This window comes from Streptomyces sp. GL_141 (genome assembly GCF_057834385.1).
Map to the genome: position 1 here is coordinate 1,989,614 of NZ_CM174402.1, position 57,267 is coordinate 2,046,880.

Annotated in this window: 49 protein-coding genes and 1 pseudogene (2 of these 50 only partly in view); 18 read left to right on the forward strand and 32 right to left on the reverse strand. The window is 72.2% G+C overall.

What is annotated here, in order from left to right; all coding sequences use genetic code 11:
- From AC3IX6_RS08425 to AC3IX6_RS08435, 3 genes are all read right to left on the reverse strand, one after another.
- A protein-coding gene (locus AC3IX6_RS08425; protein WP_489369612.1) for a hypothetical protein crosses the window boundary here: on the reverse strand, positions 1-1,040 show its 5' portion. It extends 595 nt beyond the left edge of the window; only the first 1,040 of its 1,635 coding nucleotides appear in the window; its start codon is at positions 1,038-1,040; the stop codon falls past the left edge of the window.
- A 284-nt stretch (positions 1,041-1,324) separates the two neighbouring features.
- Positions 1,325-2,659: a class I SAM-dependent RNA methyltransferase gene (locus AC3IX6_RS08430; protein WP_489369613.1), complete on the reverse strand. Its 1,335-nt coding sequence runs from the start codon at positions 2,657-2,659 to the stop codon at positions 1,325-1,327.
- Positions 2,660-2,790: 131 nt separating this feature from the next.
- A complete protein-coding gene (locus tag AC3IX6_RS08435) occupies positions 2,791-4,854 on the reverse strand; it encodes an APC family permease (RefSeq protein ID WP_489369614.1) in 2,064 nt (687 codons plus the stop codon).
- A gap of 218 nt (positions 4,855-5,072) precedes the next feature.
- Between AC3IX6_RS08435 and AC3IX6_RS08440 the strand changes: the two genes are divergently transcribed.
- Both AC3IX6_RS08440 and AC3IX6_RS08445 read left to right on the forward strand, forming a co-directional pair.
- Complete coding sequence (locus AC3IX6_RS08440) at positions 5,073-5,741, forward strand: potassium channel family protein (protein WP_327255350.1); 669 nt, start codon at positions 5,073-5,075, stop codon at positions 5,739-5,741.
- Complete coding sequence (locus AC3IX6_RS08445) at positions 5,738-6,400, forward strand: potassium channel family protein (RefSeq protein ID WP_214953432.1); 663 nt, start codon at positions 5,738-5,740, stop codon at positions 6,398-6,400. The genes AC3IX6_RS08440 and AC3IX6_RS08445 overlap by 4 nt, the downstream gene beginning before the upstream one ends.
- Before the next feature lie 207 nt (positions 6,401-6,607).
- On the opposite strand, the gene AC3IX6_RS08450 is transcribed toward AC3IX6_RS08445, so the two are convergent.
- The 7 genes from AC3IX6_RS08450 to AC3IX6_RS08480 all read right to left on the reverse strand — a co-directional run bounded on the left by AC3IX6_RS08450 (position 6,608) and on the right by AC3IX6_RS08480 (position 13,281).
- Entirely contained in the window at positions 6,608-7,366 is a 759-nt protein-coding gene (locus AC3IX6_RS08450; RefSeq protein WP_489369615.1) for a DUF3159 domain-containing protein, read from the reverse strand.
- Between the two features lie 2 nt (positions 7,367-7,368).
- Positions 7,369-7,797: an OB-fold nucleic acid binding domain-containing protein gene (locus AC3IX6_RS08455; protein WP_112451269.1), complete on the reverse strand. Its 429-nt coding sequence runs from the start codon at positions 7,795-7,797 to the stop codon at positions 7,369-7,371.
- A gap of 24 nt (positions 7,798-7,821) precedes the next feature.
- Positions 7,822-8,508 (reverse strand): response regulator, encoded by a 687-nt coding sequence (locus AC3IX6_RS08460; protein WP_489369616.1) that lies wholly within the window; start codon positions 8,506-8,508, stop codon positions 7,822-7,824.
- On the reverse strand, positions 8,505-11,195 hold the full coding sequence (locus AC3IX6_RS08465; protein ID WP_489369617.1) for a DUF4118 domain-containing protein: 2,691 nt from the start codon (positions 11,193-11,195) through the stop codon (positions 8,505-8,507). The genes AC3IX6_RS08460 and AC3IX6_RS08465 overlap by 4 nt, the downstream gene beginning before the upstream one ends.
- Positions 11,196-11,370: 175 nt before the next feature.
- Entirely contained in the window at positions 11,371-12,162 is a 792-nt protein-coding gene (locus AC3IX6_RS08470) for a DUF3710 domain-containing protein (RefSeq protein WP_489369618.1), read from the reverse strand.
- 1 nt (position 12,163) lies between these two features.
- On the reverse strand, positions 12,164-12,697 hold the full coding sequence (gene dut / locus AC3IX6_RS08475) for a dUTP diphosphatase (RefSeq protein ID WP_489369619.1): 534 nt from the start codon (positions 12,695-12,697) through the stop codon (positions 12,164-12,166).
- The gene (locus tag AC3IX6_RS08480) at positions 12,697-13,281 is read right to left on the reverse strand and encodes a PaaI family thioesterase (protein ID WP_489369620.1); all 585 of its coding nucleotides are present in this window, start codon (positions 13,279-13,281) and stop codon (positions 12,697-12,699) included. The genes dut and AC3IX6_RS08480 overlap by 1 nt, the downstream gene beginning before the upstream one ends.
- A 58-nt stretch (positions 13,282-13,339) precedes the next feature.
- Between AC3IX6_RS08480 and AC3IX6_RS08485 the strand changes: the two genes are divergently transcribed.
- On the forward strand, positions 13,340-13,810 hold the full coding sequence (locus AC3IX6_RS08485) for a DUF3093 domain-containing protein (RefSeq protein WP_489369621.1): 471 nt from the start codon (positions 13,340-13,342) through the stop codon (positions 13,808-13,810).
- A gap of 36 nt (positions 13,811-13,846) precedes the next feature.
- Here AC3IX6_RS08485 and AC3IX6_RS08490 read toward each other — a convergent pair whose 3' ends face one another.
- The 4 genes from AC3IX6_RS08490 to AC3IX6_RS08505 form a co-directional block, all read right to left on the reverse strand.
- The gene (locus AC3IX6_RS08490; protein WP_489369622.1) at positions 13,847-14,764 is read right to left on the reverse strand and encodes a hypothetical protein; all 918 of its coding nucleotides are present in this window, start codon (positions 14,762-14,764) and stop codon (positions 13,847-13,849) included.
- 12 nt (positions 14,765-14,776) lie between these two features.
- Positions 14,777-15,073 (reverse strand): DUF4193 domain-containing protein, encoded by a 297-nt coding sequence (locus tag AC3IX6_RS08495; RefSeq protein ID WP_112451146.1) that lies wholly within the window; start codon positions 15,071-15,073, stop codon positions 14,777-14,779.
- 394 nt (positions 15,074-15,467) lie between these two features.
- Positions 15,468-16,712, reverse strand: a complete 1,245-nt coding sequence (locus tag AC3IX6_RS08500; protein WP_489369623.1) for a sensor histidine kinase — start codon at positions 16,710-16,712, stop codon at positions 15,468-15,470.
- 5 nt (positions 16,713-16,717) lie between these two features.
- Positions 16,718-17,371: a response regulator transcription factor gene (locus AC3IX6_RS08505; protein WP_112451148.1), complete on the reverse strand. Its 654-nt coding sequence runs from the start codon at positions 17,369-17,371 to the stop codon at positions 16,718-16,720.
- A gap of 280 nt (positions 17,372-17,651) precedes the next feature.
- On the opposite strand from AC3IX6_RS08505, the gene AC3IX6_RS08510 reads away from it, so the two are divergent.
- Positions 17,652-17,825, forward strand: a complete 174-nt coding sequence (locus AC3IX6_RS08510; protein ID WP_204357838.1) for a hypothetical protein — start codon at positions 17,652-17,654, stop codon at positions 17,823-17,825.
- Between the two features lie 91 nt (positions 17,826-17,916).
- Here the strand turns inward: AC3IX6_RS08510 and AC3IX6_RS08515 are convergent, their stop codons facing one another.
- Together AC3IX6_RS08515 and AC3IX6_RS08520 are read right to left on the reverse strand one after the other, a co-directional pair.
- Positions 17,917-18,720 carry an inositol monophosphatase family protein gene (locus tag AC3IX6_RS08515; protein WP_489369624.1) on the reverse strand — a complete coding sequence of 268 codons (804 nt, stop codon included), beginning with the start codon at positions 18,718-18,720 and terminating at the stop codon, positions 17,917-17,919.
- A 64-nt stretch (positions 18,721-18,784) separates the two neighbouring features.
- Positions 18,785-19,960, reverse strand: a complete 1,176-nt coding sequence (locus AC3IX6_RS08520; protein ID WP_489369625.1) for a ferrochelatase — start codon at positions 19,958-19,960, stop codon at positions 18,785-18,787.
- Positions 19,961-20,152: 192 nt separating this feature from the next.
- Here AC3IX6_RS08520 and AC3IX6_RS08525 point away from each other — a divergent pair, with 192 nt between their 5' ends.
- Positions 20,153-21,415, forward strand: coding sequence for an MFS transporter (locus AC3IX6_RS08525; protein ID WP_489369626.1), 1,263 nt, complete (start codon positions 20,153-20,155; stop codon positions 21,413-21,415).
- Positions 21,360-22,694, forward strand: a complete 1,335-nt coding sequence (locus tag AC3IX6_RS08530; protein WP_489369627.1) for a D-arabinono-1,4-lactone oxidase — start codon at positions 21,360-21,362, stop codon at positions 22,692-22,694. The genes AC3IX6_RS08525 and AC3IX6_RS08530 overlap by 56 nt, the downstream gene beginning before the upstream one ends.
- A 21-nt stretch (positions 22,695-22,715) precedes the next feature.
- On the opposite strand, the gene AC3IX6_RS08535 is transcribed toward AC3IX6_RS08530, so the two are convergent.
- On the reverse strand, positions 22,716-23,579 hold the full coding sequence (locus tag AC3IX6_RS08535) for a hypothetical protein (RefSeq protein ID WP_489369628.1): 864 nt from the start codon (positions 23,577-23,579) through the stop codon (positions 22,716-22,718).
- Between the two features lie 538 nt (positions 23,580-24,117).
- Between AC3IX6_RS08535 and sepH the strand changes: the two genes are divergently transcribed.
- Positions 24,118-25,134: a septation protein SepH gene (sepH, locus tag AC3IX6_RS08540; RefSeq protein ID WP_489369629.1), complete on the forward strand. Its 1,017-nt coding sequence runs from the start codon at positions 24,118-24,120 to the stop codon at positions 25,132-25,134.
- Between the two features lie 68 nt (positions 25,135-25,202).
- On the opposite strand, the gene AC3IX6_RS08545 is transcribed toward sepH, so the two are convergent.
- A complete protein-coding gene (locus tag AC3IX6_RS08545; protein WP_489369630.1) occupies positions 25,203-26,063 on the reverse strand; it encodes a sulfurtransferase in 861 nt (286 codons plus the stop codon).
- A gap of 184 nt (positions 26,064-26,247) precedes the next feature.
- Here AC3IX6_RS08545 and AC3IX6_RS08550 point away from each other — a divergent pair, with 184 nt between their 5' ends.
- Positions 26,248-27,042 carry a VOC family protein gene (locus tag AC3IX6_RS08550; RefSeq protein WP_489369631.1) on the forward strand — a complete coding sequence of 265 codons (795 nt, stop codon included), beginning with the start codon at positions 26,248-26,250 and terminating at the stop codon, positions 27,040-27,042.
- 15 nt (positions 27,043-27,057) lie between these two features.
- Here the strand turns inward: AC3IX6_RS08550 and AC3IX6_RS08555 are convergent, their stop codons facing one another.
- Complete coding sequence (locus AC3IX6_RS08555; RefSeq protein ID WP_489369632.1) at positions 27,058-29,562, reverse strand: MFS transporter; 2,505 nt, start codon at positions 29,560-29,562, stop codon at positions 27,058-27,060.
- A 182-nt stretch (positions 29,563-29,744) separates the two neighbouring features.
- On the opposite strand from AC3IX6_RS08555, the gene AC3IX6_RS08560 reads away from it, so the two are divergent.
- Complete coding sequence (locus tag AC3IX6_RS08560; RefSeq protein ID WP_489369633.1) at positions 29,745-30,764, forward strand: TIGR00341 family protein; 1,020 nt, start codon at positions 29,745-29,747, stop codon at positions 30,762-30,764.
- Positions 30,765-30,784: 20 nt separating this feature from the next.
- Here the strand turns inward: AC3IX6_RS08560 and AC3IX6_RS08565 are convergent, their stop codons facing one another.
- Together AC3IX6_RS08565 and AC3IX6_RS08570 are read right to left on the reverse strand one after the other, a co-directional pair.
- Entirely contained in the window at positions 30,785-31,291 is a 507-nt protein-coding gene (locus AC3IX6_RS08565; protein ID WP_489369634.1) for an MgtC/SapB family protein, read from the reverse strand.
- 100 nt (positions 31,292-31,391) lie between these two features.
- Positions 31,392-31,751 (reverse strand): ArsR/SmtB family transcription factor, encoded by a 360-nt coding sequence (locus AC3IX6_RS08570; RefSeq protein ID WP_327304143.1) that lies wholly within the window; start codon positions 31,749-31,751, stop codon positions 31,392-31,394.
- A 164-nt stretch (positions 31,752-31,915) separates the two neighbouring features.
- Here AC3IX6_RS08570 and AC3IX6_RS08575 point away from each other — a divergent pair, with 164 nt between their 5' ends.
- From AC3IX6_RS08575 to AC3IX6_RS08600, 6 genes are all read left to right on the forward strand, one after another.
- Positions 31,916-33,346: an MFS transporter gene (locus AC3IX6_RS08575; RefSeq protein ID WP_489371375.1), complete on the forward strand. Its 1,431-nt coding sequence runs from the start codon at positions 31,916-31,918 to the stop codon at positions 33,344-33,346.
- A 193-nt stretch (positions 33,347-33,539) separates the two neighbouring features.
- On the forward strand, positions 33,540-34,934 hold the full coding sequence (locus tag AC3IX6_RS08580; protein WP_489369635.1) for a hypothetical protein: 1,395 nt from the start codon (positions 33,540-33,542) through the stop codon (positions 34,932-34,934).
- A 71-nt stretch (positions 34,935-35,005) separates the two neighbouring features.
- A complete protein-coding gene (locus AC3IX6_RS08585) occupies positions 35,006-37,126 on the forward strand; it encodes a hypothetical protein (protein WP_489369636.1) in 2,121 nt (706 codons plus the stop codon).
- A gap of 89 nt (positions 37,127-37,215) precedes the next feature.
- On the forward strand, positions 37,216-39,306 hold the full coding sequence (locus tag AC3IX6_RS08590) for a DUF11 domain-containing protein (RefSeq protein WP_489369637.1): 2,091 nt from the start codon (positions 37,216-37,218) through the stop codon (positions 39,304-39,306).
- A gap of 218 nt (positions 39,307-39,524) precedes the next feature.
- A complete protein-coding gene (locus tag AC3IX6_RS08595; RefSeq protein ID WP_489369638.1) occupies positions 39,525-39,971 on the forward strand; it encodes a DUF7144 family membrane protein in 447 nt (148 codons plus the stop codon).
- Between the two features lie 204 nt (positions 39,972-40,175).
- Positions 40,176-42,131 (forward strand): CASTOR/POLLUX-related putative ion channel, encoded by a 1,956-nt coding sequence (locus AC3IX6_RS08600; protein WP_489369639.1) that lies wholly within the window; start codon positions 40,176-40,178, stop codon positions 42,129-42,131.
- A 77-nt stretch (positions 42,132-42,208) separates the two neighbouring features.
- Here the strand turns inward: AC3IX6_RS08600 and AC3IX6_RS08605 are convergent, their stop codons facing one another.
- From AC3IX6_RS08605 to AC3IX6_RS08615, 3 genes are all read right to left on the reverse strand, one after another.
- Entirely contained in the window at positions 42,209-44,176 is a 1,968-nt protein-coding gene (locus AC3IX6_RS08605; RefSeq protein ID WP_489369640.1) for a flavin monoamine oxidase family protein, read from the reverse strand.
- Positions 44,177-44,319: 143 nt separating this feature from the next.
- Positions 44,320-45,594, reverse strand: a complete 1,275-nt coding sequence (locus AC3IX6_RS08610) for a sensor histidine kinase (RefSeq protein ID WP_489369641.1) — start codon at positions 45,592-45,594, stop codon at positions 44,320-44,322.
- A 116-nt stretch (positions 45,595-45,710) separates the two neighbouring features.
- Complete coding sequence (locus AC3IX6_RS08615) at positions 45,711-46,337, reverse strand: TetR/AcrR family transcriptional regulator (RefSeq protein WP_489369642.1); 627 nt, start codon at positions 46,335-46,337, stop codon at positions 45,711-45,713.
- Positions 46,338-46,535: 198 nt separating this feature from the next.
- Between AC3IX6_RS08615 and AC3IX6_RS08620 the strand changes: the two genes are divergently transcribed.
- Positions 46,536-48,038 (forward strand): MFS transporter, encoded by a 1,503-nt coding sequence (locus AC3IX6_RS08620; protein WP_489369643.1) that lies wholly within the window; start codon positions 46,536-46,538, stop codon positions 48,036-48,038.
- Positions 48,039-48,057: 19 nt separating this feature from the next.
- Here AC3IX6_RS08620 and AC3IX6_RS08625 read toward each other — a convergent pair whose 3' ends face one another.
- From AC3IX6_RS08625 to AC3IX6_RS08660, 8 genes and pseudogenes are all read right to left on the reverse strand, one after another.
- Positions 48,058-48,414: a hypothetical protein gene (locus tag AC3IX6_RS08625; protein ID WP_489369644.1), complete on the reverse strand. Its 357-nt coding sequence runs from the start codon at positions 48,412-48,414 to the stop codon at positions 48,058-48,060.
- A 42-nt stretch (positions 48,415-48,456) separates the two neighbouring features.
- Positions 48,457-48,726 carry a hypothetical protein gene (locus AC3IX6_RS08630; RefSeq protein ID WP_053676276.1) on the reverse strand — a complete coding sequence of 90 codons (270 nt, stop codon included), beginning with the start codon at positions 48,724-48,726 and terminating at the stop codon, positions 48,457-48,459.
- A 151-nt stretch (positions 48,727-48,877) separates the two neighbouring features.
- Complete coding sequence (locus AC3IX6_RS08635) at positions 48,878-49,279, reverse strand: Imm50 family immunity protein (protein WP_489369645.1); 402 nt, start codon at positions 49,277-49,279, stop codon at positions 48,878-48,880.
- 9 nt (positions 49,280-49,288) lie between these two features.
- Positions 49,289-49,783 (reverse strand): hypothetical protein, encoded by a 495-nt coding sequence (locus AC3IX6_RS08640; RefSeq protein ID WP_489369646.1) that lies wholly within the window; start codon positions 49,781-49,783, stop codon positions 49,289-49,291.
- Complete coding sequence (locus AC3IX6_RS08645) at positions 49,770-54,425, reverse strand: putative T7SS-secreted protein (protein WP_489369647.1); 4,656 nt, start codon at positions 54,423-54,425, stop codon at positions 49,770-49,772. The genes AC3IX6_RS08640 and AC3IX6_RS08645 overlap by 14 nt, the downstream gene beginning before the upstream one ends.
- Positions 54,425-54,988 carry a hypothetical protein gene (locus AC3IX6_RS08650; protein ID WP_243331657.1) on the reverse strand — a complete coding sequence of 188 codons (564 nt, stop codon included), beginning with the start codon at positions 54,986-54,988 and terminating at the stop codon, positions 54,425-54,427. Before AC3IX6_RS08650 ends, AC3IX6_RS08645 begins: the two co-directional genes overlap by 1 nt.
- Entirely contained in the window at positions 54,988-55,401 is a 414-nt protein-coding gene (locus AC3IX6_RS08655; protein ID WP_489369648.1) for a hypothetical protein, read from the reverse strand. The genes AC3IX6_RS08650 and AC3IX6_RS08655 overlap by 1 nt, the downstream gene beginning before the upstream one ends.
- A 92-nt stretch (positions 55,402-55,493) precedes the next feature.
- A pseudogene (locus AC3IX6_RS08660) lies at positions 55,494-56,093 on the reverse strand (thymidine kinase).
- A 198-nt stretch (positions 56,094-56,291) separates the two neighbouring features.
- On the opposite strand from AC3IX6_RS08660, the gene AC3IX6_RS08665 reads away from it, so the two are divergent.
- A complete protein-coding gene (locus tag AC3IX6_RS08665; RefSeq protein ID WP_489369649.1) occupies positions 56,292-56,762 on the forward strand; it encodes a hypothetical protein in 471 nt (156 codons plus the stop codon).
- Positions 56,759-57,267, forward strand: partial view of a hypothetical protein gene (locus AC3IX6_RS08670; RefSeq protein WP_489369650.1) — the 5' portion only. It continues 130 nt past the right edge of the window; the window shows 509 of its 639 coding nt (coding positions 1-509); its start codon is at positions 56,759-56,761; its stop codon lies off the right edge, out of view. Before AC3IX6_RS08665 ends, AC3IX6_RS08670 begins: the two co-directional genes overlap by 4 nt.

Below are 57,267 nucleotides of genomic sequence, written 5' to 3' on the forward strand. Positions count from 1 at the left end.
ACAAGGCCCTCGAAGGCGCTCATGTGGGTGGCGTGCACGGCGAAGGAAGAGGACACGGGCTCGAACCAGGCACTGGAGAACCCGGCCGTCATCTTCGCATCGCCCGTGACGCGGAAGTCGTTCCATCCGTTGCCACAGTCGTCCCGCGGCAACGCGTAGACGACGCAGCCGTCCTTGGTGACACTAAGGCCGAGTAGATCGTCCGCATTCTTCTGCGTGCCGTCGTCGGCCGTACGCGTGAGGGTGGCGCGAACGGGGACCTTGGTGCCGAATCGCGCGGTCACCGTGGCGCCGGGCGAATTCACCTGCAGCTTCGTGGCCTGCTTGCGGATCGGCATGGACAGCTTGCTCGTCACGGACTTGGCGCCCAGGAGCGAAGCCTCCATGGAGGCCTCGCTCTCGTGGCCGCCGAGGGCGAAGGGGAAGACGAACCGTCCCGCCCCGTCGGTGGTCAGCTGCGCGTACCCTCCGCCGTAGGAGTTGATCTCGACCCCGGCGCCCGCGAACGGCTTGACTTCACGGGTCTTCGGATCCTCCGCGACCACCGTGCCCGAGGCCTGCCCCGAACGGCTGTCATAGGACACCGAGGGCAGCGAGGACTTGAAGCCGTCGATCTTCGGGTTGAGGGCGTAGTTCAGCACCCCCGGCCTGGTGCCGACCTCCTCGTTGCTCTTGCCCTCGTTACGGACCAATTCGATGTCGTAGGCGGCCATCTTGTCCAGCTTGGCGGACGCGGACCTGAAGATGCGGTCGTCGCAGGTCCGGTCCGTGCACTCGGCGGCGGCGAAGCCGCCGACCCGCGCGACGACCGCACTTGTGCCCCTCTCCCGCACCCGGACGGCGAGGGCGTCGCCGACCTCCCAGCCGTAGTAGGACCAGAACTCGACGCGAAACGCCCCGTCGGACCCGACCGAGGCGGTGAACTCGTACACGTGGTCCACATTCCCGCCCGCGGCCTGCGCTGCCGGGGCGGCGAGGAACGTGGACGCGGCGATACCGAGCGTGGCGCCAAGCACCGTGATGAATCGTTTAGTTGACATGGATGGTGCCTTCCGAAGCATGCAGGAGCGGGAAGCGTCGGCAGTACCGTCCTACGAGTGAGCCACTGCCACCCGTTCGACTCACGACACCGGGCGATGGTTGCCCCGGCCCGCAAAGTCACCCGCCCCGCCCCGCCCGCGACGGCGCACCGCGCGGCCCCGGTGAGCAACTGCCGGTTGGCCGGCCCGCGATGGACGGCGGCGACCATCACCCCGAGGCAGACACGAAAGGTCGGCCGGGCCAAGCCCGGCCGACCCCGATCCGCTCCCGCTCAGTCCGCAGGTCAGGCGTCCTTCGCCACGCGCTCCAGGATCGCCACGCACTCCACGTGGTGGGTCATCGGGAAGAGGTCGAAGGCGCGGAGGGTGCGGACCTTGTAGCCCGCCTCCTGGAAGTAGCCCAGGTCGCGGGCGAGGGCCGCCGGGTCGCAGGCCACGTAGGCGATGCGGCGCGGGGTGAGGCCGGCGACCTGGCGGACCGTCTGCTTGCCGGCGCCCGCGCGGGGCGGGTCCAGGACGACCAGGTCGCACTCGGTGATGCCGGTCTTCGGGAGGATCTGCTCGACCTTGCCCTGCTCGATGCGGACGCGGGGGAAGTCCGTCAGGTTGTGCCGGGCGTCCTCGACCGCGCGCTTCGTCGACTCGATGCCGAGGACGGCGCCCGTGTCGCCGAGGCGCTCCGCGAGGGCGCCCGCGAAGATGCCGACGCCGCAGTAGAGGTCGAGGGCCATCTCGCCCTTGCGCGGCATCAGGCCCTGCATGACGGCCTTGATCAGGGTGTCGGCGGCCTGGGGGTGGACCTGCCAGAAGCCGCCCATGCCGACGCGGTACGTGCGGCCGTCCGCGCGCTCGCGCACGAAGGGGCGGCCGTGGACGCGGTGGACTCCGCCGTCCTTCTCCTCGACGCGCAGGACCGAGACCGGCTTGTCGAGCTCGACGAGGGGGAGACGGCCGCCGGGGCGGGGGGTCAGGACGACCTGGCGGTCACCCGAGCCCGTGGCGGCGATGGCCTCGACGGTGGCCATCTGGGGCCAGTCCTGCTGCTCGATGCCCAGCTCGGTGACGCCCGGCGCGGCGATCATGCAGTGGTCGACCGGCTGGATGTCGTGCGAGCGGTGCTTGCGCAGGCCCGCGACGCCGGACTCGTCGATCGCGTACTGGACGCGGGTGCGCCACTGCGGGACCTGCCCGGCGGGCACCTTGTCGCCCTCGGCCGGCATGACCGTACCGTCCCAGCCGGCCTGCTCCGGGGTGAGCCCGGCGAGCCGCAGCAGCTGTTCGGCGATGACCTCGCCCTTGAGCCGGCGCTGGGCGCCCGGCTTGGCGTGCTGCCAGTCGCAGCCGCCGCACGCGCCCGGGCCGGCGTACGGGCAGGGGGCCTCGACGCGGTCCTTGGAGGGGTCGAGGACGGTGATGGCGTCGGCGCGCAGGAAGCGGGAGTCCGCGTCGCCCTCCGTCACGCGGGCGATGACCTTCTCGCCGGGCAGGGTGTGCCGGACGAACAGGACGCGGCCCTCGGCGGTGCGGGCGATGCAGTGCCCGCCGTGCGCGACGGGGCCGACCTCGACCTCGTACTCCTCCCCGACCAGTGACTGCTTCTCGTTCTGCTCGCTCGTCATGGTGGGGAGACTCCAAGGAGATGTGGATCAGAAGATCAGAATCGAAAAGGAACGGCCGGACGACCGACCCACCAGTTTACGTGGATCTCGTCCGGCCGTTCGCCAACCCGATGGGCGGGCTGCGGACCTAGCTACTTCCCCGCTGGCCCCGCCGGGTCCTTCGGACGCGGACGCGGGGTGTCGACCGGCCCGCGGCGCACCGCGCCCGGGGCGTTCCACTCCGCGCGCTTCTTCGCCCGCTTCTTCGCCAGCTCCGAGGACTCCAGCTGGTAGGGCACCGAGGTGACCATCACGCCGGGGGTGAAGAGCAGCCGGCCCTTGAGGCGCAGGGCGCTCTGGTTGTGCAGCAGGTGCTCGTACCAGCGGCCGACGACGTACTCGGGGATGTAGACGCTGACGGCGTCGCGCGGGTTCTCGCTGCGCAGGCCCTTCACGTACTCGACGACCGGGCGGGTGATCTCGCGGTACGGGGAGTCGAGGATCTTGAGCGGGACGTTGATGCCGCGCCGCTCCCACTCCTCGCGCAGGGCCTTGGTCTCGACCGGGTCGACGCTGATGCTGAGCGCCTCCAGCCGGTCCGAGCGGGTCAGCTTGGCGAAGGCCAGGGCGCGCAGGGTGGGCTTGTGGACCTTGGAGACCAGGACGATGGAGTGGACCCGCGAGGGGCGCACGCTGTCGTCGCTCGGGCCCTCGGCGGCGGCGATCTCCTCGGAGACCCGGTCGTAGTGCTTGCGGATCGCGGACATCGTTCCGTAGAAGATGACCATGCCGAGCAGGGCGACCCAGGCGCCGTGGGTGAACTTGGTGGCCAGGACGACCACCAGCACCATGCCGGTGAAGAACGCGCCGAAGGTGTTGATCGCCCGGGACCGGTGCATCCGGCGGCGGGCCGCCGGATCGCGCTCGGCGCGCAGGTGGCGGTTCCAGTGCCGGACCATGCCGATCTGGCTCAGCGTGAAGGAGACGAACACGCCGACGATGTAGAGCTGGATCAGCTTCGTCGAGTCGGCGTCGTAGATCCACACCAGCAGCATCGCGGCGCCCGCGAGCAGCACGATGCCGTTGGAGAAGGCGAGGCGGTCTCCGCGGGTGTGCAGCTGGCGCGGCAGGTAGCGGTCCTGGGCGAGGATCGAGCCGAGCAGCGGGAAGCCGTTGTACGCGGTGTTCGCGGCGAGGAAGAGGACCAGCGCGGTGGCCGCGGCGAGCACGATGAAGAGGAAGCTGCCGTTGCCGAAGACGGCCTCGGCGACCTGGGAGATGACCGGGTGCTGGACGTAGCCGTCGCCGACCGGGACGCCGTTCTGCAACAGGTCGACGGCGGGATTCTCGGCCATCCGGACGTTCGTGGCCATGGCCAGGCCGATGATCCCGCAGAACATGGTGACGGCCAGGCCGCCCATGAGGGCGAGGGTGGTGGCCGCGTTCTTGCTCTTGGGCTTGCGGAAGGCGGGTACGCCGTTGCTGATGGCCTCGACGCCCGTGAGTGCGGCGCAGCCGGAGGAGAAGGCGCGTAGCAACAGGAAGACCAGCGCGAAACCGGCCAGCCCCTGGTGTTCGGGTTTGATCTCCAGGCCGGCCGTCGGGGCCTCCATGGTGTCGCCCGTGACCAGGCCGCGCCAGGCGCCCCACGCGATCATCACGAAGACGGCGCCGACGAACACGTAGGTCGGGATCGCGAAGAGGTTCCCGGATTCCTTCACCCCGCGCAGATTCATCAGCGTGAGCAGCAGAATCACGATGATCGCCGAGAGCACTTTGTGCTCGATGACGAAATCGACGGCCGAGCCGAGGTTTTCGACGCCCGAGGAGACCGACACGGCGACCGTGAGGACGTAGTCGACGAGCAGGGCGCTCGCGACCGTGAGACCGGCCCGGGGTCCGAGGTTGGTGTTGGCGACCTCGTAGTCACCACCGCCGCTGGGGTAGGCGTGGACGTTCTGCCGATAGGAGGCGACCACCGTGAACATCAGCACGACGACCGCGACGGCGATCCAGGGGCTGAATTGGTACGCCGACACGCCTGCGATCGACAGGACCAGCAGGACCTCGCCGGGGGCATATGCCACCGAGGAGAGCGGGTCGGACGCGAACACGGGGAGGGCGATCCGCTTGGGAAGGAGGGTTTCCCCGAGGCGGTCGCTGCGTAGCGCCCGGCCGATCAGGATCCGTTTGGGCACGTCGGTCAGTTTGGACACGCAGAGGATCGTAAGCGTTCGAAATGCGGCTGACGAACCCCCCACCCCTATACGGCGTGAAGTCCCACCGCATCCAGGGCAAAGGAGACCCGCCTCCCGCCCAAATGGTCACACTGGTGACCGCCCGTGTGTAGCTTGGGCCATGGTCTGAGACCCTGTTTAACCAGACAGCAATGAGGCTGGAACCCAGCGAGCCGCTGACAGCCGGAAGGACGGCCGTGCACATCGTCATTATGGGCTGCGGAAGAGTGGGCTCCGCCCTCGCGCAGACCTTGGAACAGCAGGGGCATACGGTCGCGGTCATCGACCAGGACCCCACCGCATTCCGCCGGCTGGGAGCCGGATTCGGCGGCCGTCGCGTCACCGGAGTCGGCTTCGACCAGGACACGCTGCGTGAGGCCGGCATCGAGGAGGCGGGCGCCTTCGCCGCGGTGAGCAGTGGTGACAATTCCAACATCATCGCCGCCCGGGTGGCCCGTGAGATGTTCGGCGTCGAGAACGTCGCCGCCCGCATCTACGACCCCAAGCGCGCCGAGGTCTACCAGCGCCTGGGCATCCCCACCGTCGCCACCGTCCGCTGGACGGCCGACCAGATGCTCCGCCGGCTGCTGCCTTCGGGCGCCGAGCCGCTGTGGCGCGACCCGAGCGGCGGTGTCCAGCTCGCGGAGGTGCACACCTCCACCGCCTGGATCGGCCAGAAGGTCAGCCGGCTGCAGGAGGAGACCGGCGTCCGCGTCGCCTTCCTCACCCGGCTGGGCGAGGCCATGCTGCCGACGTCGGCGACCGTCCTCCAGGAGGGCGACCTCGTCCACGTGATGATGCGCACGGACGAGATCGACAAGGTGGAGGCCGCCTTCGCCGAGGGTCCTGAGGAGGCACACGCATGAGGGTCGCGATCGCCGGAGCCGGCGCGGTGGGCCGTTCCATCGCGGGCGAGCTCCTGGAGAACGGCCACGAGGTGCTCCTCGTGGACAAGGCCCCGACCGCCATCTCGGTGGAGCGGGTGCCGCAGGCCGAGTGGCTGCTGGCCGACGCCTGCGAGATCACCTCGCTCGACGAGGCGGCGCTCCAGCGCTGCAACGTGGTCATCGCCGCGACCGGCGACGACAAGGTCAACCTGGTCGTCTCCCTGCTCGCCAAGACCGAGTACGGGGTGCCCCGGGTCGTGGCGCGGGTGAACAACCCGAAGAACGAGTGGCTCTTCAACGAGTCCTGGGGCGTCGACGTCGCCGTTTCCACGCCGCGCCTGATGTCGGCGCTGGTCGAGGAAGCCGTCAGCGTCGGCGACCTGGTCCGGCTGCTGCGCTTCAGCCACGGCGACGCCAACCTCGTCGAGCTGACCCTGCCCGCCGACTCCCAGGTCGCGGGCAAGCAGATCAGCGAGATCACCTGGCCCGAGGACACCTCGCTGGTCACGATCATCCGGGGCAACCGGGTGCTCACGCCGCACGGCGAGGAGACCCTGGAGCCGGGCGACGAGCTCCTCTTCGTGGCCGCCCAGGCCCGCGAGGAGCAGCTGGAGGACCTCCTCCAGGCCGCGGACTAGCCTGCGGCCCGCTGAACGCCGAAAAGGGGCGGCTGACCATCACGGTCAGCCGCCCCTTCTCACGTCCCGGCTACGGGGCTGCGCGCCGGCGCCGGCCGAATGCAGCCCCGCCGGCGTGTGAGGCGCGGGTCCGGGACGGAGCCCCGGGGGCCCGGGCCAGCCCGCTCCCACCCTGCGCAGCAAGCCGCGCGCGCAGCGGCGTACGGCTCAGGCTCCCTGGCCCCCCGCGGCCTTCGCTGCCTTCGCCGCCTTCTCCGCGGCCTCCTCGGCCTCCCACTCCGCGATCACGTTGATCGGCGGCGGCGCCTGCGCCAGGAAGAGCCAGGTGAAGTACACGGCGAGCACCATCGGCGGCAGCTTCAGCGCGATCAGCACCCAGCCGAGCTGCGTCGCGTCGCCCCACCAGTACAGCGGGAAGAGGATCGCGTACTTCGCGAGGAAGATCAGGCCCCAGGCCAGGCTGGCCTTGACGTACGCCTTCTTGCGCCCGGGGTTGCGCGTGCGCCAGGACAGGTTCTCCTTGAAGACCGGTCCCAGGATCACGCCCAGCAGCGGGAAGCCCACCAGCGCGGAGAGCGTGAAGGCCACGCCGAGACCGGCGCCGTAGATCATACTCGGCAGGTAGAAGCCCTTCGGGCTGCCCGTGAACAGGGCGAAGGCCACGCCGACGCCCACGCCGAAGACCCCGCTGAAGGCGTGCTTGACGGTGTCCTTGCGCAGCAGCCGCACGATCACCAGCAGGACCGCGACCCCGCCCGCCGCGATGGCGGACAGCTTCACGTCCTTGGTGATCGTGTAGATCGTGACGAAGAGCAGACCGGGGAGCATCGTCTCCACGGTGCCCCGGATGCCGCCGAAGGCGTCGAAGAGGGCAGCCTGCGTGACGGCCTTCTGGTCCGCCGTCGGTTCCGCGGCGGGATCCACCGGCTGTGCGTCGGGCGTGGTCGGTTTGTCGAGTGACGTCACCGTCAGTGCTCCTGTCCGAGCGGTCGGAGTTCGTACTTCGGGTTGAAGAGCACCCGACGGCCGTGGCTCATCGAGATCCGCCCGGAGGCGATCATGCGACGGCCGGGTTCGATTCCCACGATCGAGCGACGTCCGAGCCAGACGACGTCCAGCGCGGCCGAGCCGTCGAACAGCTCGGCCTCCAACGCGGGGACGCCCGCGCGCGGCCGCAGGGTGACGGTCCGCAGCGTCCCGGTCACCTTCACTATCTGACGGTCGTGGCAGTCGCAGATCCGCGTGCACCCCGCGGCTTCTGCGTCCTCCTGCAGCTCCGCCGAATGCAGCTCCTCCTGGGAGGTGGACAGCCGCTCTATCATCCGGCGGAACCGGCCCGCCGGCCTGGCGGGCTTCGCCGGCTTCGCGGGCTTCTCGGGACGCGGTTCAGCACTCATACAGGAAGCGTACCGGCGCCCCCACTACCTCTCGAAGCGGTATCCCATGCCCGGTTCGGTGATGAAGTGGATCGGGTGCGAGGGGTCGGCCTCCAGCTTGCGCCGCAGCTGGGCCATGTAGACCCGCAGGTAGTTGGTCTCGGTCCCGTACGAGGGCCCCCAGACCTCCTGGAGGAGCTGCTTCTGGCTGACCAGTTTGCCGCCGTTGCGCACCAGCACCTCCAGCAGGTGCCACTCGGTGGGCGTGAGGCGTACGTCGCGTCCGGCGCGCACCGCCTTCTTCGCCGCGAGGTCCACCGTGAAGGTCTCGGTCTCGACGACCACCTCGTCCTCGCCGGCCCCGGCGCCCGGTTCCGCCCGCCGCACGGCGGCGCGCAGCCGGGCGAGCAGCTCGTCCATGCCGAAGGGCTTGGTGACGTAGTCGTCGGCGCCCGCGTCCAGGGCCTCGACCTTCTCGTCGGAGCTGTGCCGGGCGGAGAGGACCAGGATCGGGACGCGGGTCCAGCCGCGCAGCCCCTTGATCACCTCGACCCCGTCCATGTCGGGCAGTCCCAGGTCCAGGACCACCACGTCGGGGTGGCGGGCGGCCGCCAGTTCCAGGGCGCTCGCCCCGTCGGCGGCCGCGTCGACCTCGTACTTGCGTGCCTTCAGGTTGATCACGAGGGCCCGGACGATCTGGGGTTCGTCGTCCACCACGAGCACCCGGGTCATTGAGGTCCTGCCTTCTGTCGTATCGAATCGAGATCAAAATCCGCCGGGTGCCCCCCGGCCCGGGCGGGCTCCGGCCCGCCGTCCCCGCCGGCCCCTTCGGCCCCTCCCGGCTCCGGCCCCCCGGCCCCGCCGGGCGCGCTGCGCCCCTCGCCGTCCACGCTCACGTGGATCTGCGGCCGCCCGCCGGTCACCGCCCGGAGGGTGAGCACCATCGTGAGCCCGCCCCCGGGGGTGTCCTCGGCCTCCAGGGTGCCGTCCATGGCCTCGGCGAAGCCGCGCGCGACGGCCAGCCCGAGCCCGACCCCGGCGCCGCGCGGCGCGTCGCCGTGCCGTTGGAACGGGGCGAAGATCCGGTCCTTGGCCTCGTCGGGCACGCCCGGCCCGCGGTCCACGACCCGTACCTCGACCCGGTCGCCGAGGAAGCTGGCCGCCACCAGCACCTGTTCCTCCGGCGGGCTGTACTTCACCGCGTTCTCCACCACGTTGGCCACGGTCCGCTCCAGCAGTCCGGGATCCACGGCCACCATGGGCAGGCTCTCCGGGACGTCCAGCAGCACGCTGCCCTCGGGTACGCCGCCCAGCGCCATCGGGACCACCTCGTCGAGGTCGATCTCGCGGATCAGCGGGGTGACGGTGCCGGTCTGGAGCCTCGACATGTCGAGCAGGTTCCCCACGAGGTGGTCGAGCCGGTCGGCGCCGTCCTCGATGCCCTCCAGGAGCTCGGCCCGGTCCTCCTCGGACCATTCCACGTCGTCGGAGCGCAGGGAGCTCACGGAGGCCTTGATGGAGGCCAGCGGCGTACGGAGGTCATGGCTGACGGCGGCCAGCAGCGCGGTCCGGATCCGGTTGCCCTCCGCCATCCGCCGGGCCTCCTCCGCCTCTCCGACCAGCCGCTGCCGGTCGAGCACGACGGCGGCCTGGGCGGCGAAGGCGCCGAGCACGCGCCGGTCCTCGGCGGGCAGCACCCGCCCGGACAGGGCCAGCGCCATGTGGTCGCCGATCGGCATGTCCACGTCGGCGTCCTCGGGGCGGGCGACCGGGTTCGGGCCGACGCTGCCGGCCGGCCGCCAGGGCTCGACGTCGCTCTCGCGCTCCAGCAGCGCCACCGATTCCATGGCGAAGGTCTCGCGCACCCGCTCCAGCAGCGCGTCCAGGGTGGTCTCGCCGCGCAGCACGCTGCCCGCGAGGAAGGAGAGGATCTCGGACTCGGCGCGCAGCCGGGCGGCCTGGTGGGTGCGGCGGGCCGCGGCGTCGACGACGGAGGCCACCGAGCCCGCGACGCCGAAGAAGACCGCGATGGCCACGATGTTCTTCGGGTCCGAGACGGTGAAGCGGTGGAGGGGCGGGGCGAAGTAGTAGTTCAGCAGCAGGGAGCCGACGGCGGCCGAGGCCAGCGCCGGCCAGAGCCCGCCGAGCAGGGCCGCGGCCACGGTCAGGGCCAGGAACAGCAGCATCTCGTTGGCGAGGCCGGGGTCGGTGTCGATGTGCGTCAGCAGGGTCGCGAGGGCCAGCGGCAGGGCCACCCCGACCACCCAGCCGGCCACCAGCCGGGTCCGGCCGAGCCGGGCCGCCGAGCGGGCCACGGGCCGCAGGCCGCGGCCCTTGGCGACCTCCTCGTGCGTGACGATGTGCACGTCGAGGTCGGGCCCCGAGTCACGGGCGACGGTGGCACCGACCCCGGGGCCGAACACGTACCGCCAGGAGCGGTGACGGCTGGAGCCGAGCACGATCTGGGTGGCGTTGACCCCGCGGGCGAATTCGAGGAGCGCCTCGGGGACGTTGTCCCCGATCACATGGTGAAACGTTCCACCGAGGTCCTCGACCAGCGTCCGCTGGACCGCGAGCTCCTTGGGCGAGGCCGCGGTCAGCCCGTCGCTGCGGGCGATGTAGACGGCCAGGATCTCGCTGCCGGAGCCCTTGGCCGCCACCCTGGAGGCGCGCCGGATGAGGGTGCGCCCCTCGGGCCCCCCGGTGAGGCCCACGACGATCCGCTCGCGCGCCTGCCAGGTGGAGCGGATGTTGTGCTCGCCCCGGTACTGCTGGAGGTACTCGTCGGCCCGGTCGGCGACCCAGAGCAGCGCGAGCTCGCGCAGGGCGGTGAGGTTCCCGGGGCGGAAGTAGTTGGACAGGGCCGCGTCGACCTTGTCGGACTTGTAGATGTTGCCGTGAGCCATGCGGCGGCGCAGGGCCTGCGGGGACATGTCGACCAGCTCGATCTGGTCGGCGCGGCGCACGACCTCGTCGGGGACGGTCTCCCGCTGCCGTACGCCGGTGATCGACTCCACGACGTCGCCCAGGGACTCCAGGTGCTGGATGTTGACCGTGGAGATCACGTCGATCCCGGCCCGCAGCAGCTCCTCCACGTCCTGCCAGCGCTTGGCGTTGCGCGAGCCCGGCACGTTGGTGTGGGCCAGTTCGTCCACCAGGGCTATGGCGGGCTTGCGGGCCAGCAGGGAGTCCACGTCCATCTCCGTGAAGGTGGCACCCCGGTAGACGAGCTCCTTGCGCTCCACCTGCTCCAGGCCGTGCAGCATGACCTCGGTGCGCGGCCGCCCGTGGTGCTCGACGAAGCCCACGACGCAGTCGGTGCCGCGCTCGACCCGCCGGTGGCCCTCCGAGAGCATGGCGTACGTCTTGCCCACACCGGGGGCCGAGCCGAGATAGATCCTGAGCTTGCCGCGTCCCATGGGGCCATTCTCCGGGACGTCCGCGCCGTTCACGCGCCGATGACCTGCCGCGGGCCGATCCCTGACGGTTCCCTGACACCCCCGGGCCCGGGGCAGGCTCCCCCGGCCGCGGGTACGGCCGTGGGCCGCACCCCCGGAGGAGTGCGGCCCACGGCCGTACGGGATCGTGCCGGGGTCAGCGGACCTCGGTGATCTCCGGGCCGCGCTCCAGCTGGCCCATGCCACCGCCGAAGCGGGAGCCCTCCTGGTCCCCGGCGTCATCGGTCTGCACGCCGTCCGGCACCATCTGCGCGTCGTTCGGCAGCTTCAGGACGATCGGGTCGCGCGGGGCCATCGGGCCCTCGCCGCGGACCACGACGGTGTCCAGGAAGATCCGCTCGAGCACCCCGGCCGACTCCGGACGCACCGCGCCCTGGCCGGAGATGACACCGCGCAGGAACCAGCGCGGGCCGTCCACCCCGACGAAGCGGACCAGCTGGGCGCCGGTCTGCCCGTCCGGGAGCGGTACGGGGACCTGCGCGCGCAGCTCCCAGCCCAGCGGACCCTCGACCTCGTCGATGATGCCGCCCTGCTTGGTGATGCCCTCGGCGATCTCCTCGCGGACCTCGCCCCAGATGCCTTCCTTGCGCGGTGCGGCGAAGGCCTGCAGCTGCACGGCACTGTCGCCGAGCACCACGGTCGCGGCGACGATCGCGTCTCCGGCGACCTCGACGCGCAGCTCCATGCCCTCGACACCCGGTACGAGGATGCCGCCGAGGTCGACCCGGCCTTCCTCGGGGTTGCCGTGGACTTCCGAGATGTCCCACGGGCCGTCGGGACGCGGGGCCGGCGGCAGGTTCACCCTGCGCGGCTGGACCGCGTCTGTCTCCTGCGTGCCGTCCTGCTCATCGGCACCGACGCCGTCGACGACCTGCTCGGCCGCGCCGCCGTCCTTGACGGAGTCGTTCTTCTTGCGACGTCCGAACACGTCACTGTCCTTCCCGGTCGGATACGACCGAAGCGTAGCCATTCCCACCCTGCTGACCAGCGCCGGATCCGGCCACGGCCGCATGACCACCGGTGGAGCCGAAACCCCCCTCGGCCCGCGCCGAGTCGGGAAGCTGCGCCACCTCGCGGAAGCGCACCTGCTCGACTCGCTGGACAACCAGCTGGGCAATGCGGTCGAAACGCTCGAACCTGACGCTCTCGCGCGGGTCGAGATTGACCACGATCACCTTGATCTCCCCACGGTACCCGGCATCCACCGTCCCGGGGGCATTCACGAGTGCGATCCCGCAGCGGGCGGCCAGGCCCGAGCGCGGGTGCACGAACGCCGCGTACCCCTCGGGCAGCGCGATGGAGATCCCCGTGGGCAGGACCGCCCGCTCCCCGGGCTCCAGCTCCGCGGCCACCGTGGTGACCAGATCGCAGCCGGCGTCGCCGGGGTGCCCGTAGGCCGGAATCGGCACCTTCGGGTCGACGCGCCGGATGGCCACGTCCACGCCGGTGTTGTTCTCAGACATCAGGGGTTCACCTCGAAGGCGCGTGCGCGCCTGACCTGGTCCGGGTCGGCCATCGCCGCCCGGATCTCCTCGGGCCGTCCGTTGTCGATGAAGTGGTCGACCTTCACCTCGATGAAGAGGGCGTCGGCGCGCAGCGCGACCGGGCCCTGCGGTCCGCCTATTCGGCCGACCGCGCTGGAGTAGATCTTCCGGCCGGCGACGGCGGTGACCTCGGCCTCCAGGTGCAGCACGGTGTCCACGGGCACGGGCCGGACGAAGTCCGTCTCCAGTCGGCCGGTGACGGCGATGACGCGCAGCAGCCAGTTCAGGGAGCCCAGGGTCTCGTCGAGCGCCGTGGCGAGGACGCCGCCGTGCGCGAGGCCGGGCGCACCCTGGTGGGCGGGCTTGACGGTGAACTCCGCGGTGACGCGCACGCCCTCGCCCGCGCGGGCCGCCAGGTGCAGCCCGTGCGGCTGGCCGTCGCCGCAGCCGAAGCAGTGCTCGTAGTGCGCGCCGAGGAGTTCGCCGGGGGCCGGGGCATCGGGGTGCCGCACCGGCGCCGTGGCGTCGGCGGGGGGCGTCAACGCTGTGTTTCGTCCACTCACAGCCGCAGACCTTACCCGCGCGGCTACCCGCCGGTCGCCTCGTGGCAGGCTTGGCCGCATGCAGCTCTCCCCCGCGCTCCACGACGAGCGCCTGACAGCCCCCCGTTCCTGGTGGGCCATCACCGCCCTCACCGGCCTGGCCTGCGCACTGATGCTGTTCCCGCTGGGCACGCTGCCGATGCTGGCCGGGCTGGTCGGGGGCACCGCGCTGACGGGGCTGATGGTGAGTTCGTACGGTTCCCAGCGGGTGCGCGTGGTGGGCGGCGCGCTGGCCGCCGGAGAGGCCCGGATCCCGGTGGCGGCGCTCGGTGACCCGGAGGTGCTGGACGCCGAGGAGGCCTTCGCCTGGCGCACGTACAAGGCCGACACCCGCGCCTTCATGCTGATGCGCGGCTACGTGCCGACGGCGCTGCGCGTCGAGGTCACCGACCCGGCCGACCCGACCCCGTACGTCTACGTCTCCACCCGCGAGCCGCAGGCCCTGGCGGCGGCGATCCGCGCGGCCAAATCCGGCCCCGCCGGCGTTTGAGGCGCGGGGTCCGGGGCGGAGCCCCGGCAGCGGCGCTCAGCCCTTCGACTCCGGATCGGCACACTCGATCGCAGCCCTGGCGGCCCCGTGGAGGGGCTGGGAGGGCCGTTCCAGCGGCGGCAGCTGTGGCAGTGCGTCCCAGGACACGGCGCGGCTCCGCAGGTCACCACGCACCTTCTCGGCGAGTTTGCGGGTGTCCCGGCGGTTCATGACCGCTCCGACCGCGGCGCCGACCATGAACGGCATCAGGTTGGGCAGGTTGCGGAACATCCGCTTCATGATCTGCTGGCGCAGTTCGCGCTTCATCTGGCCGCCGAGGGCCGCGTTCAGCGTGGTCGGCTTGGTGAGGTCGACCCCGCGCTCCTCCGTCCAGGACGTGAGGTAGGCGACGCTGCGTTCCTTGAGGTTGCCGTGCGGTCGCAGGCCGTAGACCTCGTGGAGTTCGGCGATGAGCTTCAGCTCGATCGCGGCGACCCCGGTGATCTCGGCGGCGAGTTCGGCCGGCATGGCGGGAGGCACCGGCAGCATGGCGGCCGCGCCGATCCCGGCGCCGACCGTGGAAGTGGCGTTGGCGGCGCCCGAGATCAGTTTGTCGGCCAGCTGATCGGGCCCGAGGCCCGGGAACTGCGCGCGCAGGGTCGCGAGGTCCCGAACCGGAACGCGCGGTGCGTTCTCGATGACTCGGTCGGTGAGGTAGAGGGCGGCGGCCCTGGCACTTTCGCCGCCCTTGCGCACACCGTTCTTGACGGCTTGCAGCCGACGGACCCCGGAGTTCTTCCGGGGCCCCTCGCCGGCCTCGGAGGCCGACGGCACCGCCTCGGCGGTGTCGGGGAGCACGGCGGGTACGCCGGGGGCTCCAGGGCCTGTTTCCAGGCCCTCGGTTCCCTCCTGCGTCACCGCCGGATCACCAGCTTTTCGGAAGCGTCGCTTCCGAAATGGTGTCGAGCCAGTCACGGCCGACGCCTCTCAGTCGCATTCGCGGCAGATCGGCTGACCGTTCTTCTCGCGTGCCAGCTGGCTGCGGTGGTGCACCAGGAAGCAGCTCGTGCAGGTGAACTCGTCGGCCTGCTTCGGCAGGACCCGTACGGCCAGTTCCTCGTTGGAGAGGTCTGCGCCGGGCAGGTCGAGGCCCTCGGCGTTGTCGATTTCGTCCAGGTCGACGTTCGAGGACGACTTCTCGTTGCGACGAGCCTTCAGCTCTTCGATGCTGTCGTTGTCTACGTCGTCGTCGGTCTTGCGCGGGGTGTCGTAGTCCGTTGCCATAGTTCGCTCTCCCCCTCTGGGATTTAGCGGGTGTCTCAGCGCACGTAACGCGCGAGAGGCCGGACTTGTGCCCGACCTGAGGCGGAGATTTTGCCTCACATCAAGGTCTGTTACTCAATCGACACCCAGCCGCACATTCAGAAGAGCGATTGGCTGGGATGACGACCGGGACCGTACACGGTCCGGGGGCCGTCTTGCACAAACGCCACCCCATGTATTTCCCGCCGCTAGGGGGGCCGGAAACCCGGACTTCCCGGGCTTTCCGGCCCCGCCAAGGTCACTGAGCGCATAGGGACGGACACTCGACACTGTGATCGATCGCACAGAAGTCACTGCCTTCATGACCCAAGCATTCAGCCAACAGCGAACACGGGGTGGTCGCGATCACAGGGCATCACAAGGGCAGAGTGACACGCATCACGAGGCCACCGCCCTCGCGCGGGACCGCCTGGATCCTCCCGCCGTGTGCGCGCGCCACGGAGCGCGCGATCGAGAGGCCGAGCCCGACACCCTTGTCGCTGCCCGTGCGCTCCGTACGCAGCCGCCTGAAGGGCTCGAAGAGGTTGTCCACCTCGTACGCGGGAACCACGGGACCCGTGTTCGATACCAGCAGGACCGCCTGCCCGTGCACGGCCTCGGTGGTGACCTCCACCCAGCCGCCCTCGGGCACGTTGTAGCGGACGGCGTTCTGCACCAGGTTGAGCGCGATCCGCTCCAGCAGCACGCCGTTGCCCTGGACGACGGCCAGCGCGCGCTCTCCGCGGATCTCCACGCCCTTGGCCTGCGCCTCCCCGCGCGCCTGGTCGAGGGCGCGCGAGGCCACCTCGGCCAGGTCCACGGGCTTGCGCTCGATGATCTGGTTGTCGCTGCGGGCCAGCAGCAGCAGGCCCTCGACGAGCTGCTCGCTGCGTTCGTTGGTGGCGAGCAGGGTCTTGCCGAGCTGCTGGAGCTCCACCGGCGCCCCGGGATCGGAGAGGTGCACCTCCAGCAGCGTCCGGTTGATGGCCAGCGGGGTCCGCAGCTCGTGCGAGGCGTTGGCCACGAACCGCTGCTGGGCCGTGAAGGCCCGCTCCAGCCGGTCGAGCATCTCGTCGAAGGTGTCGGCCAGCTCCTTGAGCTCGTCGTCCGGGCCGTCCAGCTCGATCCGCCGGGTGAGGTCGGAGCCGACCACCCGGCGGGCGGTCCGGGTGATCTTGCCGAGCGGCGAGAGCACCCGGCCGGCCATCGCGTAGCCGAAGGCGAAGGCGATGATGCTCAGCCCCATCAGCGCCATCAGCGAGCGGCTCAGCAGGTCGTCCAGCGCGTGCCGGCGCTGTTCGAGGATGCACGAGTTGATCGCGGCGTTGAACTGGTCGACCGCCTGTCCCGAACCGCTCACGCCGGGGCAGCTGCTGCTGACCCGGATCGGGCCCCCGTCCACGATCGTGAACGGCAGCGCGTTGCCCTGCCGCAGCGCCTGGGCCGCCAGCAGGTAGATGATCGACAGCAGCAGGATGCCCGCGATCAGGAACATCCCGCCGTACAGCAGGGTGAGGCGTATGCGGATGGTCGGCCGCAGCCAAGGGAAAGGACCCTCGGGCTGGCCGGGGTCCCAGGTCGGTTTCGGTGGCGCGGAGGGTGGCGCCGGGGTCGCGGCCACCCGCGTCAGATCCGGTAGCCGGAACCGGGGACGGTCACGATGACCGGCGGCTCCCCCAGCTTGCGGCGCAGCGTCATCACCGTCACGCGCACCACGTTGGTGAAGGGGTCCGTGTTCTCGTCCCACGCCTTCTCCAGGAGCTGCTCGGCGGACACGACCGTGCCCTCGCTGCGCATGAGGACCTCCAGCACCGCGAACTCCTTCGGCGCCAGCTGCACCTCCTTGCCCTCGCGGAACACCTCGCGCCGGTTCGGGTCCAGCTTGATCCCCGCGCGCTCCAGCACGGGGGGCAGCGCGACCGTGGTGCGCCGGCCCAGGGCTCGTACCCGGGCGGTCAGCTCGGTGAACGCGAAGGGCTTGGGCAGGTAGTCGTCCGCCCCGATCTCCAGGCCCTCGACCCGGTCGCTCACGTCGCCGGAGGCCGTCAGCATGAGCACGCGGGTGGGCATGCCGAGCTCGACGATCTTCCGGCACACGTCGTCGCCGTGCACGAGCGGGAGGTCCCGGTCGAGCACGACCACGTCGTAGTCGTTCACTCCGACGCGCTCCAGGGCCGCGGCACCGTCGTACACGACGTCCACGGCCATGGCCTCCCGGCGCAGTCCGGTGGCCACCGCATCGGCGAGCAGCTGCTCGTCCTCGACGACGAGTACGCGCACGTCGTTTCCTTCCTCAGAGCCCGTCAGGGCAGGTGTGTCATGTGGCCTCCATCCTGCCCCTTTCGCCGGTAAACCGGCTGTAAGACGCCGCTCGCCGGTGGCCGGAGGGGACTCGGGGGTGACGCGGGAGGGGACTCCAGGGACGGAAGTGAGGATTCCCCGGCCTTACGAGGTTTCTGGGTCCAACGCGGCGGGGAGGACGACTTCACACCCCGAACACCTCCCTGACGGCGCACTGCCACGTGCCGCCGCCGACCCACGAAGAGGGGGCGAACCCACCATGGACGCATTCACCGCGGGTCTCCTGCAGCGCATCAGGAGCACGCAGTCGGACCTCAGGCAGGCTCGCGAGACGGGCGACGACTTCCTCGTGGAAGTGGAACAGGCGGAGCTGGAAGACCTCCAGCGCATCGCAGCCGATCACGGCGTTCCGGTCACCGTCTCCGCCTGCTGACTCCACCCGCCGGTGGCCGGCCACCGGTCCTCGCACACCCCCCGGACCCCGGAGGCCGCCACCCGGCCGCCGGGGTTCCTTCACGTCCCGCTCAGTCGTGCCAGGCCCCGGCTTCCTCCAGCAGCGGCCGCAGCGAGGCGAACACCGCGGGGGTCGCGGCCAGCGCGAGCTCGCCCGAGGCGGGCTCTCCCGGGCGGCCGCCCGTCACCGCACCGGCCTCCCGCGCGATCAGCTCGCCCGCCGCCAGGTCCCAGGGGTTCAGCCCGCGCTCCCAGTACCCGTCCAGCCGTCCGGCGGCCACGTCGCACAGGTCGATCGCCGCCGAACCGCCGCGCCGGACGTCCCGGACCAGCGGGATGATCCGCTGCGCGACGTCCGCCTGGTGCGCCCGACGGCTCTGGACGTACGCGAAACCGGTGCCGATCAGCGCCTGGTCCAGCGGAGCGGCCGGCCGGCAGGCGAGGCGGACGCCGCCCAGCCAGGCCCCCCGCCCCAGCACCGCGTGGTACGTCTCCCCGCGCATCGGCGCCGCCACGACCCCGGCGACCGTCTCGCCGCGGTACTCGGCGGCGATGGACACGCCCCAGGTCGGCAGCCCGTAGAGGTAGTTCACCGTGCCGTCGAGCGGGTCGATGACCCACCGCACGCCGCTGGTGCCGGCCGACTCCGAGCCCTCCTCGCCCAGCAGCCCGTCCTCGGGCCGCCGCTCCCCGAGGATGCCGGTGATCAGCTTCTCGGCCGCGATGTCCATCTCGGTCACCACGTCGATCGGGCTCGTCTTGGTCGAGGCGACCGCCAGATCGGCCGGCCGCCCGTCCCTCAGCAGCGCGCCCGCCCGGCCGGCCGCCTCCAGGGCCACGTCCAGCAGTTCGGTCTTCAGCTCTTCGGAGATCACGCCCGGCTCCCGTTCATCGACTTCTGCGGACTTCTCGTACGGACTTCGCTGCGCACGCCGGCGGCTATGCGTACGGGCTGTCCACGCCCGCGGCCGCCGGCCGGGGCCCGCGCGCCGGGCAGCAGCCCACGGCGCACAGGTCGTGGCTCGCGCCGAGCAGCCCGAGCGCGCAGCGCTCCACTGCCTCCCCGCGTTCCGCCGCGGCCCGCTCCAGCACGAGGTCCCGTACCGCCGCCGCGAACCGGGGGTCGGCGCCGACCGTGGCCGAGCGGGCGACGGGCAGCCCCAGCTCGGCGGCCTTCGCCGTCGCCTCCGTGTCGAGGTCGTACAGCACCTCCATGTGGTCCGAGACGAAGCCGATCGGCACCATGACCACCGCCGGGGCGCCCGACTCGTGCAGGGCCTCCAGGTGGTCGCAGATGTCCGGCTCCAGCCACGGGATGTGCGGGGCGCCGCTGCGCGACTGGTAGACGAGCTCCCAGGGCAGCTCGGTGCCGGTCTCGGCGCGGACCGCGTCGGCGATCAGCTTCGCGACGTCCAGGTGCTGCTTGACGTAGGCCCCGCCCTCGCCGTCGGCCGTGTGCTCCCCGGCCGGGCCGGAGGCGTCCGCCGCGGCGTTCGGGATGGAGTGGGTGGTGAAGGCCAGGTGCGCCCCGGCACGGACCTCCTCCGGCAGCGAGGCCAGCGAGGCCAGCACCCCGTCGATCATGGGCTGTACGAAGCCGGGGTGGTTGAAGTAGTGCCGCAGCTTGTCGACCTTCGGCAGGTCCGCCTCGGCCACGCCCTCTTCCACCAGCAGGGCTAGCGCGTCGGCGAGGTTCTCGCGGTACTGCCGGCAGCCCGAGTACGAGGCGTACGCGCTGGTCGCGAGCACCGCGATGCGGCGGCGCCCGTCGGCGGCCATCTCGCGCATCACGTCGTTCAGGTACGGGGCCCAGTTGCGGTTGCCCCAGTAGACCGGCAGGTCCAGCCCGTGCCCGGCGAAGTCCTTGCGCAGGGCGTCCAGCAGCTCGCGGTTCTGGCCGTTGATCGGGCTGACGCCGCCGAAGCCGAAGTAGTGCTGCCCGACCTCCTTGAGCCGCTCGCGCGGGATGCCGCGGCCGCGCGTGACGTTCTCCAGGAACGGCACGACGTCGTCGGGCCCCTCGGGACCGCCGAAGGACAGCAGCAGGAGGGCGTCGTAGGGGGCGGCGGGGCCTTCGGCCGAGCCGGGGGCGCAGGCGCGGAGCTGGTCAGACATGCTTCGAATCCTGCCACCCGCCGCCGTCCCGCGGAAAACAGGCCCGTCCCCCGGGACCGCCCGGCCCGGAGTACGGCACCGCCCGGCCCGGAGTGCGGGCCCTTCGGCCGCCGTCCGGATTCCTCCCCGCGCGGGCGGGTTGGGTGCGGCCGTAACCTGTATGGGCCAATGACGTCCCTTACGGAGGGCACCTTGCCCAGTCCCTACCGCGCGATCTTCGCCGCCCCCGGGAGCCGGGGCTTCAGCGCGGCCGGCCTCATAGGCCGGCTGCCGCTCTCCATGGTCGGCATCGGCATCCTGACGATGATCTCCGAGCTCACCGGCCGGTACTCGCTGGCCGGCGCCCTCACCGCCACCCTCGCGCTCTCCGCCGCCGGGATCGGCCCCCAGGTGTCCCGGCTGGTCGACCAGTACGGCCAGCGCCGCGTGCTGCGCCCGGCGAGCCTGCTCGCGATCCTCGCCATCTCCGGGCTGCTGCTGTGCGCGGCCAACCACGCGCCTGACTGGACCCTGTTCGTCTTCGCCGCGCTCGCGGGCTGCGTACCCAGCGTGGGCGCGATGATCCGGGCCCGGTGGACGGCCATCTACCGGGACTCGCCGCGCGAACTGCACACGGCGTACTCCCTGGAATCCGTCCTGGACGAGGTCTGCTTCATCTTCGGGCCGATCCTCGCCATCGGGCTCTCCACCACCTGGTTCCCCGAGGCGGGCCCGCTGGTCGCCGCGGTCTGCCTGCTGGTGGGCGTGTGGTGGCTGACCGCGCAGCGCGCCACCGAGCCGGCCCCGCACCCGCGCGACGAGGACTCCGACCGGACCTCGGCGCTGCGCTCCCCCGGACTCCAGGTGCTGGTGGCCACCTTCGTGGCCACCGGGGCCATCTTCGGCTCCATCGACGTGGTCACGCTGGCCTTCGCCGAGGAACAGGGGCACAAGGCGTGGGCCAGCTTCATCCTGGCCGTCTGGGCGGTCGGGTCCTGCCTCGCCGGCATCGTCTTCGGCCTGCTGCACCTCAAGGGCAAGGCCGAACGCAGGTGGGTGCTGGGCATCTGTGCGATGGCCGTGAGTATGATCCCCCTCCTACTGGCCGGGAACCTTCCGTTTCTGGCCGTGGCGCTCTTCGTCTCGGGCCTCGCCATCGCTCCCACGATGATCACCACGATGGCCCTGATCGAGGCGCACGTACCACGCGCGAAGCTGACCGAGGGGATGACCTGGACGGGCACCGGGCTCGCGGTCGGGGTCGCGCTCGGGTCCTCCGTGGCCGGCTGGGTCATCGACGCCGCCGGCGCGAAGACCGGGTACGTCGTCTCCATCTCGGCGGGGGCCGCCGCGGCGGCGGTTGCGTTCGCGGGTTACCGCCGGCTGACGAGGCCGGCGCAAGGGGAGGAGCCTTCCAACGATGGCGACGACGGGGACAGCAGGCAGCAGCGGGACACGGACCGCCGCGTGGCATAACTGGGCGGGCAACATCAGCGCCACGCCGACGCGCGTGGTCACCCCGGCATCGGTCGGGGAGCTCCGGGAGGCGGTCCGCCGGGCCGCCGGGGACGGGCTGAAGGTGAAGGCGGTCGGCACCGGCCACTCCTTCACCGCGGCCGCCGCGACCGACGGCGTACTGATCCGCCCGCAGGCGCTGGCCGGGATCCAGGCGATCGACCGCGAGGCGGGGACCGTCACCGTGGCGGCGGGCACGGTCCTGAAGGACCTCAACCTGGCCCTCGCCAAGGAGGGCCTGTCGCTCACCAACATGGGCGACATCATGGAGCAGACGGTCTCGGGCGCCACCAGCACCGGCACCCACGGCACCGGACGCGACTCGGCCTCCATCGCCGCCCAGATCCGCGGCCTGGAGCTGGTCACGGCGAACGGGGAGCTGCTCACCTGCTCCGAGAAGGAGAATCCGGACGTCTTCGCGGCGGCCCGCCTCGGCATCGGCGCGCTCGGCGTGGTCACCTCGCTCACCTTCGCCGTGGAGCCGCTCTTCTTCCTGACCGCCCGTGAGGAGCCGATGAGCTTCGACCGGGTGACGGCGGAGTTCGACCGGCACCACGCGGAGAACGAGCACTTCGAGTTCTACTGGTTCCCGCACACCGGCAACTGCAACACCAAGCGCAACAACCGCAGCCAGGGCCCGGCCGCCCCGCCCGGAGCGGTCTCCGCCTGGGTCGAGGACGAGCTGCTGTCCAACGGCCTCTTCCAGGCCGTCAACTCCTTCGGCCGCGCCGTCCCGGCGGCCATCCCCTCCATCGCCCGGATCGCGAGCCGCGCCCTGTCGGCGCGCACCTACACGGACATCCCGTACAAGGTGTTCACCAGCCCGCGCCGGGTGCGGTTCGTGGAGATGGAGTACGCCCTTCCGCGCGAGCGCGTCGTCGAGGCACTGCGGGAGCTGAAGGCCATGGTGGACCGCTCCGGCCTGCGGATCAGCTTCCCGGTGGAGGTGCGGACGGCTCCGGCGGACGACATCACCCTGTCGACGGCCTCGGGCCGCGAGAGCGCGTACATCGCGGTGCACATGTACAAGGGCACCCCGTACCAGGCCTACTTCACGGCCGCCGAGCGGATCTTCACCGAGTACGGCGGGCGGCCGCACTGGGGCAAGGTGCACACGCGGGACGCGGAGTACTTCGCCGGGGTGTACCCGCGCTTCGGGGAGTTCACCGCGCTCCGGGACCGGCTGGACCCGGACCGGGTCTTCGGCAACGACTACCTGCGGCGCGTCCTGGGCGACTGAGCCCTGATCCCCCGGGCCGCCTCAGGGGGTCTGCGACTCCTGGCCGGTGCCGGTGCCGGTGCCCGTACCGCTGCCCGTGCCGGCGTCCGGTGTCTGCTTGCCGGTGCTCGGCGTGGGCGTCGGAGTCGGAGTCGGCGTGGGGGTCGGGGTCGGCTTCGGCGTGGGCGTCGGAGTCGGGGTCGGGGTGGGGTCCGGGGAGCCCGAGGGGTCCGGGTCGGGCTTCGGGGTGTGGTTGCCGTTCGAGTGCGAGGGGCTCGGGGAGTTCCCGGTGTCCGGGCTCTTCCCGCCCTTCTCGCCGGTGCCCGTGCCCGACGGGTCCTCGGGCCGGTCGGGCTTGTGGTCGCGGGCCGTTCCGACGCCGCCGGTGAGGAGCGTCTTGCCGTCCGCGCTCACCGAGGTGCCGGCCACCGCCTCATAGGTCCCCAGGCCGCCGAGCGCTATGACGAAGGCCGCGCCGGAGGCCACGGCCGTCCGCTTCCAGCCCCGCATCCGGGTGCCGTGGACCGTGCCCGCGCCGAACTCCTCGTCGGGCGGCGGGCCGCCGGCGGAGACGGTGCCCAGCAGCATCGTGCCGTCCGGCGCCCGCCCCGCGGGGGCGGACCCGGGTCCGTCGACGGGGACCTGACGGGCCTTCGGCCGGGCCGTCTCGCGGAGCTGGTCGCCGGTGCGGCGGAAGAAGTGCTGGATGACGGGTCCGCCCGCGGTGGCCACCACGCTCACCACGCCCGCGCCGAGGATGGTCCCGTAGACGCCCATCTGCGAGGCCAGCAGGGCCGCCGCGACCGTGGCGAGGGAGGAGCCCGCGACCTGAGCCGCACTCAGGTCGAGCTTCTTCTTCTCCTTCTCCTGCTCCGGTTCCACGTCCAGCACCGTCTTCTGACCCATCGCCATCCCCTGCGTGTCCTGCCCCTCGCGCTCCAACGCCTTCTCCCGTTACTGACACATCAGCGAAACGGATAGTTCCGTTTCCGGAGATTCTGTGAAGCAGGACACCCGAAAACGGGCGCACGCGCAGGTCCGGCCGGATGCGGACCCGATCCAGGGCAGCCCAACTCCCGCCGTCCGGGACAAGTTCGGCGGCGCGGCGGTCCACCCAGGTGGCCCGAATGGAGTACTGTGGCGAGCCCTGGGGCCGTCCTTCCTTTCGGATGTCCGGACTCGGGAGAGGGGGCCGGCTGATGGAAAAACGGCACTCGAGACCGGCGATGCCGCGGTTTTGCACGGGATCCTGCTGCGCACAGTAATCGTTCGGTCACTGTGCGTGCCCAACAGGTAACCGTGCCATAACAGCGATCAAGGGCGCATGCCCGACACGCCGGTTTAACTCGGCAAGGTAGTGGCAGGCTGCACCCGGGCAGGCCACACTCGACTAGCGGAAGCAGCGACGCACGTGACGTCGGCAGGCACCACCCGGGAGGTCCCCATGCCCGAACTGCGTGTCGTGGCCGTCTCAAATGACGGCACACGACTGGTGCTCAAGGCTGCGGACAGCACGGAGTACACGCTTCCGATCGACGAGCGTCTCCGGGCTGCCGTGCGCAACGACCGTGCGCGCCTGAACCAGATCGAGATCGAGGTGGAGAGCCACCTCCGCCCCCGCGACATCCAGGCCCGCATACGGGCCGGTGCCTCCGCGGAGGAGGTCGCTCAGATGGCGGGCATCCCCGTCGACCGCGTACGCCGCTTCGAGGGCCCCGTGCTCGCCGAGCGCGCGTTCATGGCGGAGCGGGCCCGCAAGACCCCCGTGCGCCGGCCCGGCGAGAACACCGGACCCCAGCTCGGCGAGGCCGTGCAGGAACGGCTCTCGCTGCGCGGGGCCGAGAAGGAATCCGTCCAGTGGGACTCCTGGCGCCGCGACGACGGCACCTGGGAGGTCCTGCTGGTCTACCGGGTCGCGGGCGAACCGCACTCGGCGAGCTGGACGTACGACCCGCCGCGCCGGCTGGTCGTGGCCGTGGACGACGAGGCCCGCTCGCTGATCGGCGAGTCCGACGATCTGCCGGCGACCCCGGAGCCGAGCTTCCCGTTCGTGCCGAGGATCGCGCGGCTGCCCCGCGACCGGCCGCTGGACCGGGCGCTCGACCGCCAGATGGAACGCCCCACAGCGCCCGCTCCCCCGCCGGAGCAGGAGCCCGAGGAAGAGCGGGACACGCTGACGGCCCTGCTGGAGGCGGTACCGAGCTTCCGCGGCGACCTGGTGGTCCCGGAGCCGGTGACGGAACCGGAGGTGGAGGAGCCGCCCGCCGCTTCGGCGTCGGCCGGTGCGGGTTCCGCGTACGCGGACGTCCTGATGCCGCGCACCGTGGCGGGACACCGGGACCGGCTGACGGGCACGACCGACCGGCAGGCGGAGGCCGACGGGGTGCGTCCCGGCCGCCGCGCGGCGGTGCCGAGCTGGGACGAGATCGTCTTCGGCACCCGCCGCAAGAAGCAGGAGTAACCCGGACCCGCCCGGTCTGCGGCGGCAGCGGACACCGCCGCCGCAAACCGGGCGGGGGGGTCCTGCCGCTAGCCCGGCAGTTCGCCGACGGCCACCTCGCGCGACGGGTCCGCCGACCATTGCGACCAGCTGCCCGCGTACAGCGCCGCCGGGATGCCCGCCGCCGCCAGCGCCAGGACCTCGTGGGCCCCCGAGACGCCCGAGCCGCAGTACACCCCGACCGGGGTGGCGGTGTCGGCGTGCACGCCCAGGCCTTCGAAACGGGCCCGCAGCGCGTCGCGGTCCAGGAGCAGGCCGTCGGGTCCCGTGTTCTCGGTGGTCGGCGCCGACAGCGCCCCCGGGATGTGACCCCCGACCGGATCGATCGGTTCGACCTCGCCCCGGTACCGCTCGCCCGCGCGTGCGTCCAGCAGCACACCCGTCCGGGCCAGCGCCGCCGCCCCGTCCGCGTCCAGCAGTCCGATGGCACCCGGATTTGGCTTGAAATCACCCTCGCTCACAGGAGTGACCTCGTCGGACAGCGGACCGTCCCCGGCCTTCCATGCGGCCAGTCCCCCGTCCAGGACCCGCACCCGCGGGTGACCCGTCCAGCGCAACAGCCACCACGCGCGCGCCGCCGCCCAGCCCAGACCGCCGTCGTACACGACCACGGGCGTGTCCGCCGAGACGCCGGCCCGCCGCATCACCGCCCCGAACTCCTCGGGATCCGGCAGCGGGTGCCGGCCGCCGGAGCCCGCCGGGCCTGCCAGTTCCGCGTCGAGGTCGACGTAGACGGCGTTCGGGAGGTGTCCGGCCTCGTACTCGGGCCGCAGGTTCGGGCCGCCGAGCTGCCAGCGGACGTCGAGGAGCAGCGGCGGCAACGGGCCGGCCAGCTCCTCCTTCAGATCGGCGGCGGAGACGAGCGGTGAGCGGGGCGGGTTCGCAGTCATGCGGGCCATTTTGCTCCCCGCCGAACACCTGGCGTAACAAGCCTGACATCGACGGGCCGCACTGATCCGGACATCTCTCCCGGCTCCTGTGAAACCCGGCCGGTCGGGGCGCGCCGGGCCCGCCGGAGTGGAAGCATCAGCTCCGGGAAGGGTCACGAGCGTGACGACGGAGGAGACGGCTGACATGACCGAGGCATCGGAAGCAACGCGGCGCACGCCCGGCACGCCGTGCTGGGCGAGCCTGATGGTGCACGGCCTCGGGACCACCGAGGAGTTCTACGCCGATCTGTTCGGCTGGGAGTACGAGCCCGGCCCCGAACAGCTCGGCCCGTACGTCCGGGCCATGCTCGGCGGGCGGGAGGTGGCCGGCATCGGCGAGATGCCGCCGGACCGGCAGCTCCCGGTGGCATGGACCACGTACCTCGCCACGGACGACGCCGACGCGACGGCCGAATCCGTCCGCTCCTGCGGCGGCACGGTCGCGGTCGGCCCGCTCGATGCCGGGGTCGCCGGACGGGTGGCGATCTGCTCGGACCCGCTGGGGGCGATCTTCGGGCTCTGGCAGGCGGCGTCCCACCTCGGGACCCGGCTGGCCGGGGGGCCGGGCACCCCGGTGTGGCACGAGCTGGTCACGCAGGACACCTCGACGGTCGGGAAGTTCTACGAGCACGTCTTCGGCCACGAGGCCCGCGCGCACGCCGGTGCGGGCGATGCCGCCGACGAATTCGACTACCTCACGCTGTCGCTGCAGGGCCGGCCGGTGGCCGCCGTGCACGGGGTCGGCCGCTCCCTGCCCCACGACCGGGGGCCGCACTGGATGACGTACTTCGAGGTGGAGGACACCGACGCGGCCGCCGCCCGGGTCCTGCGGCTCGGCGGCGGGATCGTCCAGCCGCCGCGCGAGGGCCTGAGCGGCCGGCTGGCCGTGGTCACGGACCCGGAGGGCGCGGTGTTCACGCTCGTACGCGGCCGGGGCTGACCGGGGTCGGCCGCCCTAGCGGAGCGGCTCGGCGGGCTGCCGTACGGCGCTCCGCGGCGCCCTGGCCCTGACCATCAGGGCGGCGAGCACGGCGGCGAGCAGCACGCTGCCGAACGCCCACCAGAGGGTGTCCGCGTATCCGCTCAGCCGTCCCCGGCCGTCCGCCGTGGAGGAGGTGGCGAGGGTGACGGCGAGCAGCATGACGCCGATGGCCTCGCCCAGCTGCTGGACCGTACCGACGACCCCTGCCGTCGCACCGGCCTGCCGGGGGTCGGTTCCGGCGGTCGCGGTGTCGAAGAGCGGCACGTAGGCCAGACCGATGCCGAGGCCGATGAGGATCGAACCGGGCAGCACCAGCGGGACGAACTCGCCTCCGGCGTCGAGGCCGGTCAGGATCAGCAGTCCGGCAGCCGTGAGCACCATCCCCGCCGCGATCAGGGTTCCGGGCGCGACCCGGTGCGTCAGCCTTGCGGACACCTGCGTGGAGCCGATGAGGATTCCGGCGGCCATGGGGAGGAGGAGCCCGGCGGCGCCGGTCGCCGAGTAGCCGGCGGCCTCCCGGATCCAGACGCTCAGGAACGCGAACAGCAGGAGGGTGGCGATGCCGGCCAGGAACACGACGAGGAGCGCGCCGAGCCGGTTGCGGTCACCCGGGACGCGGCGCGTCGCGAGCATCGGGTTCGACGTCCTGGTCTGCTGCCAGAGGAAGGCGCCGAGCAGGACGGCGCCGCCCACGAGCGGGAACAGCACGAGGGGCACGGTCCAGCCGTGTGCTCCGCCCGCGAAGAGGCCGTACACGAGCGCGGCGAGGGCGGTGGAGCCGAGCAGGAGACCGGGCCCGTCGAGGCGGACGCCGGCCGGGTCCGGGCGGTCGCGCGGCAGGGCCAGGGCGACGAGCAGGGCGATCACGGCGATGGGGACGGCGACGTAGAAGCTCCACCTCCAGACCAGGCCGTAGGCGAAGCCTCCCGCGAACAGCCCGAGCAGCGAACCGCCGCCGGCGAGCGCGGCGTAGACCCCGAAGGCCCTGCCCCGTTCCCTGGGGTCGGTGAAGCCGGTGGCCACCAGGGAGAGTGCGGCCGGTGTCAGCAGGGCGGCGAAGGCGCCCTGGAGGGCGCGGGCCGAGATCAGCATGGCGGAGCTGGAGGCCGCGCCCCCGAGCGCGCAGGCCACCGCGAATCCGGCCAGCCCGATGACCACCGACTGCCGGCGCCCCACCCGGTCCACGATGCGGCCGCCGAGCAGGAGCAGCGCGCCGAACACCACCCAGTAGGTGACGAACATCAGGTCCATGCCGGCGTATCCGAGGCCGAACTCGGTGTGGACCAAAGGCATCGCCAGGTCGAAGACCGTCCCTTCGAGCAGCACCGCCAGCTGCACCAGGGCGGCCACGACCAGGCCCCGCCAGCGCCGGGCGTACGGATCGGCGGGGACTCCGGCCGCCTCGGGCGGCGCTACGGGCCACCCGTCGGCGGGTGTGGCCGCCGGGGGCGGTCCGAAGCCCTGCGCGGGGCCGTGGGCCGGGGCCGTGGGGGCGTACGCGGGCGGCGGCGGAGGGAGCTGGGGGCGCGGGGAGGGGACCCGGGGGTCGGCCGGCGCGGCCGGGGCTTCGTCCGGTCGCGCGGGGGCGAAGTCCAGCAACTGGGCGGCATGGCGGCCGAGTTGGGCCAGAACCTGGCCCGGCAGCCATTCCCCGGCCTGGTCGGCGGCCGTACGCTCGGCCACCTCCCGGGGGGTGGGCCGCCGGGTCGGGTCCTTGTGCAGGCAGGCCCGTACGAGCTCGACGAGCCCCTCCGGCACGCCGGTCAGGTCCGGCTCCTCCTCGGCGACCCGGAAGAGGTGGGCGTTCAGGCCGGTGTCCGCGGCGCCGAAGAGGAGCCGTCCGGTGGCGGCGTAGACGAGGACGGCGCCGAGGCAGAAGACGTCGCTGGCGGGGGTCAGTTCGAGGCCGCGGACCTGCTCCGGTGACATGAACCCGGCCGATCCGATCAGCATGCCGGTATGGGTGAGCAGGCTGTCCCCGGCGAGGCTGTCCATCGCGCGGGCGATGCCGAAGTCGATGACGCGCGGGCCGTCGACGGTGACCAGGACGTTGGAGGGCTTGAGGTCGCGGTGGATCAGGCCCGCCTCGTGCACGGCCTGCAGGGCGAGGGCGAGCCGGTTGGCGAGGGTGCGCACGGAGTGCTCGGGCAGCGGCCCGAAGTCCTTGGCGACCACGGCGTGCAGGTCGGGCCCCGGGATGTACTGGGTCGCGACCCAGGGCACGGCGGCCTCGGGGTCGGCGTCGAGCACGGCCGCGGTCCAACTCCCGCCCACCCGGCGCGCGGCGGCCACCTCCCGGGCGAAGCGTCTGCGGAACTCCGGGTTCCCGGCGTATTCGGCCTGTACGACCTTCACGGCGACGGTGCGCCCGCCCTCGGAGCGGCCCAGATAGACCAGGCCCATGCCGCCGGCCCCCAGCCGGGCGATCAGACGGTACGGGCCGATACGGGTCGGGTCTTCGACGATCAGCTGATCCACGCGCTGAGGATAGTGGAGCTATCCAACACATGGGAGTGCATCGGCGGAATCCGCGGAGTCAGCGAGTCAGTGGAAGTGGAACCGGCGGGAAGGCGCGGGCGGCTGCGACACCCCGCCACCACCTCACATACGACAGGACCGACCATATGATGACATTCCATCAACTATGAGGGCAGGCCGTCATGCCACGAGTCGACGCCACCGCCGCGGACCGGATGGCCACGGCCCTGTTCATCGAGCGCGCCTGGCGCAGCCCCAGTTCCACCCGCTTCTGGGTCCTGCTCGTGCTCGCGGCGGTCATCGCGTCCGCGGGCGTCGTCGGGGACTCGACGGCGACCGTGATCGGGGCGATGATCGTCGCCCCGCTGATGACCCCGATCCTGGGCAGCGCGCTCGCGCTGGTCCTCGCCGACCGGCACCAGGTGGTGCGCTGCGCGCTCCTGGTGCTCGGCGGGGCCCTGACCGTGGTGGCCATCGGCATGCTGATGGGATGGCTCGTCTCGCCGCCCGACGCCTTCGCCTCGAACAGTCAGGTCTCCTCGCGGATCAGCCCCCGGCTGATCGACCTGGTCGCCGCCCTGGCCACCGGAACGGTCGGAGCCTTCGCCCTGGTGCGCTCGGACATCTCCGACACCCTTCCGGGGGTGGCCATCGCCATCTCCCTGGTGCCGCCCCTGGCCGTCACCGGGCTCCTGATCACCACGCACCGCTTCCACGACGCGAGCCAGTCCGCGCTCCTGTTCGCCACCAACGTCGCGGCCATCGTCGCCACCGGGACGGTCGTCTTCCTCGCCTACGGGGTCCGGGCCGGCGCCGGCGAAGCGGGCCTCGCGGTGGGCGCGTTCCGCGGCCGGACCCTGGCCGCGGTGTCGGCCATCGTGCTGCTGGTCGCCGTACCGCTCACCGCGGGCACCCTCTCCGTCGCCCGCGACCGCGCGCTCGCGGCGAACGCGCGGCCGGTGGCCGAGCGGTGGGCCGCCACGGGCAACTGGCAGATCGCCTCGGTCGAGGCCCGCAACGGGGTCGTCGTGGTGGGCGTCCTGGGCCTCCCGCCCCAGCCCGCCCCCACCGCCCTGCGCGCGGCACTGGACCTGGGCGGCATGCGGGACGCCGCGCTCGAACTCCACCTGGTCGGCGGCCGCACCCACTGGTGCCCGGCGAACAGCGCCACGTGCACGGTCCGCGACTCCTCCCGCACCTGAACCGGTCAGCAGACGGGCGGTCAGTCCTCGGCGCTGGGGCTGCGCTCGCCGTGCTGTCGCAGGACGTCGGCGTCGCCGTGGAAGCGGTGGGCCCACCGGCGGCCGTCGAAGACGCTCAGGCCGGGGATGTGACGGGTCTCCAGCGCCAGGATCACGAAGGCCGTCGCCGCGGCGGCCAGGGCCAGGCGTCCCTGGCCGGCGGCCGCTCCGATGGCGGCCGCGGCGAAGATGGCTCCGGCGGTGGTCACCCCGTGGACGAGGTCGCCCTCCGTGAGGCTCTGCCGGAAGACCACGCCGCCCCCGATGAACCCGACGCCGGTGATGACTCCCGCCAGGGCGTTGGGCGCGCCGTCCAGGGCGAGGACGGCCACGAGGGCGGCACCGACGCCGATCATGGAGAAGGTCCGGTTTCCGGCGGCGGCTCCCCTCAGGGCGCGTTCGAAGCCGAGGAGGTAGGTGAGGACGAAGGCCACCGTGAGGTGGCCGATCGTGACGAGGGTGGAGGTGTCCGCCTGCCGGTAGTCCATCGGCCGCCCTTCCGGAGTCCTCCGCACGCGGAGGCACGGCTGTCCGTGCCAGTAGAGCGCGCGGGGGCCGCCCGGGCCGCCGGGCGCGCCGCCGCGGGGATCAGTTGTGCGGGGCCGTTCCGCTGACCCGGTGGTCGGCATGGCTGAGGGCTTCCAGGACGAGCCGGCGCAGATGCCCGTCGCGCAGGCTGTAGTGGATGCGCCGGCCCTCGCGGCGGGTGTCCACGAGGCCCGCCAGCCGCAGTTTCGCCAGGTGCTGGCTCACCGCGGTCCTCGACGCGGCGCACCGATCGGCGAGCGAGCCGACGTCCGACTCCTCCTGGGCGAGCAGCCACAGGAGGTGGAGCCGGGTGACGTCCGACAGCATCGCGAAGACCTCGGTCGCCTCGGTGAGGCGCGCCCGGTCGGGATCCCGTAGGTGCGCATCGGGTGCAGGTGGCTGGGGTTCGCGAGCAGGCATACCCCACAGGGTAGGTCGCTGCGGGGCCGTCCGGGACGAGGGCGGAGCGGGGGAGCAACGAGGGGGGAACGAGGGAGGAGCCGCGATCCATTGAATATGTGCGTAGGTGCGCATGTGTGGATACATTGGAGGCCCGCCCCACCACCCGGCCCGAGAGGAACCGCATGCCGAGCGTGCTGCGCGACCGCACCTACCGCCGCCTGTTCGGCGCCCAGGTCATCGCCCTGACCGGCACGGGCCTGGCCACCGTGGCCCTCGGCCTGCTCGCGTACGAGCTCGCGGGCGCCGACGCGGGTGCGGTGCTCGGCACGGCGCTCGCGATCAAAATGGTGGCGTACGTGGCCATCGCCCCGGCGGTCGCCGCGGTGGCCGACCGGCTGCCGCGCCGGGCCCTCCTGGCCGGCTCCGATCTGGTCCGGGCGGGGGTCGCGCTCCTCCTGCCGTTCGTGAGCCAGGTGTGGCAGGTCTACGTCCTGATCTTCCTGCTGCAGACCGCCTCGGCCGCCTTCACGCCGACCTTCCAGGCCCTGATCCCCGATGTCCTGCCGGAGGAGCGCGACTACACGCGGGCCCTGTCCCTGTCCCGGCTCGCCTACGACCTGGAGAGCCTGTTCAGCCCCGCCCTCGCGGCCGCACTGCTGTCGGTGGTCACCTACGACCGGCTGTTCCTCGGCACGGCGGCCGGATTCCTCGGCTCGTCCGCGCTCGTGATGTCCGCCGTCCTGCCCCGGCGGGCGCGGGCCCGCGCCGGATCCGGGCCGGGTGCGTACGCCAAGGCCAGTGCGGGGACGCGCCTGTTCCTCGGCGTCCCGCAGCTGCGGTCCCTGCTGGCCATGAACCTCGCGGTCGCGGCCGCCGGAGCCGTGGTCACGGTCAACTCCGTCGTGTACGTACGGGATTTCCTGGGGCTGTCCGCCGAGTCGGTCGCCCTCGCTCTCGGCGCGTACGGAGCCGGGTCCATGTCCGTGGCCCTGGTCCTGCCGCGGATCCTGGAGAACCGCCCGGACCGGCGGGTGATGCTCTCCGGCGCCCTGCTGCTCCCCGTGGCGTTCGGCGCCCTCGGCATCATCACCTCGGCGCACGGCGGCGGTTGGCGGCTGCCCGCGCTGCTGGGCACGTGGGCGGTGTTCGGGGCGGCGTGCTCGATGGTGCTCACGCCCGCCGGCCGGGTGCTCCGGCGGGCCGCGCCGGAGGAGGACCGCACGGCGGTGTTCGCCGCCCAGTTCTCCCTGTCGCACGCCGCCTGGCTGCTGACCTATCCGCTCGCGGGCTGGGTCGGCGCGAAGGCCGGGCTCGGGTGGGCGACGGCGGCCCTCGGCGCGATCGCGCTCGCCGCCACGGTCCTCGCCGCCCGCCTCTGGCCGGCCGGGGCGGGACAGCCCGGCGCGGCGGGGGTGGAGGCCGCGGTGGTGGAGGGCGCGGGGGCCCGGGGCCGCGCACACGAGGCCGCGGCGGCCCGGGGCCACGTACACGAGCACGAGCACCGCGGGCTGCCCCCCGGGCATCCGCACCTCCGCGGGGCGCGCCCGGCCGGTGCGGGGTGGCGGCACAGCCACCACCACTTCACGGACGAACTGCACGCCGCCCACGGCTGAGCCGGATCGAGGGAGACCGCGCCGACGGCGCGGAGCCGACGCCGTAGGGCGACGCCATAGGGCCGACGGACTGAATTCGATCACCCGTTAGTCACAAGCGATCACACCGGCCGCACCCTTTCTGACTATTTGTGTGAATAGATCACCGCACTGCTCCTCCTTGGGGCGAGTCCTCCTCCCCGAAGGGCAGCAGATGCGACGTGTCGTGAGAGGCCGCGCCGTTGGCCCGTACCGGCGCCGGCGCACGGCGGCCGCACTCTCCGCGGTGGCCGCGTGCTGCTTCCTCTCCGCGGCGCCCTCCGCGGCATCGGGCCCGGCGGACCCCGACAGCACCGCGTCCGAGTCCCCCGCCTCCCCCACGCCGTCCGAGCCCTCAGCATCCGCCGTACCCGCGGTGCCCGCAGCCGGTACGCTGCAGCCGTCCGCGGGGACGGCATCCGGCGACGGCACGGAACAGGCGGCCGGGCCCGGGGAGGACGCCACCGGAGCCGCCGCCTCGCGGCTCCCGGAGAGCGCGGATCTGGCGGTGTCGGGCACCCTGCGGCCGACGGCGGCCGCCGACCGGGAGAGCGCCGCCTCGGCGGCGCGGGAGACGTTCGACTACGTCGTGACCGTGACCAACCGGGGACCGTCCACCGCCCGCCAGGTGCGCGTCACCGACCGCTTGCCGCTCTCCCTGGAATTCGTCTCGTCCCGGGACGGCTGCACCGCGAGCGGCCGGACGGCGGTGTGCGGGCCGTTGGCCACGCTGGCGGTAGGTGCCTCGCACGCATGGGTGATCACCGTACGGCTCGCTGCCGGCTACGGCGGAGACGGTACGGACATCGTCAACGAAGCGGTCGTCGACTCGGCCACCTCGGACCCGGACTCCCGGAACAACACCTCCTCCCTCACCGGCCTGGAGATTCCGCCCAGCGCGCGGACGGCGGACCTGTCGCTCCGCAAGACGGCGGTGCTCGCGAAGGGGCGGGAGCACGTCAGGCCGGGCGAGAAGTTCACCTACCTGATCACGGTGCGCAACGAGGGCCCGGCGACGGCGCGGCAGGTCCAGGTCACCGACCGGCTGCCGTCCTCGCTGGCCCTGCTCTCCTCACCCGACGACTGCGCGGCCGCGAAGGACGGGGAGCGCCTGGTGGTCTGTCCGCCGCTGGGCCGCCTGGGGGCCGGCGAGAAGGCGGAGTACCGGATCACGGTGCGCGCCGTCACCGGGGACCGGGCGGCCCGGCCGCCGGCCGGCAGGTGCACGCCCATCGAGAACATCGCACGCGTCACCTCGGCGAGCTTCGACCCCGACCTCTCGGACAACTCCAACCGGCCGGGGACCACGGGGCCGGGCGGCGGCCGGCTGTGCCTGGTGTCCGAAGGCCGGGAGCAGCACGACGGACCTGGCGGGCACGACGGGCACGACGGTCGCGGGGACGGCCATCACGGCCGCGGCGACCACCACGACGGCCGGGAGCAGCACGGCGGCCGCGGCGACCTGGCCGACTCCGGGGCCACGGTCCCGGCCTGGCTGCTGTGGACCTCCACCGCGCTGGTGGCCGCGGGAGCGGCGCTGCGGACGGCCTTCCGGGTGCGACGCCCGTGACCGGCGGTTCCCCGCGGCGGACGCCCTCCGCACGCCCCGGCGCACGGCGACAAGACGAGGAACGTTCCGGTATGACGATGCCCCGGACTGCCCGGTGGCGCAGGGCCGCCGCCTTGCTGGGTACAGCGGCGCTGGTCCTGCCCGCAGCCCTGGCCCCGCCCGCGACGGCGGGCACGGCCGCCTCGGCCGGCGCCGTCGGCGGCCACCGGCCCCGTGCGCTCGCCTTCCCCGTCAACGAGACCTTCGACAGCTCCACCAACCTCGGCAGCACCAGCGGCAACGCGAGCTACCCGGAGGGCAGCGGCTGGCTGCGGCTGACGTCCGCGAGCTCCGCTCAGGCCGGCACCTGGAAGCTGAAGGACTCCTTCCCCTCCAGCCTCGGCTTCATCGCCGAATTCGGCTACGCCACCTACGGGGGAACCGCCTTCGAGGGCAAGCGGGGTGACGGCCTGTCGTTCTACCTGGCCGATGGCGCCGCCGCCGACGGGACAGGCCCTTCCGGCGGAGCCCTCGGCTACGCCTGCACGGGCGCGGCGGACGCCTGCGCCGTCTCGGGCGTACCGGGCGCGTACCTCGGCATCGGGCTGGACGAGTTCGGCAACTTCTCCTCGAACTCGGTCGGCAACGGCGGCCCGGGCGCCCAGCCCAACAAGATCGTGGTGCGCGGCGGAGGCAGCGGAAAGACGGGATACCGCTTCGCCACGTCCGCCGACGGGCCCGGCAAGACCGTGGAGACCGGCAGCCGCGCCAAGGAGCGCACGATGCGCGTGTCCCTCCTGCCCAGCGGTACGAAGATGCTTCTGTCGGTGTCGTCCGACAGCGGCCCCGGCACGGCCATGACCGCGTTGATCACCGACTTCGACGTCACGGGCATCACCAACCAGCCGAAGCTTCCGGCCACCCTCAAGGTGGGGTTCTCCGGGAGCACCGGCGGCGCGACGAACGTGCACGAGATCAACGGCCTCCGGATCAACGTGCCGGCCGATCTGACCCTCGCCAAGACGGGCTCCCCCGCGAGCGTGCCCGCGGGCGGCGGACCGGTGACCTACACCCTGGCCGTCTCCAACAGCCAGGCCAACGAGGTCACCGGCGCCGCCGTGCGCGACACCGTGCCCGGACTGACCGACGTGACCTGGACCTGCCGCGCCGGCACCGGCGGGACCTGCGGACGGGCCTCCGGCAGCGGGAACGTCCTGGACACCACGGCCGACTTCCTGCGGGGCGGCTCCGTCACGTACACGATCACCGGTACGGCCCCGGCGCAGCCCGTCACCCTGTCGAACACGGCCACCGTGACCGCCCCGGCGGACCGTACGGACACCAACCCGGCGGACAACAGCTCCACGGCCGCGGCCACGGTGGTGACGGCGCGCGCCGACCTGGCCGCGGAGAAGGAAGGAGTCGGCTCCGGACCGGTGGTCCCGGGGCAGGAGTTCGCCTACCGGCTCACCGCACGGAACCTGGGGCCCTCCCACACGAGCGCCGTCCAGGTGTCCGACACCCTTCCCGGGCCGCTGCGGTTCGTCTCCTCCGCCGACGGGTGCACCGCATCGGGGCAGCAGCTGTCCTGCCCGGTCCGCGAGCTGCTGGGCGCCGGGGCGCGCACCTCGTGGACCGTACGCGTACGGCTCGACCCGGCCTACCAGGGGGACGGCTCGGACCTCGGGAACGTCGCGGTCGTGCGGCACGCCCTGCCCGACCCGCAGCCCGCGAACGACACCAGCGCGGCCGCCGCTCCACCCGGCGGAGTGGCGGCCGCGCAGGCCGATCTCTCGCTGGTGAAGGCCGTCGAGGCCCGCTCCCCCGTGGCGCCCGGGGAGACCTTCACGTACACGGTGACCGTCCGCAACGGCGGCCCGTCCACGGCCCGGAAGGTCACGGTCGCCGACCCGCTGCCGGCGGCGCTCGCGTTCGTCGCGTCGGCCGGGGGCTGCACCGCCGTCGGCCGGGACGTCACCTGCGCCGCGGCGGCGTCGCTGGAACCGGACGGGGTCCGGTCGTGGACCTTCACCGTGCGCCTCGACCCCGCGTACACCGGTGACGGGACGGGCCCGCTGAACACCGCGACCGCCCGCGCGGACACGGCCGATCCGAACCCGCTCGACAACAGCGGCTCCGCCGGTGTGCCCGGCGGGCGCGTCCGCCCGCCGAGCGCCGACATCGAGCTCGCCAAGCGCGCGACGGCGGGCTGACGGGGCGGCTCCCCCTGCCCGCCCTCCCCCGAACTCCCGTACAGCTCCCCCTGTACGGTCCTCTCCCGCACGAAACGGAACGATGCGCGATGACGACGACACCAGGCCGGCGGCCTGCGGTGTGGGCCCTGGCTCCGCTGCTCTGCGCCGCGGCCCTGTGGGCCGGACCGGTCCCCGGGGCCGCCGCCCTGCCCGGCGGAGGGCCCAGGATCGAGGTGACGGCACAGCGGGCCAAGGCTCCCGGTGACCTGATCACCTACACGCTGACCGCACGGAACAAGGGCCCGTCGGTGGCCCGCAAGGTCACCGCGACGGACAAGCTCCCCACCGGGATCTCCTTCGTCGGCTCCTCCGACGGCTGCACCGCCATCGGACAGACCGTCACGTGCGGGCCCGAGCCGCAGCTTTCCGCCGGGGAGACCAAGAGCTGGAGCTTCCAGGCCCGGCTGAGTCCCTCGTACCAGGGCGACGGTTCCGACCTCGGCAACAGTGCCACGGGCAGCTCCGAGGCCACCGATCCCGATCCCGCCAACAACAAGCCGGATCCGGTGCTGCCTCCGGGGCCGTTCGATCCCGTGTCGGACCTGGCCACCGTCAAGACCCCGCTGGGCGCGGGGCCGACGGTGCCGGGCCAGGAGTACGAGTACGAGGTCCGTACGACCAACAAGGGCCCCTCCGACGCGCGCAACGTCGTGGTGACCGACGCCCTGCCCGTCGGGCTGGACTTCGTGTCCTCCGCCGACCCGTGCGCGGTGTCCGGACGGACCGTCACCTGCGGTCCGCTGGCCCGGCTCGTCCCCGGCGGCGAGGTGGTGTGGACCTTCAAGGTGAAGCTGGACGCCGCCTACGCCGGTGACGGCAGCGACCTGCGCAACACGGCGACCTCCGCCTCCGCGTCCAAGGATCCGGAGCCCGCCGACAACACCTCCCGCGCCGTGCTGCCGCCCGGTGGGGTCACCGTCCCGCAGGCCGACGTGTGGACGACCAAGCGGCCGGCCGACGACACCCCGGTCGCGCCCGGGCAGACCTTCGCGTACGTGGTGAGCGCGACCAACGACGGCCCGTCCCGCGCCCTCGGCACCACCGTCACCGACAAGCTGCCCGCGCAGCTCGCCTTCGTCTCCTCCCCCGACGGCTGCTCGGTCACCGACGGTACGGTCACCTGCGGCCCGGTGGCGGTACTGGAGCCCTCGGACTCCCGGACCTGGCGGTTCACCGTCCGGCTGGACAGCGGGTACACCGGCAACGGATCCGACATCCGCAACACGGTGACCGCCACCTCGCGGACCAAGGACCCCCGGCCGGAGAACAACACGAGCAGCCCGGCGGGCCTGCCCGGCAGCACCGTCAACAAGCCGACCGCGGACCTGGAAGTGGTCAAACAAGCCGTCGGTACCAAGCCGCCGGTGCCCGGCGAGAGCTTCGACTACCGGATCCGGATCACGAACCACGGCCCCTCGGCCGATGCCTTCAACGTCAAGCTGTCCGACGACCTCCCCGAGGGCCTCTCGTACGTGGCCTCCTCCCCCGCCGGCTGCACCGTCGCCGGGCATCTGGTGTCGTGCAAGCGCACCAGCCCGCTCAAGGTCGGTGAAACGGTCGAGTACCTGCTCACGGTCAAGGTGGATCCCGCCTACGCCGGGGACGGCAGCGACCTGAGGAACACCGCCCAGGTGACGGCCGACAACATCGACCCGGCGAGCGGGAACGACAAGAGCACCGCGACCGTGCCCGGCGGGCACGTCACGGAGCCCGCCGCGGACCTCGCCATCACCAAGAAGCCCGTCCAGACCAGCCCCGTGGCTCCGGGCGAGACCTTCGACTACGCCCTGACCGTCACCAACAACGGCCCCTCCCAGGCCGAGCAGATCACGGTCTCCGACACGCTGCCGACAGCACTGAGCTTCGTATCCGGCGACGCCACGTGCACTTCGGGACGGACCGTCACCTGCGGCGCGCTGCCGCGGCTGGCGCCCGGAGCGTCGATGACCTGGGTGATCAAGGTGAAGCTGGACCCGGAGTACACGGGGAACGGCTCCGACATCCGCAACACCGCCACCGTCGACTCCCTGACCGGCGACCCCAAGCCCGCGAACAACACGAGCGCGGCCGCCGGCCCGCCCGGCGGCACGGTCAAGGACCCGACGGCGGACCTGGAGGTCGGCAAGACGACCCCCTGACCCCGCACCCCCACGGAGGGCCGGCAGCGCACCCCGCGCTGCCGGCCTTCCGGCGTACGCCCACGGGGGCGCCATCGGGGGACGCAGCCAGGGCCGCCGCCGGGGGCGTAGCGCGGATTCACCCGAATGGCGGCGCTCGAATGTCCCATCGCTCCCCCGCCACGGACGCTGGGCGCAATGCAGGACCCTCGGCGTCCCGCCCGACGAAGGAGCCTCTCGTGGCACAGGCAACGCCCCCCAGCAGGGCCCCCAACAGCAGCTACACCCGTGACGGGCAGAACCCGTGGGCCGCGAGCGGCACCGTGTTCGCCGGCGTGCTGATGCTCGTCGAAGGCGTCCTCGGCATCCTGAAGGGAATCGTCGGCATCGCGAACGACGACGTCTACGCGCGCGTCGGCGACTACACCTTCAAGTTCGACGTCACCGCGTGGGGCTGGATCCACCTGGTCCTGGGCATCGTGCTCGTGGTCGTCGGCGCGGGCATCCTCAAGGGCGCGGACTGGGCCAGGGTCACGGGCGTGGTGATCGTCGCGCTGGACATCATCCTCAACTTCCTGTGGCTGCCCTACACGCCGCTCTGGGGCCTCATCTCGATCGCCATCGGCGTCTTCATCATCTGGGCCCTGTGCACGGACAAGGGCGACGCCCGCTCCACCTCCTCCTGATCGGCGCACCGAGGGCGTCCTTGCCGTCCACCACACCGGCCGTCGGCCGGTGTGGTGGACGGCAAGGACGCCCTCGGTGCGTTCATACCTCTGAGTGAGGCCGGTGGCGTTCTCGAGGGGCGGGGGCGGACTTCTGCCTAGGGTGACTCCCGGTGGGCGGGCGGCCGCTCCCATCGGCGTGTCGACTCATGTACGGGAGCTGGTGTGGCGCAGCAGCACACGACGTCACTCCGGCTCCGGCTCCGGTACCGCTTCGACCATCTGGTCTCGGGCGGAACGACCGCGCTCATCGGCTGGCTCGCCCTGGCCTGCCTGGCCGTCGTCGTCCCGGCGAGCATGGTCCTCGTCTGGTCAGACCGGTCCGCTCCGGCCACGCTCTCCGGCCGGCTCACCGCCGTGTGGGTCAGCGTCGGCCAGACCCTGAAGATCGGGGGCGCCGTCGGCTCCCCGCTCTACGTGCTGGCCTCCGTGTCCCTCGCGCTCGTGGCCCTGCTCTTCGTGTCGACCCTGGTCAGTCTGATCACCACCGGGATCAACCAGCGCATCATGGCGCTGCGCCTCGGTCACTCCACCGTGCTGGAGACCCGGCACACCGTCGTACTGGGCTGGTCGGACCAGGTCTTCCCCGTGATCGGGGAGCTGGTGGCCGCGAACGCGAACCAGCGCAGGTCCGCCATCGCGGTGCTCGCCCCGCAGGACAAGGTGGGGATGGAGACCGCGATCTCCACCCGCGTCGGGGACAGCGGCCGGACACGGATCATCTGCCGCAACGGGAGCACCACCGACCCCACCGAGCTGTGCCGGGTGAGTCCGCGCACCGCGAAGGCCGTGCTGGTGCTGCCTCCCACCGGGGACGGCGGTGACGCCCACGTGGTGAAGACGCTCCTCGCCCTCGACGCGGCCGTGCCCGGGTCCGGCGAGGGGGAAGCGGTGGTGGTCGCCGCCGTCCGCGACTCCCGCAACCACGCCACCGCCAGGCTCGCCGCCGGGCCCGCGGGGCACGTCCTGTGCGTCGACGACATCGTCGCCCGGCTTCTCGTCCAGACGGCCCGGCAGCCCGGCCTCTCCCTCGTCTACTCGGAGTTGCTGGACTTCGCGGGCGACGAGTTCTACCCGGTCGCCGCCGGGGACCTCGTGGGGCGGGCCTTCGACGAGGCGCTGCTGTCGTTCGCCACGTCCTGCGCGGTCGGCCTGCTGCACGCCGACGGGAGCGTCACCCTCAATCCCGCCCGGGGGGCGGTGATCGGCCCGGCCGACCGGATCATCGTCATCGCGCGGGACGACGACACGGCCGTACGGGCGGACGCGGCCTCCCTCGCCTCCCTCGTGGAGGAAGGGGCGATCGTGTCGCCGGGGCCCAGGGCGGCACCGGCCGAACGTCTCCTCCTGCTCGGCTGGAACCGCCGAGCCCCGCTCGTCATCGAGCAGCTCGACCAGTACGTGAGCCCGGGGACGACCCTGGACGTCGTGGCGCTCGGCGCGTACGCGGCCTCGTACGGCGCGCAGTCCGTCACCGCCGCGCGCTCCCGCCTCGAAGTCTCCCTCCACACCGGCGACATCACCGATCCGCTCACCCTGGCCAAGCTGGACGTGCCCTCGTACGACGGCGTGATCGTGATCGGTGAGACGGAGTACGAGGCCCTGGACGCCCCCATGGCCTCCCCCGCTCCGGCGACGGACACGGATCCGGAGGGGCGCGCGGACGACAGGACGCTGGTGACCCTGCTGCACCTGCGGGCCATCGGGCATGCCGCGCAGCGGGAACTCGCGCTCACCACCGAGATGTCCGACGACGGCAACCGGCTCCTCGCGCCGGCCCGGGGCGGCGCGGACTTCATCGTGAGCGGCCGGCTGATCAGTCTGCTGATGACCCAGATCTCGGAGAGCCCCTATCTCTCCGAGGTCTTCGAGGAGTTGTTCACGGCGGAGGGGCACGAGTTCCACCTCAAGCCGGCCGCGGACTACGTCCGGGCCGGCTCCGAGGTCTCGTTCGCCACGGTCGTCGAGTCGGCGCGGCGGCGCCGGGAATGCGCGGTCGGCTACCGGCTGCGCGCACGGAGCGCCACGGCCCCCGACCACGGGGTGCGGATCAACCCCGACAAGCGGGAGCGGATCCGGTTCTCCGAGGAGGACTGGGTGATCGTGCTCGCCGAGAGCTGAGGGCCGGGGGCCGAGGGCCGAGGGCCGCACCGGAGCCACCGGTGCAGCCGGGGCTGCACGGGCAGCGCGGGCGGCCGCTACGCGGTGTGGACCTCCAGGGCGGTCCGTACCGCCGATTCCAGGGCTCCCTCGATCCACGCGGGCTTGATCGACGTGTGGCATCCGGCGAAGTGCAGGTTGCCCTCGGCCTTCCGGACGTGGGGGAAGAGCTCGGTGTGCTGGCCGGGCAGCAGGACGGAGGCCTCTCCGTAGGCGTACGGGTCGCGCATCCAGGACTGGGTGCGGCCGACGCCGGTGTAGAACACCTCGATGCGCTGTCCGAACACTTCCTGGACGCCCGCGAGGGCGCGCGGGTAGCGCTCCTCGTCGTCCAGGGAGTCCCACTTCAGGGCGTCGTCCGACCAGCTGTAGGAGGCGAGGACGACTCCGCCGGCGCTGCCTTCGACCGGGTAGGAGGGCTGGAACATGAAGCGGTTGGGGTTGTCGGTGGCCGAGCCGCCGCCGATGACGCCGGCCGCCTCGGGCTGGTCGCGGCTGACCACGCGGCTGGCGGCGTAGTGGGAGCGCTGACTCGTGGAGATGTGGCCCTCGGGCACGGAGGAGTGGGCGCCCATCAGGGTGCCGTTCCCCGGGGTCTGACCCGTCTGGTACTTCCGGTACAGGCCGGGCTGCACCGCCTCCAGCTCGCGCTTCCAGTCGGCCTCGTCGAACTCCCACCAGCGGCGGCTGAATTCGAGCAGCACCTTGGTGGCGGCGTCGTAGTGCAACTCGGTGACCGCCCGCCGCTTGCCGTAGGAGAGCGCGGGGGTGATGGGGATGTGGCGCAGTCCGGAGAAGGGGACGGTGATGATCGCGGTGTCGGCGGTGAAGGTCTCGCGCCGTACGGGGCTGCCGCCGCGGCCCTCGGAGACGGTCTCCACGGTGACCTTGCCCTCGCCGTGGGTGATGCGGGTGGCGCGGCGGTCGAGCCGTACGAGGTCCTTGACGCGGGCGTACATGGCGTCGGCCAAGGTGGCGGTGCCGCCGGGCAGTTCGTAGAAGGCGGTGTCGGGGCTGATCAGCGAGGCGCCGATGAAGCTGTGCACGAAGGCGAGGTGCAGGCGGGAGGTGAGGTTCTCGACGGTTCCGATCAGGTCGATGGTCCGCTCGTCGAGCTTGGCCTCCTCTGTCAGGAAGCGATACATCGACATGTGGCCGTAGCGCTGGATGACGCGTGCCCAGCCCTCGACGAGTTCCCTGTCCTTCTTGCCCTCGATCTCCCCCCGCACCGGGGCGAAGGCATCGCGGACGATCTGCGAGGCGGGCACGGACTCGTACGCCTGCGGGACTCCGAAGGAACGATTGAGCACCTGCGGGGCGCGCGCGTAGTCGGCGCGGCGGACGCGGATGCCGTTGACGTGGATCCACGTCCGGTACGCGGGACGGCCTGCCGCGTCCACGTCGACCAGGTGGAAGCGCCGGCGCTTGAGGCCGAGGCCGTCCATCAGGCCGGTGACCAGCGGGTGGCTGTCGGGGATGCGCATCGCGCCGGCCTCGGCGTACTGCTTCGGGTCGGCGAAGGGCTGCGCGGCCTTCTCGTGGCCGCCGGTGCGGAAGGTCTTGATCCGGCCGCCCACCCGGTTGCCGTTCGCCTCGATGACGGTGACCTGATGGCCGGCTTCGCGCAGGAGGTGTGCGGCGGTGAGGCCGGCCGGTCCGGCGCCGACGATCAGCACCTTCTTCGCGGGGCGGCGCGAGCGCGGCAGGCCGTTCTTGAGGAGGATGTCGGCGTAGCGCGGTACGAGCGGCCGGTCCTCGTCGTCCCGTACGAGGATGGCCCGCGCGATCGTCAGGCAGGCGCCCCAGTCGGCGACCGCGGCACCGGGGACGGCCTGCGAGGTCTCGGCGGAGGTGACGGCGACCGTCAGCCCGCCGGCCGCGGCGACGGCGGCCGCGCCGGCGATGACGGTCCGGCGGGAGGGCCTGCGGGAGGGCGCCGGTGCGTGCTCGCCGGGGGCGCCGGAAGCGTCGGGGGTTTCGGGGTTGGCATCGGGATCCATGATCATGACCCAACTCTTGCCGCCCGCCCGGGCCGGAAGGACCGGAAAGCGCTCGCGCGGGCAAGGACCACCCGGACGTGCGTCGCGCGCCGCGCCGTGCTGACGAACTGGGTTTCGTACGGGCCACTTTGGAGCGGTGCCCGTTGCCCTCAGAGCGCGGGGAGCGGGACGGAGGCGGTCAGCACGGCGCCCTCTCCGGGCGACGACTCGATGGTCAGGGTCCCGCCGAGTTGCCGCATCCGGACCCGCATCGCCGGGACGCCGTGTCCGCGCAGGCCGGACGGGGCCCCGGGGAGGGCGACGGGGTCGAATCCCCGTCCGTTGTCCGCGACGTCGAGGACGACTTGGTCGTCGAGCCGGGTGAGGGTGAGCACGGCGGTGGTGGCCCCGGAGTGCTCCCGTACGTTGGCCAGCGCGCCCTGCGCGACGCGCAGCAGTGCGGACTGCACGCGTTCGGGCAGCGGTGCGGTCCGCCCGCCCGCGTCGATGTGGACGCGCACCGTGAGTCCGGCCCCGGACTCGCGTTCCGCGAGGGCGTGCAGGGCGGTGTCCAGGCCGCCGCCGCGGGCGAGGTCGGCGGGCGCCAGGTCGTGCACGAACCGGCGGGCCTCCGCGAGGTTGAGCTCGGCGATGGACGCGGCGGCACGGACATGGCCGCGGGCCTTGGCCGGGTCGGCGTCCCAGGTCCGCTCGGCGGCCTGGAGCAGTATGTGCTGGCTGGACAGGCCCTGGGCGAGCGTGTCGTGGATCTCCATGGACAGGCGCTGGCGTTCGGCGAGGGTTCCTTCGCGGCGCTCGGTGGCGGCGAGCTCGCGGCGGGTGCGGACGAGGTCGTCGATGAGGGCGTGCTGGCGGGCCGCTTGCCGTTGCATGTGGAGAAAGACGGCCGTGGTGAGCGCGGCGACGGCGGCCGGTCCGATCACCAGGTCGAGGTTGAAGCGGGGGGCCAGTGTCAGCTGCGCGAAGATCACGAAGAGCGTGAGGAACGCGACGAGGACGTATGCGGCGACGGGCGGCAGGGTGCGCAGCACGGAGTAGAAGAGCGGGACCGCGACCCACGCGAAGCTGGGCGCGAGGAGGACGAGGACGGCCCACACCGTGACGACCGTGCCCAGCCAGGCCAGCCGGGGGGCGGGAGGCCACGGTGCGCGGCCGTGGACCGGGGACGCCGCCTTCACCGTGAGGGAGGGGCCGAAGGCGTAGAGGACGGCGAGCACCACGGCGAGGGCGATCACCCAGGGGGCGCGGGCTTCCTGGGTGTGCCGCTGGACGAACCGGACCATCGACGTGCCGACCAGCACGAAGAACGTGACGCGCATAACCAGCGCGAGCCGCCGGTCGTCCGGGTCGCTGCCGGGAACCGCCGTGCCGGAGGGGCCGTTGGGGTCGGGCCGCACGTGCGCCTCCTGGCTGAGTCCCCGCATTGGACAAACAGCCACATTGTCGCCGAACGGGTCGGTGCCGGGATAAAACGATCGGATGACCCGCGTGTCACCCCTATGGCCCGCGGGCCACAGAGGCGTACGGAGCGTACGGAGCGTCAGGAGGGCGGGGTCGCCCGCAGGATGGACGAGAGGGTGCGGTCCAGGATGTCGGGGACGTCCTTGACCTTGAGGTGCCGTGCGTCGGCCTCGGCGCCCGCCGCGTGCAGCAGGCTGTAGAAGGTGGTGACCAGCCAGGAGAGCGGGAGGTCGGTGCGGAACACCCCCTCCGCCTGACCCCGGACCAGGACCCGTTCCACGCGCGCGAGGACCCTCTCGTGGTGCGCACGGCGGCGGGCCGGCGTGATGACCCCTTCGGAGGCGGCCAGCAGGAACGCGTGGCGCTCCAGGATCCGCCAGCCGGACCGCACCAGGCGGGAGAAGGCCTCGTCCGCCGGGCCCTCGTCGAGCCCCTGGGCCTGGAGGGCGGCGTCCGCCTGTCCGACGGAGTGGTCCAGTACCGCGTCGACCAGGGCCTCGCGGGACGGGAAGTGCGCGTAGAGCGTGACCCGGCTGACCCCGGCCGCGCTGGCGACGGCGCTCAGGCTCACGCCGGGGTCCCGCCGGAAGCAGTCGATCGCGGCGGCGACGATGGCCGCAATGCTCCGCTCCGCATCCGCGCGGCGGCGGGGCTCCCCCCGCTCCACTGCGGTAGCGCGGCGTGCTTTTTGAGACGGCGTGGACATGAGTGGGAGCGTATGCCACCTCCTTCGCGGCACGCCAGGTCGGCCTTGACCCCCTGCGGGCCGGGCCGGCGCGGGGGGCGGGCCGGTACGCGCCGCCAGGGGCTCCTGACGGGCCCTCAACTTGAACAGCACTGTACAAAATACGGGCTCCGTGCGTACCGTAAGCCTGACAGCACTGTTCAAGTTAAGGAGCATGCGGTGAACCCGGAGAGTCACACCCACACCGATCCGGCCGGGGCCGGGCATCCCCTCCGCGCCGCGACCGCGCACCACGGGCCCGCGGAGACCGGAGCACCGCCGGACCCGCGCCGGTGGCTGGTCCTCGCGCTGCTGTGCACGGCGCAGTTCATGCTCATCGTCGACGTCACCGTGGTGAACGTCGCACTGCCCACCATCGGCGGCGAACTGGGGCTGAACGCCGGCGCGTTGACCTGGGTCGTCACCGCGTACACGCTGTTCTTCGGCAGCCTGCTGCTGCTCGGCGGCCGACTCGGCGACCTGCTCGGCCGGCGCCGGATGTTCCTGGTGGGCCTCACGCTCTTCACCGCGGCCTCGCTGGCCTCCGGACTGGCCGAGAGCGGCGGCGTACTGATCACCGCCCGGGCGGTGCAGGGCATCGGCGCGGCCGTGATGTCGCCCGCGGCCATGGCACTGGTCATGACGGTGTTCGAGGGGCCCGAGCGCAACCGGGCGCTCGGCGTCTGGGCCGCGATCGGCGCCACCGGCGCGGCCTTCGGCGTCCTGCTGGGCGGGGTGCTGGTGTCCGGACCGGGCTGGGAGTCGATCTTCTTCGTCAACGTGCCGATCGGCCTCGCCGTGCTGCTGGCGGTCCCCGCCCTCGTCAAGGAGGCCACGGCCACCGGGCACGGATCAGCCCCCACCGGCTTCGACCTGCCGGGTGCGCTGACGATGACGGCCACCCCGGCCCTGCTCATCTACGGCCTCGCCCAGGCCCGGGACAACGGGTTCGGCGACATCGGCGCATGGCTCCCGCTGCTGGGCGCGCTCGTCGGAGCCGTCCTGTTCGTCGTCGCGGAGCGCTCCGCCGCCGCCCCCCTGGTGCGGCTCCCGTTCCTGGCCCGGCGCTCGCTCATCGGCGGCTGCCTGCTGATGCTCGCCGCGTCCGGCGTCCTGATCTCGGCGTTCTTCCTCTGCTCGCTCTACCTCCAGCACGTCCTCGGCTTCAGCGCGCTGCGCACCGGCCTGACGTTCCTGCCGGCCGCCCTGGCCACCCTCGTCGGCGCGCACCTCGGCTCGCAGGCCGTGGCGCGGCTGGGATGGCGGGCGACCGCCACCGGCGGCATGGCGGTCGCCGTCGCCGGGGCGCTCCTGCTGACCGGCCTGGAGCGGGACGGCAACGCGTGGACCCAGGTCATGCCGGGCTTCATCCTGCTCTCGTTCGGGCTGGGCGCCGGCTTCGTCTGCGCCGTCACCAGCTCCCTGCACGGCGTCGAGCACCAGGACGCGGGACTGGGCTCCGGCCTGGTCAACACCTGCCACGAACTGGGTGCGTCCCTGGGCATCGCCGTGGTCGCGGCGGTCGCCGGCGCGAGCCTCGAGGGCGCCACCCCGTCGGTCGACGGGTTCGCCGGCGCCTTCACCGCCTGTGCGGTCATCGCCGCCGTGGCGGCCGCGGCCGGCCTGACGCTGCTCCCCGAGGGCCGCCCCGACCCCTCGGCCGGGCCCGTGTTCGCCCACTGACCGGGGCCGGGGGGTCCGGTCAGCTCCGGTCCCGCACCGCCAGGGCTTCCCCGGCCCGCAGCGCACCCGCACCGGACCCGACGAGGCAGACCTTCCCGTGGTGCGTTTCGTCCAGCACCTCCCGCGGGTGCCCGTACCACTCGATCTCCGTCAGTTCCACGGTTCCGTCCGCCGGAGAGGGCAGCTGGTAGAGCGTCCCGGCGCGCGCGGAACCGTACAGGCTCCGCACCACGCACACGGCCCGTGCGGCTTCCTCGCTCACGACCGAGATGACGAGGAGCCGGTGGGCGTCAGGACTCACCACGGCGCGGACTTCGGCACGCGCCACCACCACACGCGGGTCCGCGGCGCCCGGCCGCGGGCGGTGCGCACCCACGGGCCTCCGTCACCAGACCCAGGCGGGACGAGAGCTGCCGGTTCAGGCGTCACCTCTCAGCCGCCGGGCGATGTCGATGTCGTTCTGGAGCGCGCTGAGACGGGGAAACGGCTCGCGGGTGGCGTCCAGCACGCAGACGTGGAGCTTGTCGCCGGCCTGCGGCGGCGCCACGTTCTCGTCCCGCCAGGACGGATGCTTCACCTGGTCGATGAATCCGAAGAGGCCGGCGGATCCGTCCACTTCCACCTTCGCGCCCACGGGAGCGACCGCGACGACCGTCACGTCGAGTTCTTGGTGGTCACGGAACCTCAATCGGGCCCTCCAAAGATTTTGACCCAGCTGCGGTTCTGGGTGAGTTCGTCGAACCGGTCGAGCTTGTCCACCGGTCCCAAGGAACCGACGGGCGGCCCATCGCCGCCGCCCGGGAAGCCGCGGGCCTCACGGTTCGTCTCCGGGGTCCGGGTCACGGCGATCCCTGCAAGTAGACGCGGATCCGGTCGAGCCGGGAGGCCTCGGCGGTGAAGGAGATCGAGCGGGTCGCGCTGGTCACCGACACCCGCTGGCGACCCGTCACCGTCTCGGTGAGGCACACCGTGCGGTCGTGGAGATCCGGGTGCTCCGCGGCGATGCCCGCCATCCGCAGTTCGTCCACGCCACTGAACACGACGAAGAAGCGAAGGGTGTTGTACGTCCCCTCCTGCCAGTCCGGCTCGGGGTGATCGGGCAGCCGCGAGCTCTCGAAGCCAAGGGTGACCGACGTCTCGCGCTCGTCCACGTGCACGTAGTACAGCGGGCAGGAGGAGAGATCCGGTGGCGCGTCGTACAGCACCGCGAGTTGCGGCCACGGGGGAAGGCTCAGGCTCATCTCGGACTCTCAGACCCGCTCGTAGAAGGTGTTGTCGTGGGTGGGCGGCAGCGCCGGGTAGAGCCTGCGCTCGATCAGGCGCGTGAAATGGCGCGGCCCGCCGTCGCCACCGTCTGCGTCCCGGGTGAAGACTCCGAGCCGCCCGGCGACCACGGAGGCGTTCGCTGTGAATGCCACCTCGGCCCCGGCCGCCGCCACCCGTACCGCGATCCGGTGCTCCGGCGGCCCGACGAGCACGGCCAGCTCCACGTCCGCCGTCACCGGCGGGCGCCACCCGTCCATCACGAAGTCCTCGACGTGCGAGAACTGGAGCTGACACTGCATCGTATCGCCGGGCCCCGTCTCCCACCGGTCCGGGAAACGGGGCAGGTCGAGCCTGAGCGTCGCGGCCGAAGCCCAGCCGTCCAGGTGGACGGAGCGGAGCCGGACGGCCGTCAGCGGGGGTAGCTCGTCGTAGTACGGGGCGAAGACCTCCGCGTTTACGACGAAATCATTCCAGGTCATAGTAATAATGCTCCTCCGTGCCCGGGATCTGGCCGTTCCGGGTGTCCTCTCCGGGGCGGACGTGTACGTGCGGCGGCTGGTATCCGGGCTCACCCGGCTTCTGGTGGCCGAACCAATGGTCCTGGAAGACGACGATGTCCCCGTTGGGCAGCTCGTACCACTCCTCGGTGTACCAGATCGGTTTGCCGTCCGGCCCCATCAGCTGCTTGCCCCCCTGCCATTCGGGGGTGGTCGCCTTCGTCCACGGGTAGACGTCCGAGGGCTCCAGCCCCTCGGGCACGCCCGCCTTCCGCAGCGCCAGCTCCTTCGTCTCCGCCAAGGTCCGGCCGACCTTGGGACATTCGGGCGCGAGGCCCAACGCGTCCGTCCAGGTCAGCGGGTTCGCCACATAGGTACGGGGGTTGGGCGCCGGGCCCAGGCCCAGAGGGTCGACGGAGAGATAACGGGCCGTCTCGGGATCGTAGTGCCGGAAGCAGTTGTAGTGCAGCCCGGATTCCGGGTCGAAGTACTGCCCGGGGAACCTCAACGGCGTGTAGCCGCGCGCGTCGGTGTTCCACGTGGTCGCGCCCCACACCGTCGCACGGGTGCGCCAGGCAATCCCGCCGGTCTCGTCGACGAGTTCCAGAGGGGTGCCGATCAGGTCGGTGACGATCGCGAAGAACCGCCTGTCGACATCGGCGCCACCGGCCGCCAGCCGCTCCGTCTGCGCGAGCGGCTGGAGTCCGTGGTGGTCCCAGGTCAGGGTGACCGACGGGGGCGGTGCGTCGTCACCGGGCTCCGGGGCCCTGGTGGAGGTCTCTTCGCACAGCGTCATGCCGTCCCAGACGAAGGTGACCTCCTCCGCCACCGTGACGCCGTCCGCCGCCATGCGCTGTTTGGCGCTGCGCCGGCCCATGGGGTCGTAGCGGTACCGCCACAGCGTGCCGTCCGGGGTGGTCACGGCCGTGAGCCGGTCCTCGGCGTCCCACGTGTACTGCCAGGTGTCCGGTCTGCGCGAGAGCCGGGTGCGACTGCGCCGGACGGCCCGGCCCATGGCGTCGTACGTGTAGACGGTCCGGCCCGCCCCGACGAGGTGGGTACCCTCGTACGCGCGGGGTCCGGTGGCCTCGGATCCGCCCGGGTGCGTGTCGGGCCAGGAGGCCTCGGTCTGATTGCCCGCCACGTCGTAGGCGTACCGCTCGCTCCAGCCGGAGGCCGTGACGGCGGTGACCCGTCCCGCCGGGTCCAGTTCGTAGCTCCGGTCACCCCCGAGGTCGTCGTTGACCGCGAGCAGGCTGCCGTCCGCACGGTAGGAGTAGCTCCGGCTTCGTGACGGCCGGCTCTCGCCGCCGGTGACGCGCTGCTCCACCAGACGCCCCAGCTCGTCGCGCACGAGGTCCAGCGCGAGCGCGTCGCCGACGCGGCGCCCCGTCTCCCGGCCGAGGGCGTCCCGCTCGAAGACGAGCCGGTGACCGGAAGTGGTCAGCGCGGTGCGGTGGCCCGCCGCGTCGTAGGTCCACTCGGCGGTCGCACCTGACGGGGTGGTGCGGGATACGACGCGGCTGAGTTCGTCGTACGAGCGCGTCAGGGTCCGGCCTTCGAAGGTCTCCCGGCAGATGCGGCCGGCGCGGTCGCGCAGGTACGTCAGGGTGCCTCCCGGTCCGGTCACCGAGGCCAGACGGTCCGAGAAGTCGTACGTGTAGTGGGTGGTCTCCCCGTCCGCCTCCTTCAGCACCCGGTTGTCGAGAACGTCGTACTCCAGGCGGACGGCCTGGCCCCCGGCGTTGATCCGGGTGACCAGGCGGCCTCCCGCGTCGTGGACGTAGCGGACGGTGCGGCCGTCGAAGTCGGTCTCCGACTCCGGCATGCCCGCGGCGTCATAGGTGTAGTGCCAGGTCAGCCCCCGGGGATCCAGCACCTCGGTGAGTCGCAGTCCGGCGTCGTGGGTGAAGACGTGGCGGGCGCCGTCGGGGCCGGTGCGGGCCGTCACCAGGTCGAAGTCGCCGTACTCGTAGCGGATGGTGGCACCGGCGGCGTCCGTGTGGGTGAGGCAGTTTCCCTCGCCGTCGTACGTCCACTCCTGGGCGGAACCGTCCGCTTCGACCCGCCGGGCCGGCCGTCCTTCCGGTGTCCAGTGCAGCTCGGTGGCGTGTCCCAGGGCGTCGACGATGCGGATGGCCCGGCCGAAGGCGTCCCGTTCGTACCGGGTGACCGCACCGACCGGGTCGGTGATCTCGACGGGGAGGCCCGCCCCGTCGCAGCGGATCCGGGTGGTGCCCCCGAGGGCGTCGGTGGTCGAGGTCAGGGCGCCCCTGTCGTCGTAGGCGTAGCAGGTGGTGCCGCCCACGGGTCCGGTGCGGGCGACCGGATTTCCACGCTCGTCGTAGGCGAACCGCCAGGTGGTGCGGTCCGCCCGGGTCTGGAGCACCGGTCGTCCCGCGGCGTCGTATTCGGTGCTCAGTTCCTTGCCGTCCGGCCGGACCACGTGGACCAGACGGCCTTCGGTATCGCGGCCGAAGACGGTGGTGCGGCCGAGCCCGTCCGTGAGTGAGGCCAGTCGGCCGCGGGCATCGTACGAGGACCGGGTCACGACCCCGAGCGCGCCGACCGACTCCACCACCCGGAACGAGGCGTCCACCAGATAGCGGCGCACCTCACCGGTGGGCGTAGAGGTCGTGGTGGTGCGCAGGCCCGTCGACGGGTCCGGCGGGCCGTAGGCGATGCTGAGGGTCAGGTGTCCCGCGGTCCCGCCCTGCGCGACACAGCGGTCCTCGTCGTCGTACGTGTACGAGTAGCGGCGGTCGTTCGTGTCCGTCCAAGAGGTGATGCGGCCGCGCTCGTCATAGGCGAGACGCAGCGGCAGGCCCGAGGAGTTCGTGACCTCGGTGAGGTTGCCGTCGGCGTAGCCGTACGCGAGGACGCGCGGGCCACCGGTGAGGTGGAGGCCGGTGACGCGTCCGTCCGTGGTGTCGAGGCGCAGGTGGTAGCCACCACTGTGAGCGATGCCCAGCGGGGTGCCGTCGGCGTCGTACTCGAAGGTGATCGTGTTGCCGTTGCGGTCCTCGATGTGGTCGATGACCGCATGCCCGTACCGGTCGTCCTCGGTCCCGATGCCGGCGGGAGCGGTGAAGTACCGGGTACGGCCCAGGGCCGGGTCGGTGACGGTGTAATCGCCCTCCGGCGTGCGGTCCAGCGGCCACCGGGGGCCGCTGGTCGCGAACACGGGCACCCCGGGGGCGGGGTGCGGGTACGCGACGACCAGGCCGTCCGCGGTGACCAGGACGACGCCCTCGGGGTCGATCTCCAGGTGCTCGTCGATGGTGGAGGACCAGGACGGTCCGAACCAACGGCCCGCCGTGTAACCGGACTCCGCACGACGGGTGAAGATCAGCGGCAGCGTGCCTGGCAGGACGATGTCCGTCTGGGGCAGGAACATCCGGCCGGTGGCGAGGTCGACCGGGTCGGTCCCGTCGCACCGCTTGTCGCAGTCCGGCTTGTCCCGCTGGTTCGGTCCGTCCGTGTCCAGGCCGGTGCGGCCCGGTCCCTTGAGGTCATCGGCGTGTTTGGCGGCGGAGCCGACCTTCTTCAGGCCGCCCAGGCCCTTGGAGCCGACGAGCTCCGGGATCAGCTTGCCGATGCCCTCGGAGGGATCCTTCATGAACTCGTCGAGCATCTTCTTGCCCGCACCGAGCGGGTCGTTGGCCAGCGTGACCAGACCCGCCGCCGTCGAGTTCAGGTTCGTCACGTACTCGGCGGGGTGGGTGAGGTTGTACGGATCCATCGGGTTCAGCGCCCGCGCGAAGTTCACGATCCCGGCCGTGCCCTTGATGACACCACCCGTCAGGTGCGTCTTCGCCAGGTCGAGGTAGTCCATCCCGTCGCCGAGCTGCTTGGCGTACGAGGGCTTCGGCGGGGCCGCGTCCCGCGCCGCCCGCACCGCCGTACGCACCGTCTCCGCGACGTCGTTGCGCTGCTTGCGGGCCGTGTCCAGCTTGTCCTGAGCGGCCGTCGCGATCGCGGTCCCCGGATCGGTGAAGTTCTCCGAGGGGCGGGGCGGCAGCGGGTCCTGCTTGGCCTTCAGCGCGTTGTTGTAGGTGTCGACCAGCTTGTTGTGCGCGCCGCGGGCCTCGGTGGAGACCTTCTTGGCCCGGTTGTACTCCTCCAGGGCCTCCTTGGCCTGCCCCTGAGCCCACTCCACGGTCTCCGCGAACCGGCCCATCGCGTCCGCGGCCTTCCCGAAGGCCTCGGCCGCCTTGAACCAGCGCGGCGGCTCCTTCGCCACCGCCTCCCTGAAGGAATCAGCCGTCTTGCCCTTCAGGCCGTCCGGCTCCCCCATCCCCTTCAGCCCGTTGCCGACCTTGTCGAAGGACGCCTTGAAGTCGTTCAGGTGGGAGACCTGCGCGCGGATCTTCGCCACACTGCCGTAGACCAGCTTGTTCGGGTCCTCGGTCTGACCCAGCTCCAACTCCGCGACGTCCGCGCCCAGCCGGTTCGCGGCCGAGCGGCTCTTGTCACGGATCCAGTCCCCGGCCCCGTCCAGCCCGACGTCCTCCGCCAGGTCCGCCGTCTTGTCGCCGGCCCACTCGACCGCGTCACCGACGTCCTCGACCCGGTCCTCGGCCCAGTCCTCGACCCCGTCCGGAACGAAATCCCGCCACCCCATCAGTGACCGTCCCCGTCACGCTTCGCCTGCTCCAGCAGGTCCTTCAGCGAACCGATCCTGCCCGTGGACGTCACGGTGTCCCCCGTGTCCGACCAGGTCTGGCGCATCTGCTCCTGGCTCTTCTCGAAGGACTCCCGGCTGTAATCGGGCTTGTAGACGTCCGCGGAGAAGATCTCTCCCCACGGCTTCTTCTCGATCTCGTCCTCACTGGCGTGCGGATTGCCGTACGCCGCGTTCGCGACCACCCGGAAGGTCCCGTGGAGGTACTGCTCCTCCTCCCACACCGTGCCCGCCGCGATCCCCAGCGACTGGGCGAGGGTGCTCGCGTCCTGCACCAGACTCCGCACGCCCCACTCCCAGCGCTCGCAGAAATCCTCGAAGTCGGTGGCCAGACCCGCGTGCCCGGCCTCCATCCCCGTCATCGCCAGGTTCTCGAAGCCCGCGCCCATCGAAGCGCCGGCCGCGTCCCCCGACTCCCGCAGCTCCCCGATCGCGGCCCGCAGACCGTCCTGAATGTTCTTGACCGCCGCCGGCGAAACCTCGAGATCCCCGTTCCCCGCCATCAGGCCACCTCCCCGCGGTCCGGACCGAGGTCCACGGCATGCGCGTCCGGGACGATCCCCGCCACCGGCGGGAAGAACATCGACCCGTCGCCGTCCGCGACGTTCACGGCCACACCCGCCGGACCGTCCGCCAACGGAACCACCGCGTCCACCAGCCGCGCACCCAGCACCGAGAGGAACTCCCACTCCCGGCCAGCCTCCGCCTCGCCACGCGCCGCCGCGAACCGGGCCAGCGCCTCCTCGTCGGTGAAGGCGTAGATCCAGCGGATGCCGCCGGACACCGCCGACATCAGACCGCCGTCAGGACCCCCGTCCAGCGGAACCAGCAGCACGGCCCGCCGGAACTCCCCGAGCAGGCGTGCCGGATCGCCCCGACCGTCCCGTATCGCCGCGATCTCTACGGTCAGTTCCATGGGTTGCATCCCTCCAGCGCCGGGCAGCGTCCTTGGGAAACACGCTACCGGGAACCCCATTGGTTCCCTCAGGCCCCCTGCGAGGGCCCTCGTCAGGCGTGGTTGACCGGGAGGACGTCCGGGGAGAGGGCGCCGGCGCGGACCGAGGCGCTCGTCATCTGCTTGCGGTGGTGGCGACGGCACAGGACCTCGTAGCCGATCTCCTCCGCCGGGCGGTTCACGTCCCCGACCACCACCTGGGCACCCTCGACGACCATGGCGCCGCCCACCGTGCGGGCGTTGTGCGTGGCGCGGGCGCCGCACCAGCACAGGGCCTCGACCTGGAGCTGCTCCAGCCGGTCCGCCAGCTCGATCAGGCGCTGCGAGCCCGGGAACAGCTTCGTACGGAAGTCCGTGGTGATGCCGAAGGCGAAGACGTCCAGGCCCAGGTCGTCCACGATGCGCGCCAGCTGGTCGATCTGCTCCGGAGCCAGGAACTACGCCTCGTCCACGATCACGTAGTCCGCCTTGCCGCCCGCCGACAGCTCGGCGACCAGGTACGCGTACAGGTCCATCCCCTCCGGCGCCTCCACCGCCTCCGTCACCAGACCCAGGCGCGAGGACAGCTTCCCCTCCCCCGCCCGGTCGTCACGGGTGAAGATCACGCCCTGCAGGCCCCTCGCGTCGCGGTTGTGGGCGATCTGGAGCGCCAGCGTCCTTTTGCTGGACCATCCGCCAACCCATTGAGTCGCGTCCGGGGCCGATGGAAGGGGCCGATCCCCGACCGCTCCGAATTGCACCTCTTCAAAGCAGCCGTGAGGGCCCCGATCCTGGCGAAGGTACAGTCGATTCGATCAACTGCGGCAACCCGAACCACTTCAGTACGCGCACGCTCGTGGAGGAGAACACGAATGGGGTTTGACGAGGAGTGGGCACGACTTCGGGCAGGGGCTGTTCAACGTGCGACGGAAAGCCCGGTCGGGACTGCGTTCCCCCAGGCTGCGGTTGATCCGGCCGCGGTGGCGCGGGATGCGGTGCTGAAGCAGCTGGCGGATTTCCGTAGCCGGGCAGTGCTGGTTCCCTTGGACGAGCGGGGCGGGCTGTGGACGGCGGAGCTCGGTGGACTGGACTGGCTCTGTGGCTTCTCGGGCGAGGAGACTCTGGCCCGGTTCGCGGAGGCACGTGGCGAGGCCGAGCGGGAGTGGCCGTACCGGCGGATCGTCGGTGCGCGGCTGTTGGATGAGGTGATCCCGGCGCTGGACTTCCCGTGTGGGGTGGCGCTGGATGCGGCGGGGCCGGGCGGGCTCGTCTTCCCGCCGGTGAGGGGGTTGGTGCCAGACGGTGCCGCGCTCGACGGAGATGGACGGGGGGAACGGGTATGACCGGGGACGGGGCTGATCTCGATGTGTCGAAGCAGGCGCTGGGGGAGATCGCGAAGGGGATCACGGACACCCTGGGAGAGCTGAAAGAGCTGGGGATGGTCGGCGCGGCCAGTATGGGCCGGGGATTTTCGGATCTGGGACTGTCGGGGATGGAGACCGGGCACGAGGGTCTGACGGCTTCGATGAAGACGTTCTGCGAGCGCTGGGAGTGGGGTGTGCGCTCGCTGGTGCAGCAGGGCAACCAGTTCGCTTTTGACGTGGGTCTGTCTGCGGGTGTCCTGCACGAGCAGGACCAGTACATCCAGGGCAGTTTCAAGGTGCTGACGAACTCCGCGATGGGCAATCCGTACGCGTCGGAGAAGGACGTCATCGGCCAGGACTGGGGCGAGGTCATCTCCGACAATCCGTACACGCAGGTCCGGGACGCTGATTACAGCCGGGAATCCTTCGATCGGGCCAACGAGAACAGCAGGGAGGCCTGGACGGGCGCGGTGCGGGATGTGAG

Coding starts and splice junctions, on each gene's coding strand:
- AC3IX6_RS08610 (WP_489369641.1), bottom strand. CDS start 45,594: ATGCGGGGACTCAGCCAGGAGGCGCACGTGCGGCCCGACCCCAACGGC.
- AC3IX6_RS08645 (WP_489369647.1), bottom strand. CDS start 54,425: ATGGGGTGGCGGGATTTCGTTCCGGACGGGGTCGAGGACTGGGCCGAG.
- AC3IX6_RS08530 (WP_489369627.1), top strand. CDS start 21,360: ATGGCGACGACGGGGACAGCAGGCAGCAGCGGGACACGGACCGCCGCG.
- AC3IX6_RS08635 (WP_489369645.1), bottom strand. CDS start 49,279: ATGAGCCTGAGCCTTCCCCCGTGGCCGCAACTCGCGGTGCTGTACGAC.
- dut (WP_489369619.1), bottom strand. CDS start 12,697: ATGTCTGAGAACAACACCGGCGTGGACGTGGCCATCCGGCGCGTCGAC.
- AC3IX6_RS08655 (WP_489369648.1), bottom strand. CDS start 55,401: ATGGAACTGACCGTAGAGATCGCGGCGATACGGGACGGTCGGGGCGAT.
- AC3IX6_RS08565 (WP_489369634.1), bottom strand. CDS start 31,291: ATGGACTACCGGCAGGCGGACACCTCCACCCTCGTCACGATCGGCCAC.
- AC3IX6_RS08605 (WP_489369640.1), bottom strand. CDS start 44,176: ATGATCATGGATCCCGATGCCAACCCCGAAACCCCCGACGCTTCCGGC.
- AC3IX6_RS08520 (WP_489369625.1), bottom strand. CDS start 19,960: ATGTCTGACCAGCTCCGCGCCTGCGCCCCCGGCTCGGCCGAAGGCCCC.
- AC3IX6_RS08535 (WP_489369628.1), bottom strand. CDS start 23,579: ATGGGTCAGAAGACGGTGCTGGACGTGGAACCGGAGCAGGAGAAGGAG.
- AC3IX6_RS08650 (WP_243331657.1), bottom strand. CDS start 54,988: ATGGCGGGGAACGGGGATCTCGAGGTTTCGCCGGCGGCGGTCAAGAAC.
- AC3IX6_RS08665 (WP_489369649.1), top strand. CDS start 56,292: ATGGGGTTTGACGAGGAGTGGGCACGACTTCGGGCAGGGGCTGTTCAA.
- AC3IX6_RS08585 (WP_489369636.1), top strand. CDS start 35,006: ATGACGATGCCCCGGACTGCCCGGTGGCGCAGGGCCGCCGCCTTGCTG.
- AC3IX6_RS08485 (WP_489369621.1), top strand. CDS start 13,340: ATGCAGCTCTCCCCCGCGCTCCACGACGAGCGCCTGACAGCCCCCCGT.
- AC3IX6_RS08430 (WP_489369613.1), bottom strand. CDS start 2,659: ATGACGAGCGAGCAGAACGAGAAGCAGTCACTGGTCGGGGAGGAGTAC.
- AC3IX6_RS08575 (WP_489371375.1), top strand. CDS start 31,916: ATGCCGAGCGTGCTGCGCGACCGCACCTACCGCCGCCTGTTCGGCGCC.
- AC3IX6_RS08590 (WP_489369637.1), top strand. CDS start 37,216: ATGACGACGACACCAGGCCGGCGGCCTGCGGTGTGGGCCCTGGCTCCG.
- sepH (WP_489369629.1), top strand. CDS start 24,118: ATGCCCGAACTGCGTGTCGTGGCCGTCTCAAATGACGGCACACGACTG.
- AC3IX6_RS08570 (WP_327304143.1), bottom strand. CDS start 31,751: ATGCCTGCTCGCGAACCCCAGCCACCTGCACCCGATGCGCACCTACGG.
- AC3IX6_RS08465 (WP_489369617.1), bottom strand. CDS start 11,195: ATGGGACGCGGCAAGCTCAGGATCTATCTCGGCTCGGCCCCCGGTGTG.
- AC3IX6_RS08460 (WP_489369616.1), bottom strand. CDS start 8,508: ATGACCCGGGTGCTCGTGGTGGACGACGAACCCCAGATCGTCCGGGCC.
- AC3IX6_RS08495 (WP_112451146.1), bottom strand. CDS start 15,073: ATGGCAACGGACTACGACACCCCGCGCAAGACCGACGACGACGTAGAC.
- AC3IX6_RS08550 (WP_489369631.1), top strand. CDS start 26,248: ATGACCGAGGCATCGGAAGCAACGCGGCGCACGCCCGGCACGCCGTGC.
- AC3IX6_RS08455 (WP_112451269.1), bottom strand. CDS start 7,797: ATGAGTGCTGAACCGCGTCCCGAGAAGCCCGCGAAGCCGGCGAAGCCC.
- AC3IX6_RS08640 (WP_489369646.1), bottom strand. CDS start 49,783: ATGACCTGGAATGATTTCGTCGTAAACGCGGAGGTCTTCGCCCCGTAC.
- AC3IX6_RS08545 (WP_489369630.1), bottom strand. CDS start 26,063: ATGACTGCGAACCCGCCCCGCTCACCGCTCGTCTCCGCCGCCGATCTG.
- AC3IX6_RS08615 (WP_489369642.1), bottom strand. CDS start 46,337: ATGTCCACGCCGTCTCAAAAAGCACGCCGCGCTACCGCAGTGGAGCGG.
- AC3IX6_RS08510 (WP_204357838.1), top strand. CDS start 17,652: ATGGACGCATTCACCGCGGGTCTCCTGCAGCGCATCAGGAGCACGCAG.
- AC3IX6_RS08580 (WP_489369635.1), top strand. CDS start 33,540: ATGCGACGTGTCGTGAGAGGCCGCGCCGTTGGCCCGTACCGGCGCCGG.
- AC3IX6_RS08445 (WP_214953432.1), top strand. CDS start 5,738: ATGAGGGTCGCGATCGCCGGAGCCGGCGCGGTGGGCCGTTCCATCGCG.
- AC3IX6_RS08560 (WP_489369633.1), top strand. CDS start 29,745: ATGCCACGAGTCGACGCCACCGCCGCGGACCGGATGGCCACGGCCCTG.